This window comes from Marinobacter similis (assembly GCF_000830985.1).
GTDB classification, from domain to species: domain Bacteria; phylum Pseudomonadota; class Gammaproteobacteria; order Pseudomonadales; family Oleiphilaceae; genus Marinobacter; species Marinobacter similis.
In genome coordinates, this window is record NZ_CP007151.1 from 977344 (window position 1) to 1033973 (window position 56630).

A 56630-nucleotide genomic window follows, 5' to 3' on the forward strand; every position below is an offset into this window, starting at 1 on the left:
GCCTTTGGCCTCCGGCTTTTTATCCAGTTGTTTGCGCACGTGTTTAACCGCAGTCGGCGTCATGGTGACGGCGACGGTCGGGGTGAAGACTTCGGCTGTCATAATTCCACCTCCATCAGGCAAACAGGCGTTGGATCTTCTGCAGGGCGGCGAACAATTGTTCTACCTCATCCAACGTATTGTAGAACGCAAAGGAGGCCCGGGCAGTGCCGGGTACTCCATAAAAATCCATCAGCGGCATGGCGCAATGGTGTCCGGTACGGATCGCGATGCCCTGCTGATCCAATAGCGTACCCACATCACTGGGGTGCAAACCGGCAATTTTAAAGGACATCACCGGTACTTTTTGCTTGGCGGTACCAATGATTTCCATGCCCGGAACGGTCTCGACCAGCTGGTTGGCCCGTTCGAGCAGTGCATTCTCTGCCACTTCCATACCGTGCCGGTCAAGCCGGCCCAGGTAATCGATGGCCGCGCCCAAGCCAATGGCCTCGGCTATGGCCGGCGTTCCAGCCTCAAACTTGTAGGGCAGGGTGTTCCAGGTGGTGCGCTCGAACGACACCCGCTCGATCATCTCGCCACCGCCCTGGTACGGAGGCATTTCCTCCAGCAGCGGGGCCTTGCCGTACAGCACGCCGATCCCTGTCGGCCCGAACAGTTTGTGGGCCGAGAACACGTAAAAATCGCAGCCCAGGGCTTGCACATCCGGCTGGTAGTGCGGCACCGCCTGGGCGCCATCCACCAGGGTGAGTACACCCTTGGCCTTGGCCTGTTCAATCAGCGAGGCAATCGGGTTTACCGTACCCAGCACGTTGGAAACGTGGGTGATCGCGAAAATGCGGGTGCGCTCGTTCAACAGGCTGTTGAAGGAGTCGAGGTCGAGCTCGCCTTCCAGAGTCACCTGAATTGGAACCACCTTGGCCCCGGTGCGCTCGGCAATCATCTGCCAGGGCACGATATTGGCGTGGTGCTCCATGTGGCTCACCAGGATTTCGTCGCCCGGTTGCAGGCGACCGGCCAGGCCGTTAGCGACCAGGTTGATCGCCTCGGTGGTGCCACGGGTCCAGATAATTTCCCGGGTGCTCTCGGCATTCAGGAAGCCGCGAACGGTTTCCCGGGCATTCTCGAACGCAGTGGTGGCACGGTCCGCCAGGGTATGGGCACCCCGGTGTACATTGGAGTGAAGTTCCCGGTAATACCGATCCATGGCGTCAAGAACGGCAATCGCCTTCTGTGCCGACGCGCCGTTATCCAGATACACCAGGGGCTTACCGTTGACCTGCTGTGACAGGATCGGAAAGTCCCGGCGCACGGCTTCGACATCGAAAGCCGGTTGTTTTGCTGCATTCGCCACGGACAAATCGGTCATAACCGGTTACGCCTCCTCGAAGGTCTGGTCGAAGAACTGGTTCAGCCGCGTTTGCGCGGTTTCGCGAACCGCTGCTACCGGAATCTGTTCGACCAGCTCGTTGATGAAGGCCATGGTCAGCAGGACATTGGCTTCACGCCGGGCGATACCGCGGGATACCAGGTAGAACAGGGACGCTTCGTCCAACTGACCGATGGTGGCGCCGTGGGCGCATTTAACGTCATCGGCATAGATTTCCAGTTCCGGCTTGGTATCTATCTCTGCACCGTTGGACAGCAGCAGGTTCTTGTTGTTCATATTCGCGTTGGACTTCTGGGCGTCTTGGTGAATATGAATCCGGCCGTTAAAGATCGCGTGGGACTGGTCCGCCGCAATGTTGCGATAGGTTTCCTCGCTGTTGCAGTGGGCCGCGATATGTTCAATCGTGGTGTGATTGTCGTAATGCTGCTTGCCCTGGGTGACCACCACGCCGTTCAGTTTGCACTCGGCGCCTTCGCCTTCCAGCCGCACCTGCAGGTCGTGCCGACGCAGCGGGCCACCAAAGCCAACACTGTGGCTCTCAAAGCGGGAGCTGCGCTGCTGTCGGACACCGGTAGCGCCGATGTGCTGGACGTTCTCGCCTTCCATGTTCAGGCGAATGCTGGTGACGTTGGCACCGTCGGCCAGGGTGAACTCGGACACGGTGTTAACCATCACCGGCTCAGAACCGCTGGAGATGTACTCTTCCACCAGGGTGATCTGACTATGCCGGCCGGCATCCACATAAATGCGTGGGAACGCCGAACCGCTGGCGTCTGCAGTCACTTCATGCACGATGAACAGCGGCTGGTCGAGCACGGCGTCCGGAGATAGCCGGATCAGCAGGCCGTCTTCGAAACGTGCCGAGTTCAGGCGCGCCATCTGCACGGCGTTGTTGTCCAGGGTGCTGTCCAGGCGATCGGCCAGCTCGGCGGCTTCGTCGTCACTTAGATCGTCAAAACTCTGGATCGTAATGCCATCCAGGTCCGGGTACTCGCTGGCTTCCGGGATCATTACCCCGTTCAGGAACGCCACCTTGTAGCCGGGCACCGCCAGGCTGCTGCCAGTCTTGCCCTCGGCGGGCAGGGCGATAGCCATTTCGTCGGTCAGCTTCAGGTACTTGCTGGAGTATTTCCAGTTTTCCGTTTTGCGCGTGGGCAGTGGCATGTCAACCAGGGCAGTGCCCCGTTGCTTACGCAGTGCCACCAGCGGCTCCGGCAGGGAATGCCCGACCGGATGCAAAAACGCGCTGGAAAGAGTTGGTGCTGGTTTCATTCCGCGAGCTCCTCAGTTGCCAGAACCGTTAGCTGAACTGTCGGCAGTTTCTTCATCCTTGATGCCGAGCCAGCCGTAGCCGCGTTCTTCCAGTTCCAGGGCCAGTTCACGGCCACCGGATTTAACGATCTTGCCACCGGCCAATACGTGCACGTAATCCGGCACAATGTGGTTCAGCAGACGCTGGTAGTGAGTCACCATCAGGATGGCCCGGTCTTCGGCACGCAGAGCGTTAACGCCTTTGGAAACGACTTGCAGGGCGTCGATGTCGAGGCCGGAATCGGTTTCGTCCAGAATCGCCAGCTTCGGCTGCAGCAGCAGCGCCTGCATGATCTCGTTGCGCTTCTTTTCGCCGCCGGAGAAGCCTTCGTTCACACCGCGCTTCAGGAAGGCCGGGTCAAGGTCGACCTGCTTGGAGACTTCCTTGGCCAGCTTCATGAATTCCGCCGCGTTCATTTCCGGCTCGCCGCGGTGGGTGCGCATGGCGTTCACCGCGGTGCGCAGGAACTGCAGGTTGCTGACGCCGGGGATTTCTACCGGGTACTGGAAGGCCAGGAAGATGCCTTCGCGGGCGCGCTCTTCTGTTTCCAGGTCCAGCAGGTTCTCGCCATTCAGGGTAATTTCGCCGCTGGTGACTTCAAATGCTTCGTTGCCTGCCAGCACCTGAGACAGAGTGCTCTTGCCCGAGCCGTTCGGCCCCATGATGGCGTGAACTTCCCCGGCTTTGATCTCCAGGTTGATGCCTTTGAGGATTTCCTTGTCCTCAACGGATGCGTGCAGGTTCTTGATGCTCAGCATTTGTGGAGTTCTCTCTTCGTTAATCTGTATGAATTCGTTTAAACGTGTCCGGGTCTGGCGCTGCCGTTAACCGACCGAGCTTCGAGGCTGACTTCCAGCAGCTTGCCGGCTTCCACCGCGAACTCCATCGGGAGTTCCTTGAAAACCTCTTTGCAGAAGCCGTTGACGATCATGGAGACGGCCTGCTCGGGTTCGATGCCGCGCTGACGGCAGAGGAACATCTGCTCGTCGCTCACCTTGGAGGTGGTGGCCTCGTGTTCCACGATGGCGGACTTGTTCTTGCTTTCTATGTACGGGAAGGTGTGGGCGCCGCAGCGGTCGCCGATCAGCAGCGAATCGCACTGGGTGAAGTTGCGCGCACCTTCTGCACCCGGACCGAATTTAACCAGGCCACGGTAGGCGTTCGAGCTCTTGCCGGCGGAAATACCCTTGGAGATGATGGTGCTGGACGTGTTCTTGCCCATGTGGATCATCTTGGTGCCGGTGTCAGCCTGCTGGTAGTTGTTGGTCAGCGCGACGGAGTAGAACTCACCCACGCTGTTGTCACCACGCAGTACGCAGCTCGGGTACTTCCAGGTCACGGCGGAACCGGTCTCGACCTGGGTCCAGGAGATCTTGGAGTTTTTGCCGATGCAGGCGCCACGCTTGGTGACAAAGTTGAAGATGCCGCCTTTGCCTTCTTCGTCGCCCGGATACCAGTTCTGCACCGTGGAGTACTTGATCTGGCATCGTCCAGCGCGACCAGCTCAACCACTGCGGCGTGCAGCTGGTTCTCGTCCCGCATAGGCGCGGTGCAGCCTTCAAGGTAGCTGACGTAGCTGCTGTCTTCGGCAATGATCAGAGTGCGCTCAAACTGGCCGGTATTGGCCGCGTTAATGCGGAAGTAGGTCGACAGCTCCATCGGGCAGCGAACGCCTTTGGGCACGTACACAAAGGTGCCGTCGGAAAATACTGCGGAATTCAGGCCGGCGAAGAAGTTGTCGCCCGCCGGGACCACTGAGCCAAGATACTTTTTGACCAGCTCCGGGTAGTCCTGAATCGCTTCCGAAATGGAGCAGAAGATAACGCCCGCTTTCGCCAAAGGCTCTTTAAACGTGGTAGCCACGGACACGGAATCAAACACCGCATCTACCGCCACGCCTGCCAGCTTTTCACGCTCGTGCAGGGGAATGCCAAGCTTTTCATAGGTCTTCAGCAGCTCCGGATCAACTTCATCCAGGCTCTGGGGCATGTCTTCTTTGCGCTTGGGAGCGGAATAATAGGAAATCGAGTTGTAATCGACTTTCGGGTAGCCCACGTGTGCCCAATCCGGCTCTTCCATCTCGAGCCAGCGACGATACGCCTTCAGACGCCACTCCAGCATCCACTCCGGCTCTTTCTTGATTGCGGATAGGCGGGCGATAACGTCTTCATTCAGTCCAGGCTCAAAGGTGTCAGCTTCAATATCGGTTACGAACCCGTGTTCGTATTCCCGTTTGATTAGCTCGTTCACCTCTTTGTCGGTGGTCGCCATGGTGGTCGCTCCGTATTCTCTCATCGCGGGCGTTTGCGCCTTGGTGTGCCGGCGATCCGAGGTGTCCCGGCGCCGGTCGTATGTCATCAGTTTGGGTGTTGCAGTGGTCGTTCGTTCCTTGAATACGCCCTGCAATCGATTTTTGGATGACGGGTAGTGAAGGCCGGACGTTGAAAAACAGTAGAAAAACCGGCAAAACCCGTTGCTTCTGGCGAGCGATTATACAATACCAGAGTAAAATAGTCAGGTATTAAAATGATCGAGTCGGGATTATACCGTAATCGGGGCGCCGGGCACCAAGCAGTGCCAATCGGGGTGATAGGGATGGCGCTAAAGCGTATTCAGGAGGAGCATCGTTAGACCAATGGCTATTCGCTGGTTCGGTACAGATTATCGAGATTGGTGGAGTAACGAATGTTCGTCAGTTGCCAGCCGTTGCCGCCAGCCTGGTAGTAGGTAAATTGCCAGGCGATGGCAGCGCTCTCAAATTTTTGCAGCCAGGTCTCCCGGGTAAAATCATCGGCAATAATTTCGGTTTGCACCCGTGAGCTTCCAACCGGTTCTCCGATGCTCTGCCGGAGTTGTTGCAGGTAGGTGGCAGCTTCTTTGGCAGCGTTCTCATGGCTGTCGCTCGGGCCCGCCAGCACCGGGCGCACGCTGTTATAGGCGGCGATGATGCGACCACTGGCGATCATGTCCATGAACGCGCCCGTTTGCTGTCGGATGTCCTCGCGGTTGGCAATGCTGTCGGCGCTGGTGCTAATACTGGCGGTTACCAGCCAGGGCAGGGCGAAAAGAGGTAGGGTCGGGCGCACGTGACAGGTCTCCCAAGGTTAACTGTGATCAGGGGCCTGGTGCGCCGGGCAGTCATTCCGTCGACCAATGCAGGCTGCTTCACTGCTTCTGTGAGTGTAGTCGAGTTCTGGTGGGGTAAGGAGATCGTTGGTAGTTCATGAAATGTATCTGAAACAGACGGCGTCTAACCTCAGGGGCATGGTTAAAAGGTCTAATTGATTCCTTTCAGCGAACGCGTGTACGCTGACCGAGATGGTCTATTGACCCCGTTGGATACTAGGAGGATATGTCCATGGCGTCAGAATCTCTGAGCCAGGAAGGAGTGCGGGTAACTCTGAGTGCCCGTGTCAGTCTGCTGATCAGCACTCAGCTTGCTCGTGGCAAGGTAGGTGTCGAGGCGGTGGCATCCCAGCTGCATATGAGCCGTTATACCTTGCATAAGAAGCTCAAGCGCGAGGGATTGACCTTCGCTCACCTGCTGGAAGATGTCCGGCGTACCCAGGCATTGAACTACATGCAGGATAAAACCAAGCCGCTCGTTGAAATTGCCGAGCAGCTCGGCTTCTCTGAGTTGAGTGCATTCAGCCGAGCCTTCAAGCGCTGGATGGGCACTTCGCCGGCTGAATACCGCTCCGTCAGATTTTCCTGAGGGTTAAACCTTCTTGAAAATCAGTGTGGCGTTGGTGCCGCCAAAGCCGAAGCTGTTACTCATCACCAGATCCAGGTTCTGGTTGTCCATCCGCTCCCGCACAATCGGATAACCTTCTGCGCCTTCATCCAGATTCTGAATGTTGGCAGACGGTGCAATGAAGCCTTCGCGCTGCATGATCAGGCTGTAGATCGCCTCATGCACGCCAGCCGCACCCAGCGCGTGACCGCACAGAGGCTTGGTTGAACTCAGCGGCGGAATCTTGTCACCGAAGGTTTCTTTCAGGGCCTTCAGCTCGGTGACATCACCGGCCGGGGTGCTGGTGCCGTGAGTGTTGATGTAGCTGATCTCGCCGTCAACATTCTTCATGGCCTGCTGCATGCAACGGATAGCGCCTTCGCCGCTGGGGGCGACCATGTCGGCGCCGTCTGAAGTTGCACCAAAGCCAACCAGTTCACCCAGTATGGTGGCGCCACGGGCTTCCGCATGCTCCAGGCTTCCAGAACCAGGGTTCCGCCGCCGCCGGAAATGACAAAGCCATCGCGATCCGCGTCATAGGTGCGGGACGCGTGTTCCGGGGTGTCGTTGTACTTGGTGGACAGCGCGCCCATGGCATCAAACAACAGGCTCAGGCTCCAGTGAATGTCTTCACCACCGCCGGCCAGCATGATGTCCTGGCGGCCCAAGGCGATCAGGTCTGCGGCATGGCCGATAGCGTGCGCACTGGTGGCACAAGCTGAAGTGATGCCGTAGTTAACGCCGGTGATGCCAAAGGCAGTAGAGATCGAGGCGTTGATAGAGCTGCCCATGGTGCGCGGAACCCGATAAGGACCGACCCGGCGGATGCCTTTTTCACGATGGGTATCGATGGCGTCCAGCAGTTCCACGGTCGAGGCGCCGCCAGTGCCGAAAATAGCACCGGTGGTGTTGGCCTTGATCTGCTCTTCACTCAGGCCCGCCTGTTCGATGGCTTCGCGGGTGGCCAGGTAGGTATAACCGGAGGCCGGGCACATGAATCGAAAGAGTTTTCGATCGATCAGCTCAGCCAGGTTAAGGTTGATCTGGCCACACACGTGGCTACGCAGACCATTGTCTCTGGCTTCTTCACTGAATCCGATGCCTGGGCGGGAATCCCGCAGAGACTCGGTGACTTCTTTCTGATTGGTGCCAAGGCTGGAGACAATCCCCATGCCGGTGATAACAACACGACGCATCTTGTTAACTCCTAAAAATCATCGGTGGAAGAGAACATGCCAACCCGAAGGTCTTTGGCGGTGTAGATCTCTCTTCCGTCCACTTCCATGCTGCCATCCGCGATGGCCATGGTGAGCTTGCGATTGATCAGTCTTTTGATATCAAGGCGGTAAGTGACTTTCTTGGCCGTCGGCAGTACCTGGCCAGTAAACTTCACTTCGCCCGCACCCAGCGCCCGGCCTTTGCCTTCGCCGCCATTCCACGCCAGCAGGAAGCCAACCAGCTGCCACATGGCATCCAGGCCCAGGCAACCGGGCATGACCGGATCATCGACAAAGTGAACTTTGAAGAACCACAGGTCCGGGTTGATGTCGAGCTCAGCGACCAGGCTGCCCTTGCCGTAAGCACCGTCGTCGAGAGCAATGTGGGTAATGCGGTCGACCATCAGCATTTCGTCGATGGGCAGGCGCATGGAGCCCGGGAAGAGCTTGCCATGCCCGCATTTGATCAGGTCTTCTTTATCAAAATGATCCGGGTTCATAGTGCCAGTATCTCTGTTACAGAATGATTTATTAATACTGTAGCGCGTATCTGGCAATGAGCTATTGACCTTTAGTGGATGATTGCCGGAGAACACGAGATTTTACATCTGGTTTCAGGTCAGTTTTCCGAGCCTGCGAGGACGGAGCAACGAGTTCGACCGTTGCAGAGAGGCCGCTGTCCTTGTTTCGTTCAATGATCAGGTTTCCGCCGTAACCGCTGACGATATCGTTCACGATTGCCAACCCAAGGCCATGCCCTGATATCTGTTCGTCCAGCCTTAATCCGCGTTTCCCGAGCTGACTTATTGCCTCCTCGGCGACCGCAGGCCCATCGTCGCTAACGGTGATGGTCATTTTCTCTTGATCTGCCTGAAGCATTAGCTCAACACAGTGGGCGGACCATTTTCCGGCGTTATCCAGGAGATTGCCGAGTATTTCATTGAGGTCGTGCTGTTCTATGGGCCAGTAGGTCTCTTCCGTCAATTCAGTGGAAAGCTCAAATGACTTCTCCGGGTATAAACGTCCGAGCATCCAAAGGAGGTCCCTGGCTTGCTCGACCGGCCTTGAGTTTTTACCGGCCTGTGGCCCGGCAAACCGGCTGCGGCGCATCTCTGCTTCAAGTTGTTTGTCGAGGCTGCCGAGTCGATTCCCCATTTCCTGTCTGAGGTCGTCATCAAGCGTTCGGGAGGTGTCTTCAAGAACCTGCCTGACGGCGGCAATCGGGGTTTTTACACTATGGGATAAATTAGCGAGCGCATCACGGGAACGTTCGAGCCTTTGATCAAGCGAATCGAGAACCTGGTTAAGCTGCTGTACGAGGGGCCTGAACTCTTCAGGGGCCCGAACGTGAATTCGTGTTATTTCCCCAGCTTGCAGCTTTTTCAGCGCCGCCTGCAGTGAACCGATTGGTCGCATTGAGAGTGCGATGGCAACCCAGATTACCCCCCACAAGTAACAAAATAAGCATGATGGATACGATTGCGGTCCAGGCATGCAGTTCCGCCTGGCTGTTGTACAGCGCAGCCATGTCCTCGGCAACAATGACCACAATGGGTTGGTTGTTGACCCGGAAAGATTTCCGGAATGCCAGGATGTCGCCCGGCGCACTTGGGGTCTCGCTGTTCCGGACCCTGACCGTTCCTTGCTGGCCCGGCTCAAGCAAGGGGCCAAGCAGTGCCCCCCAATGTTGCGGTGAGACGAGTGTCTGAGTCGGAGACTGAATGGCGAAGGCATGGTGAAAAACTTCCTGGAAGTAGTCGCCCGTCTGAAGAGCGCCTATCTTGCCGTCGGATTGGCGAATCTGGTGCTCCAGAAAGGCGACTTCGTCTTTTAACCGGCTTTCGACGAAGTCCTGGGACATTCGTTCAAGCAGAAAGCCGTGTATGAGCCAGGCGATGGCCATCAAAGCGATGCCCGACGGAAGCAAGAGCGCCAGGAGTGTCCTCTTGATTGATGTGGGCTTTTTAAAGGGTGTCATCAAACAGATATCCCTGGCCGCGTCGCGTTGCTATGGTCTCAGCGCCGACAAGTTTTCTGAGGCGGCGGATATAGGCCTCGATTACATTGTCACTGGGGTTTTCGTTCAGGTTGTAAAGCTGCTCCATCAGCTGTTCCTTTGAAAACACCTGCCCCGGGCGGCTCATCAGGCAACGAAGCAGGCGAAACTCGGTGCCGGTTAGACTGCGTTCCGTGCCATCCTGCATTTTCAGGGTTTGGCGATTTTCGTCCAGTTCGTAGGCGCCCGCTCTTACCGAGGACTGCACTCGTCCTTCGCTGCGCCGGACAATGGCATTCAACCTGGCGATTAGCTCTTCTGTCTGAAACGGCTTGGCGAGGTAATCGTCGGCACCCGCTTTCAGGCCGTCTACTTTATCCTGCCAGTCACCGCGAGCAGTGAGGATCAGCACGGGGAAATTGGCGCTATTGGATCGCCACTGTCGAAGCACATCCAGGCCGTTTCCGTCGGGCAGGCCCAGGTCCAGAATGGCAATTCGGTAGTCTTCTTGCTGGCCCAGAGCAATCGCATCTCTGGCTGTGCGCGTGGTATCCACGCTGAAGCCCGCCTTCTCCAGTTGGCCGGAGAGGCCCTCCGCCAGCAAACGATCGTCCTCGACCAGCAATAATCTCATCGCCTACTTCCTGTCCAGTGGAGTCCAAACCCGCTCGAATATCGCCGATGAACCTGAATCGAATCTGAATCGTTAATTGTTTGTCATTTTCAGAAAGGATTCAGCTTAGTGGGCGACTGTATTCATCGTACCCGCTAAGTGCTCATCGTACCGAGCAAGCAGCCATCTTTTTATAGGTCAAAGATCAGGAGACGTTTTGATGAGCACACCAAGACTCGTAATTGCCACATTGGCTATGTCGTTTGCAATGACGGCCATGGGAGCCGGTTCTCACCAGAGCGGACACGGCCAGGGGCATGGAATGTCAGGCGGTAAGCCGGGAGAGGCTTCCGAGGCCAGCCGCACCATTAAAATTGATATGCATGACAATTATTACGAGCCCGAGTCTATTGACGTTAAAGCCGGTGAAACCGTGCGTTTCGTGGTCTCGAATAAAGGCAGCCTGGTGCATGAGTTCAATATTGGTACGCCCGACATGCATGAGGCCCGGCGGTCGGAAATGATGATGTTGGTTGAGCACGGGGTCATCCAGGGCGGCACACTGAATCACGACATGATGGGGATGGATATGGGGAGTGGCCACTCCATGAAACAGGACGACCCGAACAGTATCTTGCTGGAGCCCGGAGAGAGTAAGGAAGTGGTCTGGAAGTTCACCGGGTCCGGCGATATTGAGTTTGCCTGCAACGTACCGGGGCACTACCAGGCCGGCATGTACGGCGACGTAAACGTCAACTGATCGGGCCTGGAGGGTGTGGGCAGCCAGTCGTTGGCTGGCGTCCTGTGCGATCACAACGATAACTGAGTGGTTGGGAGTAAAGATTTATGAAAACGGCCTTTCTGGCGGGTGCCTTTAGCCTGCTGCTGCCCGTCATCGGGTTGGCGGGAGAGTACAACCTGACGGTCGACCGAGTCGAAATTGATACAGGGGACTTTGTTAAAACAGGTATTGGCTATAACGGCAAATCTCCCGGCCCGGTACTTCGCTTCAAGGAGGGCGAGGAGGTTTCAATCAATGTGACCAACAATCTGGATGAGATGACCTCCATTCATTGGCACGGATTGATCCTTCCGTTTGAGCAGGACGGTGTGCCGGGTATCAGCTTCCCGGGAATCAAGCCGGGGCAAACCTTTACCTACAATTTCCCGATCACTCAGTCAGGCACCTACTGGTTTCACAGTCACTCGGGTTTCCAGGAGCCCGATGGCGCCTACGGAGCCATTGTCATAGAGCCGGAAGGGCGTGAACCCTTCCGGTATGACCGTGAGTACGTGGTTCAGCTAACCGACAAACACCCGCACTCGGGTGATCGCATCATGCGCAACCTTAAAATGATGCCGGACTACTACAACCGTGAGCAGCAGACGGTTGGTGAGTTCTTCTCAGACGTTTCTGAGCAGGGCTTCATGAGTACGGTTAAGGATCGCCTTGCTTGGGGTGGCATGCGGATGATGAAAGCCGATGTCGAGGACCTGCAGGGGTTTACCGGCCTGATTAATGGCAAGGGCCTGATCAGAACTGGACGGGGCTCTTCCAGCCGGGCGAACGGATTCGCCTGCGCTTTATCAACTCTTCGGCCATGACCTATTTTGATGTTCGGATACCCGGTCTGGATATGACCGTCGTGCAGGCAGACGGCAACAATGTCCAGCCCGTTACTGTGGACGAGTTCCGTATTGGTGTGGCGGAAACTTACGACGTCATTGTGCGGCCGAAAGACGAGAACGCCTATACCATCTTTGCCGAGTCCATGGGGCGCTCCGGCTACGCGAGGGCAACGTTGGCGCCGAAAGAGGGCATGGAGGCCCCCGTGCCCGGTCTGCGTAAGCCAGCACGGTTAACCATGGCAGACATGGGCGGAATGCATGGCATGGACCATGGCGACATGGCGGGGATGGAAGGCATGGACCACTCCACAATGGGCGACATGGACCATTCCGAGATGAAGAGCATGGACCATGCTGGGATGAGCGACATGGATCACTCTGGAATGAAGGCCATGGATCACTCCGCGATGGGGCATGGCTCAGAGATGCCTGCCGGTGGTGCCAGCGATCCCTTCTATGCCGAGGGTAGTGGCCTGGTTCCAACGGCAGCCAATGGCGGCAAGTTCCTGTCTTACGCCGATCTGAAAGCGCAAAAGCCTCTGTATGAGGAACGCGAAGCCACTCGGGAGATTGAGCTGCGTCTGACCGGTAACATGGAGCGCTACACCTGGAGTATTAACGGCGTTAAATACGAGGATGCTGATCCTATCCGGTTGCAGTATGGCGAGCGGGTTCGGTTCAAATTCGTCAATGAGACGATGATGACGCATCCCATGCACCTGCACGGCATGTGGTCGATGCTGGACGTTGGCGCGGGTCAGTTGAACCCCGTCAAGCACACCATCAGTGTTCAGCCAGGCACTACGGTGTATATGGAAACCGAGGTGGATGAGCCAGGTCAGTGGGCCTTCCATTGCCATCTGTCTTACCACGCAGCGGCGGGTATGTTCCGAAAGGTTATTGTGGAAGGGGGACCGGAGAACGCCCAGGCGGTCGAAGCGGACACCGGAAGCGCAGGAGGTGAGGCATGAGTCGGGGGATCTCACTGATTGCGCTGGTTGTGTTGGGCTGGGGACTCATGCCAGCCGTCACCTCCGCCCAAGAGCGGATGGAGGACACTACTGCACGGAAAATGCCGTTGAAGGTCTGGGGCGCTCAGTTTGAAGAATTTGAGTACCGATACAGCGACGATGACGAAGAGCTGGGGGTCTGGAACGGAGATATCTTCTATGGCACCGATGAGCTGAAGGTTCGCTGGCTGACAAAAGGCGAGTACGCCATTGACGAGCAGGCGTATGAGCAGCTGGAGAATCAACTGGTGGGTCAAATGCCTGTGTCTGATTTTTTTGATGCCAAGGCCGGAGTACGTTTCGATACGCCTGAAGGTCCCGACCGCACCTACGCGGTCGTCGGTATTACAGGTCTTGCCCCGCAATGGTTGGAAATTGACGCGAATCTCTATGTCAGCGAGAAAGGCGATTCCTCAGCAGAGCTGGACGCTGAGTACGAGCTCTTGCTGACCAATCGGTTGATTCTTGCTGCTGCGCTTGATGCGACGGTGGCCTTTAGTGAAGATCGCGAAATTGGGGTCGGCAGGGGCTTGGTGTCCACTGAAACCGGGCTAAGGTTAAGTTATGACGTGATCGACCGTTCCTTCTCTCCTTATATCGGAGTGGTGCATGAGCGCAAATATGGCGACTCGGAAGACTTTGCAAGAGCAGAGGGCGGCGATGCTGAAAGTTGGTTTGCAGTTCTGGGTGCCAGGCTTTCTTTCTAATGGTCCCCTTGGGACCTGGGTGCTTAAAACCAAACGGGGGTGAACTATGCGCATTTTGTACAGCGTTCTGATCGCGGGTGTCGTGCTAGCGCTGAGCGGCTTTGCTTTCATTCACAGTGGCATCTACAACGTGACTGCAATGGAAGAGCACAGCGCTTTGGGCAATTGGGCGCTTCACACGACGATGAAAAACTCGGTGCAAGCGAGGGTCTCAGAGCTCGACGTGCCCAGCGATCTAGCCAGCGAAGAGATGATTCGTCAGGGAGCCCGGGTTATGACCAGCTCTGCGTTGCCTGCCACCTGAAACCGGGCCTGGAGGATACGTTGCTCAGGCAGGGTCTGAATCCTATGCCACCATCACTGACGGAAGCAGGACACTTCGAACCGGCCGAGCAGTTCTGGATCATCAAAAATGGCATAAAGATGACGGGTATGCCTGCGTGGGGTGTCACTCATGACGATGAGGACCTCTGGGAAATCACGGCGTTTATCCAGCGCCTGCCCAGCCTTTCAGAGTCGGAATACACTCGTCTGATACAGCCTGAACAAGGTACGCAGGCGAAGGCCGACGACGGTCATGACCATGACCATGACAATATGGATGGCATGATGGGCGGAGGGGCATCATCGCAGGGCGAATCCTCACACGGTGCGCCAGGCCACCACGCCAAGTCTGAGCTAGCTGGTGCCAGCCATGCGGAGGCCTCAGGTCACCATGGTGAGGAAGAGCCAAAAGCAGCCAGTGAGCCCAAGGCCGACGATCATTACGCGGACGGCCACAGTCATTGAACCGAGCTGAAGCCTGATCTCGCCGGCCGGCAAGAGCCCGACTATTTCTCCAGCTTCGCTGTCAGTTCGTCCAGCTTCTGCTGGACGTTGTGAAGCTGCTTAACGATTTCGTCCCGCTCGTCGTGAGCCTTCTGGGCCTCCTCGGCGTTCTGCTCTTCGCTCATCACTTCCAGAATCGCACCGATCATCATGTTCAGAAACACGAATGCGGTCAGGAAGATGAAGGTCAGGTAGTACAGCCAGCTGAGCGGGTACTGCTCCATGGTGGCGTACATGACGTCGGTCCAGTCTTCGAAAGTGGCCACCCGGAACAGTGTCAGCATGGCGATGGCCACATCGCCCCACAGCTCGGGGTCAACTTTGGCGAAAAAGATCGAGCCCATGGCGGCGTAGATGTAGAAGATGATGAACATCAGCAGGGCAATGTAGCCCATGCGCGGAATCGCTTGAGTAGCGAATTGATCAGGAAGCGCAACTCCGGCACCACCGACACCAGGCGCAGTACCCGGAATACCCGCAGCAAACGTCCCAGCAACACCGCGTCGGAATTATCGAGCGGGATCAGGCTGCCGATCACCACGATGGTGTCGAACAGGTTCCAGCCGTCCAGCAGGAACCGGCGTTTGGCGGGGCAGGCGGCAAAGCGGAACAGAATCTCGATCAGGAAGAACGCGGTGATGGCATTGTCCATTCCGGTCAGGCCCTGTTCTACCCAGGGTGGCAGATCGTAGGTCTTGGCCCCGATGGTCAGCGCCGACAGGATGATGATGGCAATGACAACGCCCTGAAACAGCTTGCTGGACTCAATCCGGCGCAGGTGCTCGGACGCCGACGAGGGGCTTAATTCGGATGACATGGCTGACATCAACTCCAGATGATTCACGAAAGAGCGGAATTCTAAAGGGCGGCGGCAGGATTGGATAGCCTGAATGCGGGACCGGCCCGGCAACCGCTAAGTTCTCAAAGGTAATAAGCCTCGCTTATTCAGTGAGATCAGGAATATTGATTCGCGGAATCTGGAAACTCTTTCCATACTCAAATCGCAAATAACAAAATCAAGAGCGAGTGCATTCCCATGTCAGAAAGACCTGAGCTACCCGGCTGGCGCTGGGGGCCGTTCACCTTTCGCCTGCCGTTCTACCACACGCGACTGTGCTGGCCTGAATTCCTTCAGGGGCTTTTTGTTTCTGCCGCCACCGGTATGGCGCTGATACCGGTCATGACCGCGTTCTTTGGCCTGAGTTTTGAGGAAGCCGTCGCGCTATCGATGATTCATGCCTCTTTGATCGCCTCGGCGGTGATTGTCTTTGGCGAACCCTACGCCGGCGGCTGGATCACGCCTGCGTTACCGCTGATTCTGGCATTTGTCATCGGAGGCTATGAAGACCCGGTTAGCCGGTTCCAGGCGATGACGGCTCTCAGTCTTGTGTTTGCGGGGCTGGTTCTGTTCCTTGGGATCACCGGCTGGGCCGACGATTTGTGGTCTGGCTACCCGATACCCTCAAGGCTGGCATCATCCTCGGTGCCGCCATCGCGGCGCTGAAGCGTGTGTTTGTGGACGATGCCGAGCGCTTTCTGCTGGAGCAGCCGATTGCCACCGGGCTCGCCTGCGCCATTTGCCTGATCTTCACCTTCTCGGTGCCGATGCAGAAACTGAAAGAACGCAATCGCTTCTTCTTCATGCTCGGAGCGCTGGGCTTGCTGCCGGGTTTCCTGGTGGCAGCGGTGGTTGGGCCGTTGGCGGGCGAAGTCAGCTTTGATATCCAGTGGGGCATTCTGGTGCCGCCCCTTGGGGACGCCCTGGCCAAGGTCTCACCGCTGATGATTGGCTGGCCGTCCCAGGAGATGCTCATCCAGAGTATTCCGCTGGCGCTGATTGCCTACATCATCCTGTTCGGTGATTTGGTTACCGGCAATGAAGTACTGCGGGACGGCCTGCATGCGCGCAAGGACGAGCACGTCGACATCAACCTGAACCGTTCGCATTTCTCGCTGGCGATTCGCAATGCTGTGATGGCTATTGTGGCACCGTTCTTCCCGACCCAGGGTGCAGTCTGGACCGGTGTGCACGTGATTGTGGTGCAACGCTGGAAACAGGGGCCGAAGGCCATGGGCAGCCTGCACAGTGGGCTGGCCTCATACTACCTGATGGGTTTGCCGTTTATTTTCTTCCTGTTGCCGCTGCTAACCGGCCTCAAGCCCCTGCTGGGCGTGGCCTTATCGCTGACTCTGGTGCTAACCGGTTTTGCCTGTGCGTACATTGCGATGGGGATTCCACGAGACAATGCCTCACGAGGCACGGTGGTTCTAATCGGGGCGGCGTTGGCGTTCTTCGAGCCTGGATAGGCTTGTTGATCGGCGTGGTGGCAACTATTGCGCTGGTAGGCTGGGACAAGAGTCCGGATCCGATTCCGCACGATGAGCGGGACGAGGAACCGGTCGCGGTGAACCAGAACTAGCCGGCATGGCCCTGGATAATGTGCCACTCTTTCTCGCCAACCGGCATCACCGAGAGGCGGCTGCCCTTGCGTAGCAGGGCCAGCTCCTCCAGCCCGGGCAGGGACTTGAGTTCCTTTAAGGGAATCAGGCGAGGCAGTTTGCGTACCAGGGCCAGATCCACCGCTTGCCAGCGCGGTTTCTCGGGTGTGCTCTTGGGATCGAAATAGGGCGAATCCGGCTGAAACTGAGTGGGGTCGGGGTAGGCACCGTTCACCACGGTGACAATGCCGGCAATGCCAATCTGGGCGCAGCTGGAGTGATACAGGAAAACGTCGTCGCCTTCACTCATCTGGGCCAGGAAGTTCCTGGCCTGGTAGTTGCGCACTCCGTCCCACGGGATCGACTGACCGGCAGACTGCACGAAATCCTCGATGCCGCACTCAGAAGGTTCTGACTTTACCAACCACTTCGCCATTTTGCTTCCATCACCCATCAGGTCATGTGAGGTAGAACGCCAAAGTATATCGCGCTGAAGTGGCACGCGCTGCCACCAATCACGAACAGGTGCCAGATCGCGTGCATGTAGGGAATCCGGTCAGCCAGATAGAACACAACACCGACCGTGTAGGCCAGGCCGCCGGCAATGGTGAGGTTCAGCGCAGTTTCGCTCAGATTGGCGACCAGGTCTGACGAGGCGAAAGTGATCAGCCAGCCCATGGCGATATAGATTCCCACGCGAGCCAGTTTGAACCGATTCTTGAAAATCACCTTGAGTACTACGCCGGTCAGCGCCAGCGACCAGATCACCGCGAACAGCGTCCAGCCGACGGTGCCCCGCATGTTCACCAGCAAGAACGGTGTGTAGGTGCCGGCAATCAGCAGGAAGATGGCGCAATGATCCAGGGTTTTGAAGGCGCTTTTCAGTTTCGGGTGGCGGGCGCCATGGTACAGCGCCGAGGCCACATAAAGGAGTATGAGGGAGGCGCCAAATATAGCGAAACTGACCAGTTTCCAGACGTCGCCCAGCTGGCTGGCGCCGACAATCAGGGCAACAGTACCGATCACGCTCAGGATCGCGCCCAGGCCGTGGGTGGCGCTGTTCAGCCATTCCTCAACGCGCTGGTGCACGGTGGCTTCCGGGGTATCGGTGGTGGTGCTTTGTTTCGAGTTTTCCTCGGTGCTCATTGCAGAATATCCGTTGGTCGACATGGCGCTAAAATACTTGAGCGTACAAGTGTACGCAAACTTTTCAAGTGAACGTTTTGTGATCATTTTAAGGGAATTTGAATGACACAAATAAAAAAATCTAGTTCCAGGTTGATCCGTTTGTCCCTAAGCTTTCGTAAGCTAATTGAGTTCGAGGACGCCGACGTTTTATCTGTTCGGCTTCGAAGTCATTGAAAGCGTTGAGCGATAAGCATTATTGGGCAGCAGGGGCCACCTTGCTGCCCTTTTTTATTGCTGAACGTTTTCTGGGTACACTTGCCGGCTTGGCCCTACCATTTGGTCCTTCAACTTGGTTTTATAACCTGGTCTTATAAATAGTTCCTGCCTGGAGCGTTCATGGCTGCCGCACTGGCGTTGTTTTTCAAACTTATCCCCCTGTATGTGACCGTCGCACTCGGCTGGGTGGCGGGTCGCTACCTGGAAGCCAGTGGCAAGCACATCGCTGGCATCATGCTGTACATCGTCACACCTTCGGTGGTGTTTTCCGGGGTAATGGCGGCGCCGCTGTCCCCGGAAGTCATTTTCCTGCCGTTCCTGACGTTCGGGTTGTCCTGTGTCCTTGGCATTGTCCAGCTGAAACTGGCGCAACGCGTGATCACCGATGGCAGCGCCAGCCTGATTCCGTTGTGCGTGGGCTCGGGAAATACCGGCTATTTCGGGGTGCCGGTGGCGTTACTGCTGTTTGGCGAGGAGGGCCTCGGGCTCTACATCGTGTGCATGCTCGGCACCACCCTGTTTGAAAATTCGGTGGGCTTTTACCTGGCGGCCCGCGGCCGGCATGACCTGAAATCGGCCCTGTGGCGGGTGGTGAAGCTGCCATCGGTTTACGCCTTCCTGGCGGCGGTGTTGCTGAACCTGTCCGGAATCCGCATCCCGGACCTGTTCCAGCCGTTGTTCGATAACCTGCGCGGTGCCTACAGCATTCTGGGAATGATGATCATCGGCATGAGCATCACCAGTTTCCGGGGGCTGGCGGGCAATATCCGCTTCACCGGGCTGGCGTTCTTCGGCAAGTTTGTGGTCTGGCCGGCGGTGGCCATCCTGTTCTGGTGGCTGGATGCCAACGTTCTGGGCATCTACGAGCCGGCCGTGCACAAGGCCATCTTCCTGATTTCCATTACCCCGATCGCGGCCAACACGGTGGTCATCGCCACCATGCTGGATATATCGCCCAGGCAGGCGGCGGGCACCGTATTGCTTACCACCCTGTTCGCACTCGCCTTCATTCCGGTGATGATTTCGCTCGCGTTCTAACGGCTGCCGGTGCCCGCCGAAACGGGCTGGGGACTGGCACTGCGAGCGGCGGCAATATCGCTGCGGGCGTGACGCACCACACTGATGCCGGATGTCATCGCCAGGGTGCCCATGATGCCGGCCACTGCCAGATCCGGCCATGCGGTGCCCGTGCCGAACACGCCCAGGGCGGCTACCATCACCGCGACGTTACCAATGGCGTCGTTGCGACTGCACAGCCAGACCGAGCGCATGTCCGAATCGCCACTCCGAAACCGGAACAGCATCAAGGCAACAGCGACGTTGGCGACCAGGGCCAGGAAACCGACCGCGCCCATGGTCAGGGGGTCCGGCGTCAGCCGCTCTGGGCAACCCAAATGGCGCGCAGCCAGACCACCAAGCCGAACACCGCCATGGTCAGCCCCTTGATCATGGCCGCCCGCCCACGCCAGGCCAGCCCCATGGACAGTACGCTCAGGGACAGCACGTAGTTGGCGCTGTCGCCAAAGAAGTCGATGGCGTCGGCCATCAGCGATACCGAGCCGGACTGGAAACTGGCCCAGCCTTCAACGAGGAACATCGCCAGGTTGATCCAGAGGGCAATCCAAAGGGCGCGGCGGAAGCCGGGCGCAGGGGAATTGGATTCGGGGGGAGAACAACTGCACGCCATGATGAAAACCTCCTGCTGAAATTTTCATCCAGTTAAAACCCTGTAGTTACTACAGAGTCAACGGATATTCGTGGTAAGTCATCATTCAGCCGTGGCCCTGACCATGGGTGCCAGGCACATGATTACGTGCTTCGGAGGTTTCGAGGTCTTCGAGCTCGGCCGAAAGGCCTTCAAGGATGCCGCATTCCTGGACCGTCCGGCCTTCCGTGCAGGCTTTCTGAAGCTTCTCCAGCGTTTGCTCCAGGCTGGCAAGTTCCCGCCTTCGTTCGCGAACGTGGTGGAGGTGTTTGGCTAACAGGCATCCACGCCAGCGCAATCCGCCTCCGGATTCTCGGCTAAACGGATCAGTTCGCGAATTTCGTTTTGCGCCATATCCAGGTTCCGGCAGCGCTTGATGAACAGCAGACGATCCAGGTGGGCTTGCCGATAAGAACGGTAGCCGCTGGCAGTGCGATCAGGTTCCGGAAGCAGACCGATCTTTTCGTAGTATCGAACGGTTTCAACAGAGATGTTGGCACGTTTCGAAATGTCACCGATTTTCATAGCTAATCCGGTCTGGGGTCGCGGTATAAGAGCGTGACACTCCTGTATAAGGAGCTCGGACCTACAACAATAGCTTTCCCGGGTAGGCTGAACAATAACTGCCTCGGGAAGCTGTCGGCTGGGTAGCCCCAGAGCCCAGCGGCAGCCGCAATTGATGCAGATCAAACCTGCTTCAGTCTGGGGGGGAATTCAGCTCCAGTTCAGTGCCTTGGCGTCTAATCTTTGAAGACAACTACAGCGATACTGGAGGCGTTTCCGATGATGCTCATTAATAAGGCTTTTGTTGTTGGTCTTCTGGCGGTGGCTCCCATTTGGGCCTTTGCCCATGGCAGTGATGGGCCGTCATCTGGCACGGGCCGGGTATGATGATGAGTCCGCAGCAAATGGAACAGATGCATCAGAACTGGTTAAGAATGGACAATATGATGCGACAAGTCCCTGAGGCCGGCTCACAGAAAGAACGAGCGCGATTGATGGAGGAACATCGAGAGGCCATGAGAGAACAAATGGACTTGATGCATAAAGGCATGATGGGGCCCGGGATGATGGGTGGCGGCCACGGCATGATGGATGGTAACCACGGACAGGGGATGATGAATAGCCAGTCCGGTGGTGGCAATCGCTCCAGTAAGTCAGAGAGCTCGAATGTTGATCAGCGGTTGCGGAGGATGGAAGATCGCATGAACCAGATGCAACTCATGATGGAACAGATGCTACGGCATGAGCAGCAGCAACATCAGGACTGAGCTTGGCCTTTTTTTGGGCGCGTTAATCAAACAGGGACAGCTGGTCCGAGTCACCTTCTGCTTTTCGCGGAACCGATGGGCGCTTCTGAACCGGTCCTTTGCGACTGCCATGGCGCTGTAAGACCCGCTCGGTCTCGGTGTGGGAAACGTGCTGTTTACGGAAGTCGCCGATCGCTTTGCGCGCCGCCCGGGCGGCCTGCTCGTGGTCGCACACCGGCAGGGTGTAGGTGTTGCCGCCGTAGCGATTTTTCTGGGCCGGTGTCATCAGCCAGGGAGTATGGATCAGGTCCACCGGCACGCCCTGCAGCTCTGGCAACCAGCGCCGGATAAATTCACCGTCCGGGTCCAGTTTCTGGCTCTGCAAGACAGGGTTGTAGATGCGCAGGGCGTTGATACCGGTAAGCCCGGACTGCATCTGCACCTGCGGATAGTGGATGCCCGGCTCGAAATCGGTGAACTGGCGGGCCAGGTGCAAAGCCGGGTCCCGCCAGTGCAGCCAAAGCTGGTAGCTGGCTACCGCCATCAGCATGGCGCGCATGCGAAAGTTGATCCAGCCGGTGTGCTGCAGGGCACGCATGCAGGCGTCCACCAGGGGCCAGCCGGTCTGGCCTTCCTGCCAGCGCTGGAGCCGTTCGGACTCGCCAGGGCCCGCCTTAAGGCCCTCCAGTTCCCGGTGCATGGCGCGGAATTCCAGCTCCGGTTCGTCCTCCAGTTTCTGGATGAAATGGCAGTGCCAGTGCAATCGGGAGCGAAAGCTGGTCAGGCTGCGCTGTTTTCGGGGCAGGCTGCTGGGGTGCTGGCCGGTGTGTTTCGCGCCTGGTAGATTTCCCTCAGGCTGACTGTGCCATAGGCAATGTGTGGGCTTAACCTGGAGCAGGCGCGCACGGCACTGACCGGGCTGGAGATGTTGTACTGATAGCCGACGCAGCGGCGCTCTAAAAAGGAGGCCAGCAGTTTTTCGCCGCGCTGGCTGCCACCGGCCTGCCGGTCCGGGCAGGGGGTGGAATTCGCCAGGGACATCTCGCTGGGCGGATTGGCAAAGCCGGTCAGACCGTCCGGCGTTGCCAGGCTAGCCGGCGAGGGCGTCGGCTCTTGTCGCATCAGCTGTGACCACGCCTTGTCCCACAGATCCCGGTCCTGCAGGCGACGAACCACCCCGAATTGCTGCCATTCCCGAAATTCGATGCCCTGCTCCTGGCACCAGCCGACAACATCCCGGTCGCGATCAAACGTCCACTGGCCACCGGTTTCCTGATGACAGAATACCCGCTGGATTCCGTAGGCCGAGTTCAGGCGCTCCAGGGCCTGTTTGACCGGCCCGGTCATCACCAGCAGGTCGGCACCGAGGTGTCGGAGCTGGCGGCGCAAATCGGTCAGCGACTCCTCAATGAATTCCCACTGGCGGGCGGAGGTGTCGGGCAGTTGCCAGTACTCGGGCTCGACCACGTACAGCGGAATGACCGGTTCACCGAGCGTGGCCGCGGCTGCCAACGGATCATGATCGCGGGTGCGAAGGTCCCGCTTGAACCACACTACGGTGGTCATTGGCCATGACTCCGGCTGCGCCGGCAGCGCTCACTGCAGTAACGCACATTCTCCCAGTCCCGGGCCCACTTCTTGCGCCAGGCAAACGGGCGCTGGCACACCGGGCAGGTTTTGGTCGGCAGGTTTGGTTTTTTGTGCACGAGGGTGGTCCAGATCTCCTGACAGTAGACAACACATACGCGCCTGCCACCGCCGGAGATCTGTTCGGCTATTGTCAGGACGGCGCCGATGCGGCCGCAAGTGCCGTCAGGTCTTCACTGATCTGTTCGGTCGTGAGGCCCGGCCGGAGTAGCAGGCGGGCATCGCCATCGCCATCGAACACATAGACCGCCGCGCTGTGGGAGACCTGGTAGTTGCCCTCGGCGTCCGGTTGGTCATAACCGAAGGTGGTGCGGTAACGCTTGGTGAATTCGCGCAGGGTGGCTTCCTCGCCGGTCAGTCCGACCACGCCCTGGCCGAAGAAGTTGACGTAGCTGGCGATGCGTTCGGGGGTGTCCCGGTTTGGGTCGACACTGACAAACAGGGTGGTGACGTCATCCTGCAGATCGTCAGGCATTTGTTTTATCGCGGCGCGCAAACCACTCAGGGTGGCTGGGCACACGTCCGGGCAGGAGGTGAAACCAAAATAAACCAGGCGAATCTGGCCTGCCGAATCGGTTTCGGTCACTGGGTTGCCGGAGGTGCCGGTCAGGCTGAACTCCAGCTCCGGCATCAGCGCTGATGTCCTTGCCGTGCCAGCTCTCCTCGTCGCCCAGGCAGCCGGTCAATGCCAACGACAGTGACAACACCAGAGGCCAGAGTGCGGCAGGGCGAAACCGGGCCAGGAGCAGGCTCAATGGCATCATGGGGCTGATCCTTCTGTTATCGGTTGGCGAGATTGGCGCCGCGCGCGGCCGTCGTCTTCATGCATGGCCCGGCGCAGAATGATCAGGATGCCAACGATGCTCATCATCGCCGGCGGAATCCAGGTCAGCAGTCCGCCCAGCAGTTGGTCGGTTTCCGGCGGCATGGGCCAGGCGCGGCCGCAGACCTCGTACACGTCGTACACCATGCCCCGGGAGAACACGATCCAGGCCCCGAGAATCATCTGAGGAATCGCCACCAGCGCCAGCAACAGGATGCGTTTGCCATAGCCAAGGGCATTACCAACCGCCGGTGAACGCGAATCCAGAATCAGCCACCAGAACAGCAGGCCATCGAGCAGCATGCTCCAGTTCATCAGCCAGTACAGTTGCCGGCTGAGCATGGCGTCGAAATGGATCGGCGGCCAGAGCCAGAAAAAGATCAGGCCGACAAACAGCAACGCAGCAATGGCCGGTTGTTGCAGCAGCCGGTACAGCCAGCCCAGTGGGGCGAGCAGACGGCGGCTGCCGGGGCCGGCAAAGCCATACCAGTAGCGCGCAATGGGCAGGGGATTGGACAGGGCAATCAGGATGGGCCCCAGGTGATGAAGAATGAGGTGCTGGCCCCGGTGCACGAAAAACATGTACTGGGAATAGTAATCGAACCGTGTCTGCATCACCGTGTAACAGAGCATCACTCCGAGCACGAAGGTGACAATACGAATTGGCCCTGGGCGATCGGCGGCCGGCATCTGGAGCAGGGCTATACCGTACAGGCCCAGCACAGCCGCGAAGCTGAACACGGTCAGAGGTGAAAAGTCGTAGGGCAGTAAATAGCCGGCAGCAGACATAGAGCGCACTCTGTAGTGAACAAGTAGTGTGCAAGTTTCCCTGGCACGGGTTATCTTTTTTGTCAGAGCCCTCCGAGTCTTACCGTCATGGAGACGGATTTCAAGGCCGGTTCAGACAGTTCCTGACGGAGAAGAGTGTATGGTCCGATTCAGCGATTCCATCGCGGCGCCTTCGGTATTGATCTTTGACTGGCACGGCACGTTGGTAGACACCCACGATGCCATGTTCAGCGCCATGGAGGACATGCTGCCGCAACTGGAAGACCTGAACCTGGTGGAGCGGCTGCTGCCCGAGGCAAAATGCCGGACCCCCGACGATGCCCGGTTGGTGCGCTATATCCGCATCTTCCGCCGCCTTCACCCAAGGATTCTGGCCGAACGCCGGGTCTCCCGAACCGATATTTTCAACGCCATTTTCGGCGACGACCGCGACGCCAAACTGATCGCCCACAAGGCCTACAACGAGGCCTATCGCCGCTACTTCGGCAAGGTGAAACCATTCCAGCCGGGGGCCTACGAATACCTGTCGGCGCTCAAGGCCATGGGCATCAAACTGGCGGTTTCCACCAACCGGAACCGGGAGTTTCTCGACAAGGAACTGGTGACTGTCGACGAAGGACGCTGGCAGCACTTGTTCGATGCCACTGTGTGCGCCGATGACGTCACCGAGTACAAGCCCGACCCGGAAGTGATTCTCAAAACCCTGGAAAAGCTGGGGCTGCCGGCAGACGGCCGCGCCTGGTACGTCGGTGACAGCTACGTCGACATGCTGACTGCCAACCGTGCCGGGGTCGCCGGGGTGTTCTACAACGGCGCCTGTTGGGAGCCGCAGCGCATCGACAGTTGGTTCTCCTTCCGGGATGCGCCCTCGGCCATTCTCGACAGTTTCGAGGATCTGCTGGACCTGCTGGCGCTGCTGGAACGGAGTCAGCCCAAGGCCTTTCGCCAGGCCCCGGCCGAAGTTCGCCCGAAACCCTTTCCGCCACCGGAGCGGCCGGAACCCCGGGTGGAGGCCGACTGGCATCCGGCGGTGGTCAAGCTCATCCGGCCGTCAGTGGTGCTGTTCGACTGGCACGCCACCCTGGTGGATACCCTGGATGCCATGTACCACGCCGTTGATGACATGCTGCCGGATTTTCACAAGCTGGACCTGATGGGGCGAATGGTGTCCCCCGAGGACAGCAAGACCCCGGAAGACGCCCGGCTGGTGGCCTATGTCCGTGAGTTCGCGCGCCTGCACCCGAAGGTGAAGGCGGACCGAAAGATCTCCCGAACCGATATTTTCGAGGTGCTGTTTGGTGACGATCAGGAAGCCAAGCAGGTTGCCCACCGGGCGTTCAATTACCACTACCGTACCCATTTCGGCACGGTGAAGGCGTTCGAGCCCAAGGTGCGGGAGGTGCTCGAAGGATTGCGCCGGCTGCATCGGCAGGTCGGCGTGATTACCAATCGCGACCGGGAGTTCTTTGAGCATGAACTGGCGGCCGTTGAGGACACCGGCTGGACCCATCTGTTTGATGTTGATGTCTGCGGTGACGACACCCCACTGCGCAAACCCCATCCTGACCAGTTGCTGCTGGCGGTGCAAAAGCTGGATTATCCGCCGGATCCCAGTGTCTGGTACGTGGGTGACAGCACCACCGATGTGATCGCGGCGAAACGGGCGGGCATGACGTCGGTGTTTTTCAACGGGGCCCAGTGGGATCAGCCCTGGCTCAACCGCATTTTTCCCGGCACGCACAAGCACCCCGACAAACCCGATGTGGTGGTGAACGATTTTTCGGAATTCTGGGCCCTGGTGCTGGCCTGCGAAATCGGACCTCCGTAAATCTGGCTCCTGAAAACGTCAGAGCCCGTATCCGGCGGCACTTTCGGGCCGAAAGACAGACCAACCGAAGTGCAGATCTGCTAAGGTAGCGCACACCTCAACGACAACAACAAACGACCAGACCATGACCGACACCAAAGCATCGATTCTCGTGGTCGATGATGATGCCTCCATCCGGGAGCTCCTGCACGAGCACCTGTCCCGGGTCGGCTACGACATCCACACCGCGGAAGACGGCGACCAGATGCGGGCGCACCTTAAAACCTTTCCGATCGACCTGATCGTGCTGGACGTGATGATGCCCGGAGACGATGGCTTCACCCTGTGCCGGGAGGTTCGTGAACATTCCCAGGTGCCCATCATCATGCTCACCGCCAGTTCCGATGAGACCGATCGGGTGGTCGGGCTCGAGATCGGCGCCGACGACTACCTGGCCAAACCGTTCAGCGCCCGGGAACTGCAGGCCCGGATTAAGGCGTTGCTGCGCCGGGCCCAGTTTGCCCGGGTCGAGAACCCGAGATACGTGGTGTTCGACCGCTGGCGCCTGGACACCCTGACCCACGACCTGATCGACGAGCAGGGCAACAAGGTGTCCATTTCCGGTGCCGATTTCGCGCTGTTGCAGCTGTTTCTGAGCCATCCGAATGAGGTGCTGGACCGTGACACCATCTCTGGTGTTACCCGCGGCCGCGAGTCCACGCCGTTGGACCGGGTGGTCGACGTTGCCGTCAGCCGGTTACGGCAGAAGCTGGGTGACCAGGGTAAAGATCCGAAATTGATCAAGACGGTGCGCGGTGCAGGTTACCTGCTGGCGGCCACGGTGAATCATGCCTTTGAGTGAATTCTCACTCTGGCGCAAACCCCGGCGCTGGATTCCGTCGTCGTTGCTTGGTCGGGTGTTGTTGTTAACCCTACTGGCCATGGCCACGGCTCAGGTCATTTCCAGCATGGCCTGGGTTGGCGCATTTAAAACCCAACGCGAAGAAGGCCTGGTGGTGACCACCCGTAATCTGGCGCAATCAGCGGCGGCCACGGCTCAGTTCTTTAATTCGCTGCCGTTGGAATACCGGCACATAGTGCTGGACCAGCTGCGCAACATGGGTGGCAGCCGTTTCTTCGTGTCGCTGAATAACAAACGCATCGATATGAAGTCGTTGCCGGAGACCGAGCTGAAACAGCTGGCCACCGCGGAAGTCCGTTCCGTGCTGCGGCGTCGTCTGGGCGGGGATAGCAACCTGCACGTCGAGTTCGTGAGCCCGGATGACCTGCGCATTCTCAATACCGAATTGCCGCTCGACGCCCTGCCGCCATCCTGGGCCCATTATTCGCTCACCCTCGAACCCCTGAATCCACCGGTACTGGTGATGCAGATTGAGGTGGCCGAGGATGACTGGCTGTATCTGGCGTCGCCGTTACCCGCGCCCTATGTCTCATTGGAAGATGAAGGGGTGCCGGGGCAGCAGGTGTTGTTCCTGGCCGTCATGATCGGGGTGTTGTTCCCGGTACTGGCGTGGCTGATTCGTCAGCAAACACGGCCGCTGCGCAAGCTGGCGAAGGCCACCCGGGATCTGCCCCTGGACGATGAACAGGCTGCACTGAAGGAGCAGGGCAGTGCCGAGATTGTCGCCGTCACACGAAGTTTCAATACCATGCGCCGGCGCCTGCAAAATTACCTGAGTGACCGGGAGCAGCTGTTTCGCGCCATCTCCCACGATCTGAAAACACCGATTACCCGCCTGCGCCTGCGCATCGACCTGATAGATGACGAGCCCATGCGGGAGCGACTGGAAGCCGACCTGTTGGAGCTGGAACTGTTGGTGAAAGGCGCCTTGCAATCTCTCAAGGACACCGACATCCATGAAAACGTGGAGCCGGTGGATGTCCGGCGGATGCTGGACCGGATGGCAGAAGCCTACCGCACCAATGGCACCGAATTATTGAAAATCAGTGGCGAATGCCAGCCTTACCGGGGCAAGCCCCTGGCCTTGAGCCGCTGTCTGGGCAACCTGGTGGACAACGCCATCAAATACGGTGAACGGGCGCAGGTGCAGCTCGATGACTCAGCGGAGCAACTGGTGATTCGGGTGGATGACCACGGCCCCGGTATTCCGGAGGCTGAACTCCAGCGCATTTTCGAACCCTATTACCGTCTGGATCAGGCCCATCGCCAGGGCCACGGTCTGGGGTTGGGCATCGCCCGCAACATTGCCCAGAATCATGGTGGTGACCTGAACATCAGCAACCGGCCCACGGGTGGCCTGCAAGTGGTGCTGTCGCTGCCGCGGCATTAAACGGCCTCTCATCAGCCCACGCCTCACGAACCCATGTAACAACCTTGTTACATGGGTTTTTCAGTTTGATACGTTCCCCCTGATCTCCTTGCCCTAGACTTGCCCTCACACCTTCGGCTATCCAGCCGCTGGTAAACGATTTGATGTCCTCGACAACAACAACAAGGAGTCATTATGACCGCCTTCAAGCGTACCCTTTCCGCCCTTGCCGTATCTGCCTGCCTGATGCCTGCCGCTGCTACCCATGCCGGCGAGGTTGAGGTTCTGCACTGGTGGACCGCTGGTGGCGAAGCCCGTGCTGCCGCTGCCCTGAAAGAGATGATGGAAGAGCAGGGTCATACTTGGAAAGACTTCGCGGTCGCCGGTGGCGGCGGTGAAGCAGCCATGACCGTGCTGAAAACCCGTGCCGTATCCGGTAATCCTCCGGCTGCCGCCCAGATCAAGGGCCTGGACATCCGTGAGTGGGCCAAGCTGGGTTTCCTGACCAGTCTGGACGACGTGGCCGCTTCTGAAGCTGGGACCAGCTGGTGCCGCCGATGATCTCGGACGTGATGCAGTACGAGGGCGAGTACGTGGCAGTGCCGGTGAACGTACACCGGGTCAACTGGCTCTGGGTGAACCCGGAAGTGATGGAAAAAGTGGGCGTTGAAGTTCCCAACACCCTGGACGAATTCTTTACCGTAGCCGACAAGCTCAAGGCCGCCGGTTACATTCCGCTGGCCCACGGTGGTCAGCCCTGGCAGGACGCCACGGTGTTCGAAGCCGTCGCCCTGGCGGTGATGGACAGCGACACCTACCGCAAAGCCTTTGTTGAGCACGATATGGATGTGATCAACAGCGCGGTGATGGAAGAGGTGTTTACCAAGTTTGCCAAGGTTATGAGCTACGTTGACGACAACGCCGCCGGCCGCGACTGGAACACCGCAACCGGCATGGTTATCCGTGGCGAAGCTGCCATGCAGATCATGGGTGACTGGGCCAAGGGCGAATTCACTGCCGCCGGCCTGACTCCGGGTGAAGACTACCTCTGTGCCGCCGCACCGGGCACCGCTGGTGAATTTACCTTCAACGTCGATTCCTTTGCCATGTTCGGCTGAGTGAAGAGGAAAACGTAGCAGCCCAGAAGGACCTCGCCCGTACCATTCTCGAGCCGAAATTCCAGACCGTGTTCAACCAGAACAAGGGCTCTATCCCGGTTCGTACCGACATGGACATGTCCGAGTTTGATGCCTGTGCCCAGGCCTCAATGGAGACCTTCAAGAGCAGCGCCGACACCGGCGAGCTGGTGCCAAGCCTGGCTCATGGCCTGGCAACAACCAGTTACGTCCAAGGGCAGGTCTTTGATGTGGTCACCAACTTCGTGAACTCCAACGACAAGGATCCGGTGAAAGCCACGGATCAGTTGGCCGCCGCCATCCAGGCCGCGAAGTAAAGAAGCCAAGAGCACCCGCCCGGGTGGCTCTCCGATTCATTCGGGAGAATTCTCATGGAACAAACTCAACGGCGCTCCGCCGGAGTAGTCAGTGCACCGTCACGACTGCTGGACGGCCTGCAGCGCTGGTTGCCGAAACTGGTGATTGCCCCAACCTTTGTGTTGATCGGCATCGGTATCTACGGCTTCATGCTGTGGACCGGGATCTTGTCGTTCACCAGCTCCAGCTTCTTGCCCACCTACGACTTTGTCGGCTTCGATCAGTACGCCAAATTGATGGCTAACGACCGCTGGCTGACATCGTCCAAGAACCTCGCCATCTTCGGTGGTCTGTTCATCTTCGCTTGCTTGTTCATCGGCGTGGTGCTGGCCATATTCCTGGACCAGCGTATCCGCCAGGAAGGTGCGATCCGAACCATTTATCTGTACCCGATGGCGCTGTCGATGATCGTCACCGGTACCGTCTGGAAGTGGATTCTTAACCCGAGTCTGGGCATTGAAAAACTGATGCACGACTGGGGCTGGACCTCGTTCAGCTTTGACTGGCTGGTAAATTCCGACCTAGCCATTTACACCATCGTGATGGCGGCAGTCTGGCAGGCTTCTGGCTTCGTCATGGCGCTGTTCCTGGCCGGTCTGCGCGGTGTCGACTCCTCCATCATTCGGGCGGCCCGGGTCGACGGTGCCAGCCTGCCACTGATCTACTGGAAGATTATCCTGCCGTCACTGCGGCCGGTGTTCTTCAGCGCGGTGATGGTGCTGGCTCACATTGCCATCAAGAGTTTTGACCTGGTCATGGCCATGACGGCCGGTGGCCCCGGTTACTCCACCGACCTGCCAGCAGTGTTCATGTACGCCCACACCTTTACCCGCGGCCAGATGGGCCTGGGCTCTGCCAGTGCCATGCTGATGCTGGGGGCCATCCTGGCTTTGATCGTGCCTTACCTGTACTCGGAACTGAGGGAGAAGCGCCATGACTGATTTGACCCGTTCCGGGCTCTTCACCACCCTGCGCCCCAGCCGGATTGCTATCTACGGCCTGCTGATTCTGGCGTGCCTGGTGTACCTGGTGCCGCTGTTCATCATGCTGGTGACCAGCTTCAAGACGCCCATGGACATCCGTACCGGCAACCTGGTGGCGCTGCCCACCGAATGGACCACCATCGGTTGGACCAAAGCCTGGTCGGAAGCCTGCACCGGTGTGCAGTGTGACGGCATCAGCGGTTATTTTTGGAACTCATTCAAGATGACCGTGCCGGCGGTGATGATTTCCACCTTGTTAGGCGCCTTCAACGGTTACGTGCTGGCGAAGTGGAAATTCCGTGGTTCGGACCTGCTGTTCGGCCTGTTGCTGTTTGGCTGCTTCGTACCGTTTCAGGTCGTGCTGCTGCCGATGGCCGCGACCCTGGGCCAGCTCGGGCTGGCCAACACCACACCCGGGCTGGTGCTGGTGCACGTGATCTACGGGGTGGCATTCACCACGCTGTTCTTCCGGAACTACTACGTCGCCATCCCTGATGCACTGATCAAGGCGGCTCGCCTGGACGGCGCCGGCTTCTTCACCATCTTTTTCCGCATTCTGTTGCCCATGTCGACGCCCATTTTCATGGTCTCGCTGATCTGGCAGTTCACCCAGATCTGGAATGACTTCCTGTTCGGGGTGGTGTTCGCCAGTGGCGACAGCCAGCCCATCACCGTTGCGCTGAACAATCTGGTGAACACCAGCACCGGCGTGAAGGAATACAACGTGGATATGGCAGCGGCCATGATTGCGGCACTACCAACGCTGGTGGTGTACATCGTGGCGGGTAAATACTTCATCCGGGGCCTGACCGCCGGCTCTGTTAAAGGCTGACCTGAGAGGAAAACAACAATGTCTCAACTGGAACTGCGTAAAATTCGCAAAACCTATCCCGGAGCGGCTGAGGAGACCCTCAAAGGTATCGATATCGATATTGCCTCGGGCGAATTCCTGATTCTGGTCGGTCCTTCCGGCTGCGGTAAATCCACCCTGATGAACACCATCGCCGGGCTGGAAGCTATCTCCGAGGGCGAAATCGTGCTCGACGGCAAGGACGTCTCCGGCGTGGAGCCCAAAGACCGGGACATCGCCATGGTGTTTCAGTCCTACGCCCTGTATCCGACCATGTCGGTGCGCGAGAACATCGCCTTCGGCCTGAAGATCCGTGGCATGCCGAAAGACCAGATCGAGCAGGAAGTGGAGCGGGTCGCCGATCTGCTGCAGATCTCCCACCTGCTGGACAAGAAGCCGTCACGGCTGTCCGGTGGCCAGCAGCAGCGGGTCGCCATGGGCCGCGCCCTGGCTCGCCGTCCGCGCATCTATCTGTTCGATGAGCCGCTGTCCAACCTGGACGCCAAGCTGCGTGTGGAAATGCGCACCGAGATCAAGAAGCTGCACCAGCGCCTGCAGACCACCATCGTCTATGTCACCCACGATCAGATCGAGGCCATGACCCTGGCTGACCGCATCGCGGTGCTGAAGGACGGTGAGCTGCAGCAGCTGGGCACGCCTAAGCAGGTCTATGATTCGCCGCAGAACATGTTCGTGGCAGGCTTCATGGGGTCACCGGCGATGAGCTTCGTGCACGTGAATGTCGAGCAGGGCGAGCAAGGCCTGCAGGCCGAAGTGCAGGGTGGCGACGGCCGCTCGCTGAAGCTGCCGCTGCCAGAGTACCTGGCCGATCGCGTTGGCAAGAGGGTGGTGCTGGGCATTCGTCCGGAGCACATCACCCAGCCCCAGGATCAGAAAAGCGATCAGGCCCTGGTCACCACCGGCGAGTTCACCATCGAGGTGACCGAGCCGACCGGCCCGGACGTGATCGCCCTGATTCGCCTGAACGACACTAATGTTCACTGCCGGATCGATCCGGAGCACCCGGTGACATGGGGCGAAACGGCCGAGCTGATGTTCGATATGAAGAAAGTGGTGTTTTTCGATCCGGAAACCGAAAAACGCATCACTGGCTAAAGGCCTTACAGCTGCTCGATCTGGTCCAGCAACTTGTTGGCCCGGTTGAGCAGCGCCTCCTTCCTTTCCGGTTTCTGCTTGTCCCAGTTGCGATACATCATGCCCATGCGCGGGTTCTTGGCGAAGTCGTCCCGATGACGGTCGATGAAGTGCCAGTAAAGCGCGTTGAACGGGCAGGCATCCTCTTCCGTGCTCTTGTTGACGTTGTAGTGACAATTGGCGCAGTGGTCGGACTGACGCTGTATGTACTTGCCACTGGCCGCGTAGGGTTTGGAGCCCAGGTAGCCACCATCGGCGTGCATCACCATGCCCAGCACATTGGGTAGCTCTACCCAGTCGTAGGCGTCGGCATAGACCGCTAGATACCAGTCACAGATTTCTTCCGGTTTGACCCCGGCCAGCAGCGCAAAGTTGCCGGTGACCATCAGGCGCTGGATGTGGTGGGCGTAGGCGTTGCGGCGGGTGCTGTCGATGGCCTTGTGCATACAGCGCATCTTGGTGTCACCGGTCCAGTAAAACCAGGGCAGGGAGCGGGTATTACCCAGCCGGTTTTCTTCGGCGTAGCCCGGCATATTCATCCAGTAGATACCGCGCACAAACTCCCGCCAGCCCAGAATCTGCCGCACGAAGCCTTCCACCGCATTGATTGGTGCCTGCCGGCGTACCAGGCCTGGGTGGCAGCCTCGCACACGCTAAGCGGGTCCAGCAGGCCGCTGTTGATGTACGGCGACAGGATGGCGTGGAACAGCCAGTCCTCGTGATCCGACATGGCGTCCTGGAAATCGCCGAAGCAGGGTAGGGCGTAATCGATGAAGTGCGCCAATGCCTGCTCTGCGTCCTCGGCGGTGACGGCAAAATGGAAGTCGTCGGTGGTGCCGAAATGATCCGAGAAATGCTCGTTGACCAGATCGATCACTGCTCGGGTGGTGTCATCCGGCTCCACCCGGAAGGTGGCCGGGGCGGCAGGTTTGCCGGTCCATTTGCGCCGGTTGTCGGCATCGTAATTCCACTCCCCACCCTCGGGCTTGCCGTCCGGGTCCATCAGCAAGCCGGTCTTGCGGCGCATCTCCCGGTAGAAAAACTCCATGCGCAACTGTTTGCGGCCTTCGGCCCAGTCCTGGAATTCCTGTTTGGTGGCGATAAACCGGGTGTCCGGCCGGATTTCCACCGGCAGGTCGAACTGCTTGTGCCACTCGCTGATCTGCGCATGCAGGCGCCATTCACCGCATTCAGTGGTGATGATCCGTTCCGGTTTCAGGTCTTTGGCCTGGGCGGCGATCACGGCTTCCAGGCTTTGATGCTCGTTATCTGGATGGTAGTGCTGGTAATGCACCTGCCAGCCATCTTTCTCAAGCTGTTGGGCGAAGTGGCGCATGGCGCTGAACAGCAGGACCAGTTTTTTCTTGTGGTGATTGGTGTAGCTGGCTTCGTCGTGGACTTCTGCCATCACGATCCGGTCGTGCTGCTTGTCGGCGTCGTCCAGTGCACTGATGTCCGGTGTGAGCTGGTCGCCGAGTATAAGGATCAGGTTTGCCATGGCCGGGGCGTGCTCCGTGTCAGGAATTCGCGAGTGGATGCTAGCGATACGCCTGTGGCAGGGAGACGGTTCATGGCCGATCCGGAAGATCGACGATTGGCAGGGGGCTTAGCCCCCGGTCATATTCATGAAGCGCAGGATCTGGACATCGCCTTCGCTGGAAAAGTGGTGGCGCTCGGGTTTCAGATCCATCGCGTTGATGATGGTTTCCCGCAGTTTCTCATTGCTCTCCGGATGACTGCGAAGCACGTGGCGCAGGTCTACCGAATGCTCGTTGCCCAGGCACAGCAGCAGACGCCCTTCCACGGTAACCCGTACCCGGTTGCAGGTGGAGCAGAAGTTGTGGGAGTGAGGTGAGATGAAGCCCACCTTGGTGTTGCTGTCCGGCATCCGGAAGTAGCGCGCCGGGCCACCGGAATCCTCCGGAGTTGGCATCAGTTCGTGGTGCTGGCGGATGATGTCGCGCACTTCATCGCTGGTGCACAGCGCTTCACCGCGATCGTGCTCGGAGATTTCCCCCAGCGGCATTTCCTCAATAAAGGTGATGTCGATGTTCTTCCGGCGAGCAAAGTCTACCAGTGCCGGCACTTCCTCATCGTTACCGCCTTTCATTACCACGGTGTTCAGTTTAATCCCTTCAAACCCGGCTTCCCGGGCCGCGTCGACACCGTCGAGCACCTGGTTCAGTCGGCCGGTGCGGGTGATGCGATGAAACTTGTCCGGATCGAGGGAGTCGAGACTGATGTTCAGGCGCTTCAAGCCGGCTTTGCGAAGAGGCTCGGCCATGGTGGTGAGCTTGCTGCCGTTGGTGGTCATGGCGAAATCCCGCAGGCCAAGGCTGCCGATGTCCTTGACCAGTTCGAGAATGTCCTTGCGGACCAGGGGTTCGCCACCGGTCAGTCGGATCTTCTCGGTGCCCAGATCCACAAAGGTTCTTGCCACTTGCGCCAGCTCTTCCAGTGACAGTATCTGCTGGCGGGGCAAAAAGGTCATTTCCTCCGCCATGCAGTATACACAGCGGAAGTCGCACCGGTCGGTCACGGACAGACGTACGTAGTCCACGGTGCGACCAAAGCGATCTGTCAGCTTGCTGCGGGCCATTGGTTTTGCTTCCTGCCGGCTGAATGAGAATTGAGATACGTTAATTCGAGTATCGCAGATTAAATCCCGGAATCCGATCCCCCTGCGTGAGTTCGGTGGTTCGGGTAAAGCAGTTGGGCAAACCCTTAAACAGGATATTGGTCTGGGCGGCGATGCAAGGTGCGGTCTGTCTGTGTCGGAGGACAAAACCGGTTATTGGCTTTCTCCGTATATATCGATCCTATTCAATACAAAGCAGACCTGGAGTACCGAATGCACATCACCCGATACACTGACTACTCATTGCGAGTGCTGATTTATCTTGCGGTGCAGGGTGATCGCCTGGCTACCATCCAGGAAATTGCCGACAGTTACGAAATTTCCAAGAACCATCTGATGAAGGTGGTGCACCAGCTCAACAAAAAGGGCTATATCGAGACCATCCGCGGAAAAAAAGGCGGTATGCGCCTGCTGATGGCGCCGACCGAAATCAGGGTAGGGGTTCTGGTGCGGGAGACCGAACAGGACCTCAGCATTGTTGAGTGCTTTACCTCGAAAAACGCCTGTAAGATCGCGCCGGTGTGTGGAATGAAAGGTATGTTTGGTGAAGCGCTGGAGGCATTTCTGGGGGTGTTGGATAAGTACACGTTGGCCGATGTGATTCAGGATCAACATCGGCCGCAGTTGCTGCGACTGCTTCAGGTCGCCTAGGCCACGTCCAGCACGGGCAACCGTGCCCGCAGCCGGTCCGGTAGTGAAAAGGCAGCGATGCGTTTGAGCACGGTGCCATACTGCCGGGCGAAGCTGCCGGTGTTGTAGTGAATGCCGTGCTTGGCGCACACTTCCTTTACACGCTCGGATATTTCCGGATATCGATGGGCGGGCAGGTCCGGGAACACGTGGTGTTCCATTTGGAAACTCAAGTGTCCGCTCAGCAAATGCACCCATCGGCCGCCGGTGAAGTTGGATGAGCCAGAGAGCTGGCGCAGGTACCAGTGGCCTTTGCTTTCACTCTTGCCATCGCCCCAGCACTCTTCTTCGGTAAAAGTCTCGGCATCCTGGGTGAAGTGGCCGCAAAAAATCACGGTGGACGACCACAGGTTACGAATCAGATTAGCGCCAATGTTGCCTGCCAGCACGATGGGCGCGACCGGAAAAGTCAGCAGCGGGAAAAACACATAATCCTTGAACGCCTGACGCCCGCCCTTCCTGAGAAAATCCTTCAAGAACGGAAGTTTCGATTTCAGGGTGATCTCTCGACGGTGCAGGCGTTCCGTTTCCAGTTCGTGCAGGCCCACCCCCCATTGAAAGAAGGTGCTCAGCAGAATGTAGTTAATAAACTGCAAACTGTGCCTGGGCCGCCACGCTTCGTCATCGCTCAGGCGCAGCACGGCATAGCCGTAGTCCCGATCTTTTCCGATGATGTTGGTGTAGGTGTGGTGCTCATAGTTGTGGGTACGGCGCCAGGAATCGCTAGAGCAAGCGGTGTCCCACTCGTAGGTCTGTGAGTGCAGGCTGGGATCGTTCATCCAGTCGTACTGACCATGCATCACGTTGTGCCCGATCTCCATGTTCTCGATGATCTTGGACAGCCCCAGGGCCACGGTGGCCGCCACGAACACCGGTGGAATGAAGCCAAAGGGCATCAAGACCCGGCCACCTACCTCCAGGGTGCGATGAAGGCGCACAACCCGGCGGATGTAACGGGCATCTCGTTCGCCCAGGTCGGCCAGCACGTCGTTACGGATTGCGTCGAGATCCTTTTCCAGCTCTGTGAGCTGGGCTTCAGTCATCTGTTTCATGGTGTGCTCCTTGCCATGCCCTGAGACACGGCCGTTCTGTTCGAATAAAGCGGTTAAATATCAAGGGCCACTGGGCCCTGAGGGATGGAGATGCACAGTTGGATGGTGTCCTCTCCCGGGCCGGATGATTGGCCGGTAAGGCGGTTTACAACTGTGCCGCTGGTTTTCCGGCAACTGCATTGGTGGCAAATGCCCATGCGGCAGCCATGCTGAGGCGTCAGGCCAGCCGCTTCGGCGATCTCCAGTAGCGGTGCGTCACCGCTTGAATCGACATCCAGATTGCTCCGGGCAAACCGCACCTTGCCGCCCAGCTCCTCGCAGCCGAGGTCTGTTTGTGGCGCAGAGAAATAAGTGCTGTGGATCCTGTCCCGGCTCACGCCTTGGGCATCGAGCAGCTCGCCCGCCAATGACATCAAGCCCTGCGGGCCGCACAGGAAAACATCGCGGCTGCTGAGATCGCTGATCGCGCCGAGATCCGCATCGGTCAGATAGCGTGGTTCGCTGGAGCCTTGAGTCGTAATGACCTTCACCGAGAGCAGATCATGCTGGCTGCCAGATCTTCCAAGTGTTCGCCGGCGATCGCATGGTTGTGGTCCCGAACGAAATACAGCAGCGTCACCGGGGCGCGGAAGCCCTGGATCGCCATGGTCTTGAGCTGGCTCAGGATCGGGGTGATGCCACTGCCACCGGCAATAAACAGGATGGGGCGGACAGGTTCGGGTATCAGGAAGTCGCCAAACGCCTCGCTGAGGCCCACCACGCGCCGGCTTTCAGCTGGTCGTGCAGCCAGTTGGTCACCCGGCCGCCAGGTAGTCGTTTGATGGTCAGAGTGACCAGTCCCTCGTCGTGCCAGAGTGTGGTCGAGCTGGACAGGCTGAAGGTGCGGTGGTGACGAACGCCGTCGATCTCGACACAAATGTTCACATGCTGTCCGGCGGCGAAGCCTTGCCAGCGTCGGGCTGGTTTTAGCACGAAGGTTTGAGTGTCGGAGGTGTCCCGAATAATCCTCTGGACTCGTGCCGGTGTGTACTCTTGTACCCACATCGGGTTGATGCTCTCGAGTAACGGATCAAAGAACGCGACCCCATCGTTTCGGTTAAAGAGCTGTCTGCCAAGCCATTGAAGTGGTGTGCTGTGGTTCTGTCGTGCCAACATGATCTGTTCTCCGCGATGCAGTCTGCACTTATGTGTACAGTTGTTCACTAATGTGTACGACTGTACACCCGAGTTGGCGAGCTCACAACGGGGAGTTTACATCTGGCGCAAAATGACTTGCTTTGGGTACCTTAATTTTTTCGTGTGTGTACACTTGTCACCAACGCTTTAACCGCAATGGCTACGGGTAAATGATGGCGGAAAGACAACGCAGAAAGCCGGGTGAGACCCGTGAAAAACTGATGAGTGCGGCGCTGACTCTGGTGGGCAAGGGCCGGCATTTTGCCAGTCTCGGCATTCGGGAAGTTACCCGGCAGGCGGGTGTGGTACCCACCTCGTTCTATCGCCACTTCCGCAATATGGACGATCTGGGGCTGCAGTTGGTGGACGAGTTGGGTCTGGTGCTGCGCCGCATGATGCGGGAGGCCCGAGAGCATGTGTCGCAGGCGGATAAGTTGATTGAGGAGTCAGTGGACATCTTTATTAGCCACGCTCAGGCCAACCGCAGTTTCTTTCTGTTTATGGCGCAAGGATTGGCGGGCGAGAGCAGGGCAGTTCAGGATGGGATTCGCAGCGAAATGCGTTTCTTTGCCAGCGAACTGGCCAACGACTTGCGCCGGTTACGTCTGGTGGATCATCTCAGCGACAGCGATCTGGACATGACCTGTGACCTGGTGGTGCGCAGTGTTGCCTTCAGTCTGACCGACCTGCTGGGGGTGTCTGCCGGCGATGACTACCAGATCGACCAGATCCGGAAGCGGACCATCCGCTTCCTTCAACTGATCTTTGTAGGTGCCGCCAACTGGAACAGCGTTAGCCAGTAACCTTCTTTTTGGTCGCGCGCCGGGTGGTTTTCGGTTTCGGCGGAATCACCAGACTCTCCAGTTCATCCAGGGCTTCACCGGTATAAACGGCCAGCTTCTGCATGCTTGGCAGGGTGTCCCTGCAGCCGGTATATCCGAAGTTAAGCGAGCCATCGTAGCTCAGGCAGGTAATGTTGAGTGCGCCACCGTGGGCGATCAGCGACACCGGGTACATGGCCTCAAGTTTCGCACCTTCGTAGTACAGCGTGCGCTGGGGGCCTGGAACATTGGATATGGTGACATTGAACACCGGCCGCATGCGACCACCCAGCCCGGACATCAGTTGAAGGATATAGGGCGACATCAGCAGCATCGTGTACTGGGTCAGCGCACTCTTCGGCAGCTTCTGCAAATGTTCCTTGGCGCGACGAGTGGAAGATTTGATCTCCTGCAGACGGTTGAGCGGGTCGGCTTCGTTGGTCGCCAGGGAGGCAATCATGAAGCTGATCTGAGTGCCGGTGCCTTCGTCGTCTGCCGGGCGAATGTTAACCGGAATACCGGCCGTCATGGCGGTATCTGGCAGGTCATCCTGCTCCAGCAAGAACCGGCGCAGGGCAGTGCCGCACAGGTACAGCACGATGTCATTCAGTGAACCGCCGCTTTCGTGGGCTACGGCTTTGATGCGATCCAACTGGTAGTGCTGGGTGGCGAGTCGCCGTTGGCCAGTAACCCGGTGGTTGATCTTGGAGACCGGCCCCATGAAGGGCGCCGCGAGCCCATCCTCAGGATGGCGCACGGAGTGCAGCAGGCGATTGCCCGCTTGCCAAAGCCGTGGTGCCATATCGGCCTGCAGCTTGAGGGCATCTTTGGCCTGGGCAATGGCTGCGGGGATGCTGGCTTCCGCGTCCGTTTTGCTGCCGCGCCGACGCTCGGGCTGCACCGACCAGGGTGGTGCCATGTCGCGCTTGTCGGGATCCGTGGTCAGCACCCGCTGCAACAGGCGCACGCCGCTGATGCCATCAATCAGGGAATGATGCATCTTAGTGTAAAGAGCAAAGCGGTTGTTTTCCAGGCCCTCAATGACGTGGCATTCCCACAGCGGCCGGGCAAAATCCAGCGGGTTGGAATGCAGGCGGGACACCAGAATGCCCAACTCACGCTCACCGCCGGGGCGGGGCAGCGCGGAATGGCGAACGTGGTAATCCAGATCGATGTCTTTGTCGATCTTCCAGCCGGGAGCGACCAGTCTTCCCAACAATCCGGACCCGGCCAGCTTGTAGCTCCAGGGCGGAGCAACCTCACCGGTTTCTTTCATGCGGGTGACCAGATCACGCAAAAAGGTTTCGGGAGCGCCTTCTGGCAGCGAAAAAATTTGCAGGTTCCCCACATGCATCGGGGTGTCCTCAGACTCCACGGCCAGCCAGGAGGCATCCAATGTTCCCAGGCGTTTCATTCCTTGTTGTACTCCACGAGTTAAAAATTCTACTTGTTAGCTGCAAGTATACTGATAACGAATTAAGTTCACGATCCTCGCGCTACTAAAGTTCCGTTTTTTACAACATTTCTCGTTCGACTTCCGTTGAGTGTTCAGTACAGTCTTAAGTGGCTATGCTCTGAAAAGAACCGTATTCGCCGGCCGGAGCCCTTGCCATGCAGTTTCTCAACGGAATAACGCTTTTGCTGGTTTACCAGTTGGCTGGTGAAATCACCGTGCGCTTGGCGGGCGTGCCCATTCCAGGGCCGGTCCTGGGTATGGTAATGCTGTTCATCACTCTGTGGATCCGGGGCCGGACGCCGGATTCTGTTGAACAGGCATCGTCCGCATTGCTGGCCCATCTGTCACTGCTTTTTGTGCCGGCCGGTGTTGGCATGATGGCACACTTCGATCGCATCGCTGATGAGTGGCTGCCTATCACTCTGGCGTTGTTGTGCAGCACCGTGATAACCATGATCGCAACGGCACTGATCATGCAGGTAACCACGCGCTGGCTGGTCAAGCCCGACAGCTCTGCACAGGGAGGGTCGGAGCAATGAATGATCCCGGTCTGAAAGACATCTGGGTTTACCTGTCGGCATCGCCCCTGCTGGGACTGACCATCACCCTGGTGGCCTATGGCCTGGCCTACCGGTTTTACCTGCGGACCAGCTCCAACCCGCTGGCCAACCCGGTGGTGACGTCGGTGGCCATGCTGATTGGGCTGCTGCTGCTCACCGACACCTCCTACAACGACTATTTCGAAGGCGGCCAGTTTGTTCACTTCCTGTTGGGCCCAGCCACCGTGGCCCTGGCGGTGCCGCTGTACCAGCAGTTCTCCCGGTTGCGCCAGCTCTGGCTGCCGGTGACCATTTCCCTGATCTGCGGCGTGTTGATCGCCGCCGGCAGTTCCATCGGTCTGGCCTGGCTGTTGGGCGGTTCGCTGGAAATCCAGATGTCGCTGGCGCCGAAATCGGCCACGGCACCGGTGGCCATGGGCATTTCTGAAAAGATCGGCGGGCTGCCATCGCTGACGGCAGTACTGACGGTTGCAACCGGTATCACCGGCGCGGTGTTGGGCACCAAACTGTTTGATTGGTTCCGGGTGAAAGACGATGCCGCCCGAGGTATTGCCATGGGCGTGGCCGCCCACGGCATTGGCACCGCGCGGGCGTTTCAGGTCAGCCGCCAGATGGGTGCGTTCTCTGGCTTGGCGATGGCGTTGTCGGCCTTCGCCACGGCTCTTATAGTGCCCTGGTTGGTGGATTGGATGCAGATGCTGCTCTAACGAATAAGCTTGTCGCGCCAAGGACCTCAATCGTCATCTTCATCTAGAGAATGCCGGGGGCAGTGGTACTCCTCAACCACAGTACCCTCATCAACACTCTCCAGGTGCACATCAAAGCCCCACAGCCGGTGCACGTGGCGCAGCACTTCTTCGGTTTCATCCCCCAGAGGCACTCGGTCGACCGGGACATGTCGCAGGGTTAGTGAGCGATCGCCGCGCACATCCACGTTCCAGACCTGGATGTTGGGTTCGCGGTAACTGAGATTGTATTGGCGTGCCAGTTTTTCCCGGAGAATGCGGTATCCGGGCTCGTCGTGAATGGCGGTCACGCGGTACACGTCTTCCTGATCGTCGTTCTGGATAGAGAACAGCTTGAGGTCGCGCATCACCTTGGGCGACAGGAACTGCTGGATGAAGCTTTCATCCTTGAAGTTGGCCATGGCGAAATGCAGGGTTTCGACCCAGTCGGTACCGGCGATGTCCGGGAACCACTGCCGGTCTTCATCGGTTGGGTGCTCGCAGATGCGCCGCAGATCGGTGTAGATCGAAAAGCCCAGGGTGTAGGGATTCAGGCCTGAATACCAGGGGCTGTTGAAGGGCGGTTGGTACACCACGGCGGTGTGGCTTTGCAGGAACTCCAACATGAAGCCGTCGTTCACCAGGCCTTTCTCATACATGGAGTGCAGCAGCGTGTAATGCCAGAAAGACGCCCAGCCCTCGTTCATCACCTGGGTCTGGCGTTGAGGGTAGAAGTATTGGCCCAGCTTGCGCACGATGCGAACGATCTCCCGTTGCCAAGTTTCCAGCAGGGGCGCGTTCTTTTCGATGAAGTAGAGAATGTTTTCCTGGGGCTCCTCGGGGAAGCGAAGCTTATTGTTCACCGCATCGTCGTCATCGTTAGACCGCGGAATGGTGCGCCACAAGTCATTGATGCGCCGCTGCTGGTATTCCTCTCGTTCCTGTTGCCGGCGCTGCTCCTCGGAGGCGGAAATTGGGGCCGGGCGTTTGTAACGGTCGACGCCGTAATTCATCAGGGCGTGGCATGAGTCGAGAATCTGCTCCACCGCATCCACGCCATGACGTTCCTCGCATTCGGCTACATAATTGCGGGCAAATACCAGGTAATCGATGATGGCACTGGCGTCGGTCCAGGTGCGGAACAGGTAGTTGCCCTTGAAGAACGAGTTGTGGCCGTAGCAGGCGTGGGCAATAACCAGCGCCTGCATGGGCAGAGTGTTCTCTTCCATCAGATAGGCAATGCAGGGGTTCGAGTTGATGACGATTTCATAGGCCAGCCCCATCTGGCCCCTCTGATAGCCCTTGGATGTGCTCAGGAATTGCTTGCCGAACGACCAGTGGTGGTAGCCCACCGGCATGCCCACCGAACTGTAGGCATCCATCATCTGCTCGGCGCTGATCACTTCAATCTGGTTCGGGTAGGTGTCCAGCCCGAACTCCGCCGCGCATTTGGCAATTTCCTCGTCGTACTTGCGGATCAGATCGAAGGTCCATTCCGAACTGGTGGAAATGGGCTGACGGTCCCCGGACTGCCCGTTTTCCGGCAGGTTGGGACGATCCATGGTGTCGGTCATGCGGCTTTCCTCTCAAACAGCTGTCGGAATACCGGATAGATCTCGCCCGGATCGGCGATTTGTTGCATGGCGAAGCTATTGGGGAAGCGCTCCATGATTTTTTCGTACTCGTACCACAGCATCTGGTGATCCTGGGGCGTGATCTCGGTGTAGGCGTAATACTGCACCAGCGGCAGGATGCCCTCAGCCAGGATCTTGCTGCACACCGGTGAGTCGTCGTTCCAGTTGTCGCCGTCCGAGGCCTGGGCGGCGTAGATGTTCCACTCCGATGGCGGATACCGGGATTCAACAATCTTCTTCATCAGCTTCAGGGCGCTGGAGACTATGGTGCCGCCGGTTTCCCGGGAGTAGAAGAACTCCTCTTCGTCCACCTCTTTGGCACTGGTGTGGTGCCGGATGAACACCACCTCAATCTTCTTGTAGTTCTTCTTCAGAAACAGGTACAGCAGGATGAAGAAGCGCTTGGCAATGTCCTTGTGCATCTGGGTCATCGAGCCCGATACATCCATCAGGCAGAACATGACGGCACTGGTGGCCGGCTGCGGGTGTTTCTGATGCTGGCGGTAGCGCAGGTCGATTTCGTCGATGAACGGGATGCGCCGGATGTTGGCTTTCAGGCGGGCGATTTCCTCCTCCAGGACCTGGATCTGGTCTTCATGGCTGAAGGCCGGGTCCAGATCCTCGGGCGCCATTTTCAGCGCCTCGAGCTGCTCTTCCAGGTCGCGGATCTTTTTCTTACGGGCGCCGCCCAGGCCCAGCCGGCGGGCATGAGCGCCCCGGAGCGAGCGCACCACATCGAGTTTGGCCGGGACACCTTCGGTGGTGAAGCCGGAGCGGACGTACTTGAAGGATTCGGTGTCTTTCAGTTTCTTGCGGGCCAGGTTAGGCAGTTCGAGGTCGTCGAACAGAAAGTCGAGAAACTCCTCCTGGGTGATCTGGAAGGCGAATTCATCCATGCCCTCGCCATCGGGGCTGGCTTTGCCTTGGCCCTGCCCACCACCACCGCCCCCGGGCGGCTTGGGGATAGTATCGCCAGCGACAAACTCCTGATTGCCCGGGTGGACCATTTCGCGTTTGCCACCCTGGCCATGATGGAAAATCGGCTCTTCGATATCCTGGCTTGGAATGCTGACGCTCTCGCCCCGCTCAATGTCGGTGATCGAGCGCCGTTGCACCGCATCGGCCACGGCTTTCTTGATGTGGTGGCGGTACCGGCGCAGGAACCGTTCCCGGTTCACCGCGCTTTTGTTCTTGCCGTTCAGTCGCCGGTCGACGACGTGGGTCATACCCATAGCGCTACTCCAGTTCAGCGGTTGGCCGCTGACTTAGTGAGACTTACGAACCCGCAGGTACCACTCTGCAAGCAGGCGAACCTGTTTCTCCGTGTAGCCTCTATCGACCATACGCTCGACGAACTGCTTGTGTTTCTTCTGATCTTCCTGACTTGCTTTCGGGTTGAAAGAAATAACCGGCAGCAGATCCTCGGTGTTCGAGAACATCTTCTTCTCGATCACGCTGCGCAGCTTCTCGTAACTGAGCCAGGACGGGTTGCGGCCCTGGTTGTTGGCCCGCGCCCGCAGGACAAAGTTGACCACCTCGTTGCGGAAGTCTTTCGGGTTGCTGATGCCCGCCGGTTTCTCGATCTTCTCCAGCTCATCGTTGATGGACGAGCGGTCGAGAATCTCGCCGGTTTCGGGGTCCCGGTATTCCTGGTCCTGAATCCAGAAGTCGGCATAGGTGACATAGCGATCGAACAGGTTCTGGCCGTATTCGCTGTAGCTCTCCAGGTATGCGGTCTGGATTTCCTTGCCGATGAACTGGACGTAGTGAGGTGCCAGGAATTCCTTGATGAAGCGCAGGTAGCGCTCCTGAACCTCGGGCGTGTATTGCTCCTGTTCAATCTGTTTTTCGATCACGTACAGCAGGTGCACGGGGTTGGCCGCCACTTCCGCGGTATCAAAGTTGAACACTTTTGACAGGATCTTGAACGCGAAGCGGGTGGACAGGCCGTCCATGCCCTCGTTCACGCCGGCGGCATCCCGATACTCCTGAATTGACTTGGCCTTGGGATCGGTATCCTTGATGTTCTGGCCGTCGTATACGCGCATCTTGGAGAAGATGCTGGAGTTTTCCGGTTCCTTGATCCGCGACAGCACCGAGAACTGGGCCAGCATGTCGAGGGTGTCGGGGGCGCAGGGGGCACCGGACAGGGAGCTGTTCTTCAATAGCTTCTTGTAGATCTCGATCTCTTCGGTGACCCGAACACAGTAGGGCACTTTCACGATGTAGACCCGGTCCAGAAACGCCTCATTGTGCTTGTTGTTGCGGAAAGTCTGCCATTCCGATTCGTTGGAGTGGGCCAGGATCACGCCGTCAAAGGGCACCGAACCCATACCTTCGGTGGTGTTGTAGTTGCCTTCCTGAGTTGCGGTCAGCAGCGGGTGCAGCACTTTGATCGGTGCCTTGAACATCTCGACGAATTCCAGCAGGCCCTGGTTGGCTTTGCACAGGCCACCGCTGAAGCTGTAGGCGTCGGCGTCGTCCTGGGAGAAGTCCTCCAGCATGCGGATGTTAACCTTACCCACCAGGGCAGAGATGTCCTGGTTGTTGTCGTCGCCGGGCTCGGTCTTGGAGACCCCAACCTGGTCCAGTACCGAGGGATATCTTTTTACAACCTTGAACTGGCTGATGTCGCCGCCGAATTCGTGCAGCCGCTTGACCGCCCAAGGCGAAATAATGTTTTGCAGGTAGCGGGAGGGGATGCCGTATTCTTCCTCCAGGATCTGGGCGTCCTCCGCGGGGTCAAACAACCCAAGCGGCGATTCGTTCACCGGTGAACCCTTGATGGCGTAGAAGGGCACCTTTTGCATCAGGGCCTTGAGCTTTTCCGCCAGGGACGATTTACCACCGCCAACCGGGCCGAGCAGGTACAGGATCTGTTTCTTCTCTTCCAGGCCCTGGGCAGCATGGCGGAAGAAGGAGACGATGTTTTCCACGGCTTCTTCCATGCCGTAGAACTCGGAGAATTCAGGGTATCGCTTGATTACCTTGTTGGAGAAGATGCGTGACAGGCGAAGGTCACGGGAGGTGTCGACAAGTTCTGGCTCGCCAATGGCAATTAACATTCGTTCAGCGGCCGTGGCATAGGCCGTTGGGTCCTTTTTGCAGATCTCCAGGTATTCCTCCAGGGTGAATTCTTCTTCCTGGGTACTCTCATACCTGTCTTTAAAGTGCTGCATGATGGTCATAGATGGCGCCTCGCTTGCTCTCTTATAATCGACTCTCAGTTCACGCAATATCCCCGTTGCATCGGTTCCGCCTGTGAGGGCGGTCTGTGTAGTTATGGGTGGAAGAAATGGATACATACAAGCAGCCCGGCAAATACGGAGCTGCGGCTGCCTGCTTAATTTGAGCTTAGTTCACGCTCGAAAAATAGGACAGTGGGGATGTGGTTAAGGTTCATTAAATTGTGTTACGGGGTGGAGGGCTGGAGCGCAAGGAGTGTCTTTGTGTGACCGCTTGTTGAAACTCGCTGGGCTCAGACAAACAAGCGGTCACACAAAGACACCCCTTACACTCCGATCACGCGTTGGGCGTGGGTCAGGGTGTAAGAGGCGGAATAGAGAGTTATTTCTTGGTTAGGCGGAACACGCTTTCGGTGGCACCGGCCAGGCCTTTGCGTTTGGTGAACGGGTGGTCCTTGGCCAGGGTGTTGGTGAGGATGTGTTCGACGGTGTAGTCCGCCGAGTAGAGCTCCATGACTTCTTCATCGCTGACGTTAAACGGCGGACCTTTGATTTCGGTATCGTAGTCGAGGGTGATTAGCAGTATCTTGGTGTCATCCGGGATGATCGCGGTCAGGTGTTCCACGTAGCTCTTTCGCATGTGGGGTGGCAGGGCGATCAGGGCGGCCCGGTCGTAAACCAGGCGGATGTGTTTCAGGTCGGCAGGGACGAGCTGGAAAAAGTCGCCGCACCAGAGTTCCAGGTTATCGTGCTTGAAGGTTATGAACGGCTCGCCCGGGTGCACCTTGCTTTTTCGCCGCCTTCCTCGAAGAAGTCCTTGCAGGCGACTTCGCTTAGCTCGACGCCGATCACCGGGTGCCCGCGGTCGTGCAGCCACCACATGTCGTGGGCTTTACCGCACAAAGGGACAAAAACGGCGCTGGCGGGCTTGCCGGCGAGCTCCGGCCAGTGGTCGTAGAGGTACTGGTTAACGGTGCCCTCGTGAAAGCCAATTTCCTTTTTGGCCCAGCGTTCATGCCAGAACTCGTGATCCATGGTTTTCCGCTCCATCTGGTTTGGACGTTTGCTTCAGTCTACCCTAATCTTTGCCTGTCTTGATTCAGGAGAAAAGCATGAAAGCAGTATTCCTCGATGCCAATACACTGGGCAACGATGTCGATCTCGCTCCCATTGAGCGTATCACCGGAGATCTCGTTAAACACGGTAAAACGGCGCCGGATGAGGTAGTTGGCCGCATTCAGGGCTTCGATACGGTGATCGTCAACAAGGTGGTGCTTACGCGAGAGCATTTCGAAGCCTGCCCTGAGCTGAAAACCATTGCGGTAGTGGCCACCGGGATTAACAACATCGATAAAGATGCAGCTCGCGATCATGGTATCCGGGTGCTGAATGTAACTAATTACGGCCGCTCAACGGTTGCCCAGCACACCATGGCGCTGATTCTGGCGCTGGCTACCCGGTTGCTGGATTACGATCGCGATGTGCGTGCCGGTCGCTGGGGCAAGAGCGACATGTTTTGCCTGATGGACCATCCGATCATGGAGCTGGAGGGTCGTACACTGGGCGTTCTGGGTTATGGTGATCTGGGCCAGGGGGTCATTAAGAGGGCCGAAGCCTTTGGAATGAAAGTCCTGTTGGGCGCACGGCCGGGCCAGTCGGCCTCGGAGGTGGATGGCTATCCGCGCCTGCCCCTGGACGAACTGCTGCCAAAGGTGGATGTGCTGTCACTGCACTGCCTGCTCACCGACGACACCCGTAACCTGATCGGTGCCCGTGAGTTGAAGATGATGAAAAACGATGCCTTGCTGATCAACACCAGCCGCGGCGGACTGGTGGACGAGCAGGCGCTGGCGGATGCCCTGAGGTCGGGCGAGATCGGTGGCGCCGGTTTTGATGTCTTGACGGAAGAGCCGCCCCGTAACGGTAACCCGTTGCTGGCAGACGATATCCCCAATCTGATCGTGACCCCTCATTCGGCTTGGGCAAGTCGCGAAGCGCGACAGAGAATCGTCGATATTACGGCGCGTAATTTGTCATCCCCGGCATAACCGGGGCTTTTTTGCATTCCAGGCGGCGTGGTTTAGTACTTCCAGCCGATGCTGGCTGATGCGCCAACCTGGTACATCTCCAGGGTGATTGTCTGGTCGGCCGCCAGTGGGTTGGGGCCAGTGACTTCTTTCGTCGGCGAGAAGAAAGCCATTCCGGAAAGCTCCAGGTTCTCGCTGAAGTTGTGGGTGAAGCCACCGGTGAAGTGCCATTCCTGCAGTCCCGGAGCGAGGATATTGAACAGTACGTCCTCGTCAGAGATCGGGCTTTCGCCGTAGCTTACGCCTGCTCGCCAGGCGTTCTTCTGGCTCTGTTGCCACTGCCAGCCCAGCTTGACGATGGTCATGTCATCCCAGCCAAAACCAGCGCCCTGGTCGGCACCCAGCGGTGCTGTCATCAGGTTCGGCAACAGCGCATTGCCGACACTGTTCACTTCGCTGTATTTAATATGCTGAACGTCCAGAAGGATCCAGTGATCCTGAATGCCGGACCAGGCGATGCCGGCGTTTAACATCTGCGGGATGTCGAAGTCACCCTGTTCGGCAAACAGGCCCTGGTATTGGTCGAATTCTTCCATTTCCAGGATGTTGCGCCAGCTTACGCCACCTCTTAGGGTGTCGGTGATCTCGCCCTGCCAGCCAATCTGAAAGCCGTAGCCCCAGGCTTCATCGTCGCCGTTGTTCGATAGTGCACTTGGATCAGACGAGAAGTCGCGGAAACCCTGCAGGCCTCTCGCCTCGAAGCGCTGGTAAGCAATGACCGGAGAAATGCCGAAGGCCTGATTGTCGGAGAATTCCCAGGACCATGTAGGCGCGATGAACAGCTGCTCCAGGTTGACGCCGGTGCGGCCGCCGTAGAATGGGCCACCTTCTTCGCCGGGGTATTCAGTGTTCATGCCGCCGTTGGCGAACACCGAAACGCCAAACGCGGTGGTGTCGGACAGCTTGCGGTTAAAGCCGAGGTGCGGGATGACAAAACCATCGCGGCTGCTCTGGTAGTTGCCCGGGGCCAGGGGGAACATGTCGTCCTGCTGCGGGTTACCTTCTACGGAGTATTCCCGGCGGGGCGAAAACGCCTCCAGGCCACCGTCCACGCGGTTGCCGATGAAGGCCATGCCAGCCGGGTTGGTGGCTGCTGCAATGCTGTCCTGAGACAGGGCGCTTCCGGCGCCGGCCATACCTTTATTGATGGTGCCGTATCCATGGCTGAAATACCCATTGGTCGCTAGTGCGGATGCCGGAATAAAAGCTGTGATAGCGGCTACTGCAAGGCTTAAGCGCATAGATGAATACCCGATGGTCAATGTCAGTCAATTTCGTGGCGCTGTTGTACACAAGAATTTATATAAGAGAAAGTGATTAAAATTCATATGCTTATAATTCTGGCCTCAACCCTCGCAAATGCCCGTTAATCGGCCATACTCTGTTACGGCAGGTATCTGCCTGATAATCTGTACAAAACTTTCCATTGCAGGACATTGAGTGGCTTCTTTCCAATTTAGAGAACGGCTTCAGGCGGCAGAAGACTGGATTCTTGCTAACCCCAACCCTCCGCGCACCTGGCCCTGGACCTGGCTGTACAAGGCAGGCCGCTCGGTTTATGCGCTGGCCAGGGATGTCATCAGTGGCCAGCTGACCCTGCACGCCATGAGCCTGGTCTACACCACGCTGCTCAGTATCGTGCCGCTGCTGGCGCTCAGTTTCTCGGTGCTGAAGGCGCTGGGGGTGCACCAGCGCATGGAGCCCTTCCTGTTCCAGTTCTTCCAGCCTATGGGGCCTCAGGGTATCGAGCTGGCAGAGAAAATCCTGGGGTTTGTCGACAACATGAAGGTAGGTGTGTTGGGTTCCGTGGGGTTGGCGCTGCTGGTCTACACGGTGGTCTCTTTGCTGCAGAAGATCGAGCGCTCGTTCAACATGATCTGGCGCGTGCCCGACATGCGCTCGATGGCGCAGCGGTTCAGTAACTACCTCAGTGTCATCATGGTGGGTCCTCTGCTGATGGTGTCCGCTATCGGTGTCAGCGCCACCATTTTCTCCTCTACCTTTGTCCAGACCCTGATCGAGATCGAACCTTTCGGCTCCCTGATCCTGGTCGCCAGCCGGTTTACCCCGTTCTTCCTGGTGGTCGGTGCCTTCACCTTTGTCTATATCTTCATGCCGAACACCCGCGTGAAGCTTCGTTATGCCTTTATCGGTGGTCTGGTTGCCGGGGTGTCCTGGCAGGCCGCGGGCATGTTGTTTGCGTCATTCGTGGCGGGTTCCGCCAAGTACGCCGCCATCTACTCCAGTTTCGCCATTGGTATCATCCTGCTGATCTGGACCTATCTGAACTGGATGATCCTGTTGCTGGGGGCCAGCCTGGCGTTCTATTTGCAGAATCCAAGCTCGGTTGCCAAGCGCCGGCAGGTCCAGCTGGCGCCGGAGTTGCAGGAAAAGGTGGCCTTGGCCTTGATGTGGATGGTGGCGAAACCCTTTGCAGAGGGTGAGCCCGCGCCCCAGCAGGAAGTGCTCGAGCATCGGTTGAGTGTACCCGGTGAGGTGACTCGGGGCGTGAGTGACAAGCTGATTCGAGCCGGGTTGTTGTCTCTGGCGGGGCGCCAGGGTGATCAGCTGGTTCCTGGCCGGTCGCTGGATGGCATTTCGATTGCTGACGTGCTCAGGGTGGTTCGTCGCGACGAGGATCGGGTGGTGGACAGGTTGCCCCTTGATTTGCCCTTTGACCTGCTGCATGGCGAGGAAGAGCGATTGACCACGTCCTTCTCCGAGCTGCTGAAAACCGGTAAGACGATTCAGCAGACCGTTAAAGAAGCAGAACAGGATCCGGTGTCACAGTCGGGAGGGTGAGCGCCCCTCATCACGCAGCATGCCCAGCAGTGATTCCCGAACCAGTTTGATTTGCTGCGGGCTCAGTTGCACCACGTTGGCAGGTCGTCCTCCGCCAGATTGCGCTGGTTGGCGTGGTGAAGCACCTCACGGGTGCCAATGATGATGCCATCGTTTAACGGTGTCTGGTCTTGTCTCGGGGCCGGGCGTTCCGCTGCCAGCAACAGCGCGCTGAACCGTGGCGGAAGATTCCAGGCCTTGGCCAGCAGCTGGCTGGTGGTCCACTGGTAACGGGTCATGGCCTGCCGGATCAACGCCGGGGGCGGGGCAGTGTTGTGTTGCGCACGGCAGATCCGCTGCAACTCCCTGAACAGAGTGATGTAGGCCAGCGCCGGCAGAAGTCCTGCCATGAAGTGGGCACTGGTGTCGGCGTTATGTAGCTTGGCAATCTGCTCGGAGGCCCTTGCGCAGGAGATGCCCCAGCGCCAGACCCGCTTGGCAAACAGTGCTTCGCCACTGTTACGCGCGGCCATCATTGGGCGCATTACAGCCGCAGACACCACATTCCGGATACCATCGATACCAAGCAGGAAAACTGCCTGATCTACCGATTCGATGGCTTTGTCGCCGTGGCGGAAGAAGGGGCTGTTGGCTATTTGCAGCAACTGATCGGTCAGGGCCGGATCCCTGAGAATGATGTCGGTCACACTCTGGCGTCGGTGGATTCATCGGACAAGGCTCGCAGCAGCATCGGAAGGCTTAGCGGTTGCCGGGGCAGTTCATCCAGCTGGTCATCATTCAGGCGATGTTCCAGTTCGGCCAGAATCTCCGGTGCAGGCGAAGACTCTCCGTTCAGTGCAGAGGGTTTGGCATCCAGCAGCCAGCAAAACAGATGTTCCTCCAGCTGGCGGGTCAGTTCTAACCCGTTCTCGAGGTCGTCGTCGTTAGTTTGCTCTTTGGCTGGGTTGATTAGCCGCGCTTCCGGTAGCACTGGTGTTGGCGGTTGTGGCGATGAGAATAAACTCGAAATCCAGGAGAGAAAGCCTGGCATCCGTTGCCTCCGAGCCAATCAGTCGTAAAGAGTTACGTATTCTTACACGCGCAGTATAGCCGGCGACCAGAGTCTTGCACAGTAGTTAACCAGTCCGAATCCAGCGCTACCCTAAAAAACGGTCTGACCGAACACAAACACCAGCTGGCAGAAACCTGCGGCCATGCCCAGAAAGGCGCCGACGAGAATCAGCTTGATTTCGTCTTCCTGGAAACAGGGTCTGAGCAGATCCTGAAATTCCTCTGAGGACAGGGCAATCATCCGTTCCACCATGATCGATTCGACTGCCCGGGCCCGGTCCTGTTCGAACACCGGGTTGTCGAATGAGGTCTGGGAGATCTCGATGGCTTTTTCGCCCACCTGCTTTTTCAGGGTGGCGAAGCCAGTGGGCCCAAAGGCCACCTGGGTTAGTGCTTTGCCCATGCCGGCGGTTTCATCAACCAGTGGCTTGATGTGTTTCTTCACCATGTTGCGGGCGCGGTCGCCCTTGGGGCCGGTCAGTATGGCGTTAATGATGTTGCCGACGGTCAGTATTTCGTGGGTGACAATGTGGCAGAAGGATTCGGCCACTGCCGGTTGGCGCTTGAGGAACAGTCCCTGTATCCGAAACGGGCCCACTTTCTTTGGCTGCAGCGGGCGGAAGATGACGTTCAGGGCAATCCAGTTGGTGGCCCAGCCTACCAATAGGCCGAAGAACGGCAGTACCCACCAGCTCTGGTAGAAGTACCAGACGGTCATCTGGATCAGGCCGAACAGGAAGCCGAAGTAGAGGCCGGAGTTGACGATAAAGCGGAACTCGACTTCGCCGCACTCCAGGAAGATCTTGTTCAGCAGTTTTTTGTCGCTGGCCAGCCGTTCGATGACCATGCCTTTGATGTCGAGCAGGTCTTCGATGTTCGCCGAGATATCCTCCACGAGGTTGTCGACCAGTTGGGGTGTCGATTTTCGAACCCGGTCATAGACCATGTTGCGGGCCGAGGCTGGCAGGTTCTCCCAGAAGGTGGGGTATTCTCGCAGCATCATTTCGTCCACATATTCTTCTATTCGGCTGTCTACCGTGTAAACGATGTGGGTGGCGAGGACTTTCGGGTCAATCTGCTGGAAGATTTCGTTTACGGTGCCGATCTTGGAAATGGTGGCATCGACACTGATGGCGGCCATTTTTCGGGCTTTTGAGGGGATTATGCCTTGCCAGCCCAATAGCGGCGGTTTGCCGATGAATTCCAGCGGGAAGAACGTCATCTTGATGGCGAGCCAGTTGGTGGTCCAGCCGATCAGCGCCGCGATGATGGGAATGCTGAGGTATTGCCAGAATTCAGGGGTGGTGAACAAGCTTGTCATCCGCTACTCGCCATTTCCAATGTTGCATACTTTGGAGCGAGCCACCCTACGGATTAGTCTTTTCAGAACCCGCTCAGGCACATCCATGTGGCGCTTGAGCTCCGCCATCCATGGCTCCGCACAGTTCTGAAAAGACCAATCCGTAGAATGGCCCATACCTCGGGGCACTTCTTCAGTCAGGCAAGGATAATGTTGTTCGCAGTGAGTACTGTCAATGACTTGGCTGCCGAAAGGAGGCGGGCAGTGGGGTTGTGAAGAGCCGTCAGGCTTCGTTTCCGACATCGCCCCACAACCACTGGCATAGGGCAATGGCGGCAACGGGGGCGGTTTCGGTGCGCAAAACCCGGGGGCCGAGAGCCACGGGCAGGAAACCGTCTTGCTCGGCGAGGGTGATTTCATCGGCTGACAGGCCGCCTTCCGGGCCGATCATCAGGGCAACGCGGCAGGGCTTGGCCATGGCGGTCAGGGATTGTTCGGTGCGGTGATGCAAAACCAGCCGGGCGTCGCAGTCGCGGCTGTGTTCCAGCCACTGTTGAACCGTCATTACCGGCAGGATCTCAGGCACCCGGGCCCGGCCGCATTGTTCAGCGGCGCTTACGGCCACCGATTGCCAGTGGCGCAGGCGTTTGTCTTCCCGGTCGCCTTTGAGTTTTACCTCACAGCGTTCGGTGGTCAGGGGCACAATGCGGGTAACGCCCATTTCCACGGCTTTCTGAACCGCATAATCCATGCGGTCGCCCTTGGAGAGGGTCTGGCCCAGTACGATTTCCAGGGGCGATTCGGTGGCGTTGGCCTCGGGCGCCCCAACCAGCACTTCCACCTGCTTCTTGCCGGCGGTGGTGATGGTGGCCGGGTAGTCCTGCCCGTCGCCGTTGAACAGGCGTAATTCCTGGCCAGGCTGCATGCGTAGCACCCGTCCGACGTGCTGGGCGGCGTTGTCGTCCAGGTCGGTTGTCACTCCTTCACTGAGTGGCGAGTCGGTATAGATTCTGGGGATGCGCATGCCTGTCTTTCCTGGTCAGTCCCTAACGGCGATATCAATGCCCTCGGTCGCGACCTGGGCCAGATGGCGAATCTGGTCTTCGGTGATGACGTAAGGCGGCATGAAGTAAACCACATTACCCAGGGGGCGAAGCAAGGCTTCACGGGTCAGTGAATGCTGATATACCCGCACGCCGCGTCGTTCCTGCCAGGCGAAAGGGGTTTTAGAAGGTTTGTCCTTCACCATTTCCACCGCCAGGGTCATGCCGTGCTGACGGATGTCGCCCACGTTCGGGTGGTCGGCCAGGTGCGCGACCGATTCGGCCATGCAGGCGGAGAGTCGGCGATTGTGCTCAATTACATTGTCGTCCCGGAAGATGTCCAGGGTGGCCAGTGCCACGGCACAGCCGATCGGATTGCCGGTGTAGCTGTGGGAGTGCAGGAAGGCTTTCAGGGTTTCGTAGTCGTCGTAAAAGGCGTTGTAGACGTTGTCGGTGGTCAGCACTACTGACAGTGGCAGGTAACCTGCCGTCAGGCCTTTCGACAGGCACATGAAATCCGGGGTGATGCCTGACTGCTCACAGGCGAACAGGGTGCCGGTGCGGCCGAAGCCGACGGCGATTTCGTCGGCGATCAGGTGCACGCCGTAGCGGTCACAGGCTTCGCGCAGTTTGGTGTGGTAGATCGGGTGGTGCATGCGCATGCCGCCGGCGCACTGGATCAGCGGTTCTACTACAACGGCGCAGATTTCGTCGTGTTTCTCGGCCAACAGCTTTTCCATGGCCTCGAACTGGCGCAGGGCATAGGCTTCGTCGGTTTCACCGGCTTCCTTATTAAACGCATCCGGGGAGGGCGCGGTTAGCACTTCCATCAGCAACGGCTGGTAGGTGTCCTTGTACAGCGCCACGTCGCCCAGTGCCAGCGCCCCGAGGGTTTCACCGTGGTAGCTGTTGCTCAGGTTGACGAAGTTCTTCTTGCTCGGTTTGCCGTGGTTTTTCCAGTAGTGGAAGCTCATCTTCAGTGCCGCTTCGACAGCGGAGGAGCCGTTATCGGCGTAGAAGCACTTGTTCAGGCCTTCAGGAGTCACTTCGATGAGTCGCTCTGAAAGATTTACCACCGGCTCGTGGGTGAAGCCCGCGAGGATCACGTGCTCCAGCTGGCCAATCTGTTCTTGAATGGCGGCGTTGATGCGTGGGTTGGCGTGGCCGAACAGGTTGACCCACCAGGAGCTGACCGCGTCGATGTAGCGGTTGTTCTCAAAATCTTCCAGCCAGACGCCTTCGCCCCGTTTGATGGGGACCAACGGCAGGGTTTCATGGTCTTTCATCTGGGTGCAGGGGTGCCACACGGACTTGAGGCCGCGGGCGACGAGATCGGCGTT

The 56630-nt window shown here is 58.2% G+C and carries 50 protein-coding genes and 10 pseudogenes (2 of these 60 only partly in view); 23 read left to right on the plus strand and 37 right to left on the minus strand.

Translation table 11 applies throughout. The features are described from left to right. The 6 genes and pseudogenes from AU14_RS04425 to AU14_RS04450 all read right to left on the minus strand — a co-directional run. Positions 1-102 carry the beginning of a HesB/IscA family protein gene (locus AU14_RS04425; protein WP_041339254.1) on the minus strand. The gene continues 261 nt to the left of window position 1, outside the view, so 102 of the gene's 363 nt are visible here — the first part of the coding sequence; it begins with the start codon at positions 100-102; its stop codon lies off the left edge, out of view. Positions 103-115: 13 nt separating this feature from the next. Continuing rightward, on the minus strand, positions 116-1369 hold the full coding sequence (locus tag AU14_RS04430) for an aminotransferase class V-fold PLP-dependent enzyme (RefSeq protein WP_041339256.1): 1254 nt from the start codon (positions 1367-1369) through the stop codon (positions 116-118). 6 nt (positions 1370-1375) lie between these two features. After that, on the minus strand, positions 1376-2662 hold the full coding sequence (gene sufD / locus AU14_RS04435) for a Fe-S cluster assembly protein SufD (RefSeq protein ID WP_041339259.1): 1287 nt from the start codon (positions 2660-2662) through the stop codon (positions 1376-1378). 12 nt (positions 2663-2674) lie between these two features. Next, a complete protein-coding gene (sufC, locus tag AU14_RS04440) occupies positions 2675-3460 on the minus strand; it encodes a Fe-S cluster assembly ATPase SufC (RefSeq protein WP_041339262.1) in 786 nt (261 codons plus the stop codon). Between the two features lie 38 nt (positions 3461-3498). Continuing rightward, positions 3499-4973 (minus strand): annotated as a pseudogene (gene sufB / locus AU14_RS04445) (Fe-S cluster assembly protein SufB). Between the two features lie 368 nt (positions 4974-5341). Then, a complete protein-coding gene (locus AU14_RS04450; protein WP_041339266.1) occupies positions 5342-5788 on the minus strand; it encodes a hypothetical protein in 447 nt (148 codons plus the stop codon). Positions 5789-6060: 272 nt separating this feature from the next. Between AU14_RS04450 and AU14_RS04455 the strand changes: the two genes are divergently transcribed. Next, on the plus strand, positions 6061-6417 hold the full coding sequence (locus tag AU14_RS04455; protein WP_041339269.1) for a helix-turn-helix transcriptional regulator: 357 nt from the start codon (positions 6061-6063) through the stop codon (positions 6415-6417). 3 nt (positions 6418-6420) lie between these two features. Here AU14_RS04455 and fabB read toward each other — a convergent pair. The 4 genes and pseudogenes from fabB to AU14_RS04475 form a co-directional block, all read right to left on the minus strand. Further along, positions 6421-7631: pseudogene (fabB, locus tag AU14_RS04460) on the minus strand (beta-ketoacyl-ACP synthase I). An 11-nt stretch (positions 7632-7642) separates the two neighbouring features. Beyond that, positions 7643-8152, minus strand: a complete 510-nt coding sequence (gene fabA / locus AU14_RS04465; protein WP_041339271.1) for a bifunctional 3-hydroxydecanoyl-ACP dehydratase/trans-2-decenoyl-ACP isomerase — start codon at positions 8150-8152, stop codon at positions 7643-7645. A gap of 61 nt (positions 8153-8213) precedes the next feature. Next, positions 8214-9630, minus strand: a pseudogene (locus AU14_RS04470) (ATP-binding protein). Continuing rightward, positions 9617-10282 carry a response regulator transcription factor gene (locus AU14_RS04475; RefSeq protein ID WP_041339274.1) on the minus strand — a complete coding sequence of 222 codons (666 nt, stop codon included), beginning with the start codon at positions 10280-10282 and terminating at the stop codon, positions 9617-9619. The pseudogene AU14_RS04470 and the gene AU14_RS04475 overlap by 14 nt, the downstream one beginning before the upstream one ends. Before the next feature lie 199 nt (positions 10283-10481). On the opposite strand from AU14_RS04475, the gene AU14_RS04480 reads away from it, so the two are divergent. The 5 genes and pseudogenes from AU14_RS04480 to AU14_RS04495 all read left to right on the plus strand — a co-directional run bounded on the left by AU14_RS04480 (position 10482) and on the right by AU14_RS04495 (position 14396). Beyond that, complete coding sequence (locus tag AU14_RS04480) at positions 10482-11021, plus strand: cupredoxin domain-containing protein (RefSeq protein ID WP_041339277.1); 540 nt, start codon at positions 10482-10484, stop codon at positions 11019-11021. An 86-nt stretch (positions 11022-11107) separates the two neighbouring features. After that, positions 11108-12861 (plus strand): annotated as a pseudogene (locus AU14_RS04485) (copper resistance system multicopper oxidase). Beyond that, complete coding sequence (locus AU14_RS04490; protein WP_041339280.1) at positions 12858-13607, plus strand: copper resistance protein B; 750 nt, start codon at positions 12858-12860, stop codon at positions 13605-13607. Before AU14_RS04485 ends, AU14_RS04490 begins: the two are co-directional and overlap by 4 nt. Positions 13608-13653: 46 nt before the next feature. Beyond that, positions 13654-13911: a hypothetical protein gene (locus AU14_RS20580; protein WP_236744670.1), complete on the plus strand. Its 258-nt coding sequence runs from the start codon at positions 13654-13656 to the stop codon at positions 13909-13911. Positions 13912-13919: 8 nt separating this feature from the next. Beyond that, the gene (locus AU14_RS04495; protein ID WP_236744579.1) at positions 13920-14396 is read left to right on the plus strand and encodes a c-type cytochrome; all 477 of its coding nucleotides are present in this window, start codon (positions 13920-13922) and stop codon (positions 14394-14396) included. A 41-nt stretch (positions 14397-14437) separates the two neighbouring features. Here AU14_RS04495 and AU14_RS23690 read toward each other — a convergent pair. Next, positions 14438-15261, minus strand: a pseudogene (locus tag AU14_RS23690) (ion transporter). Positions 15262-15471: 210 nt separating this feature from the next. Between AU14_RS23690 and AU14_RS19755 the strand changes: the two are divergent. Continuing rightward, positions 15472-15939, plus strand: coding sequence for a hypothetical protein (locus AU14_RS19755; RefSeq protein WP_201773506.1), 468 nt, complete (start codon positions 15472-15474; stop codon positions 15937-15939). Further along, positions 15876-16742: a hypothetical protein gene (locus tag AU14_RS19760; RefSeq protein WP_201773507.1), complete on the plus strand. Its 867-nt coding sequence runs from the start codon at positions 15876-15878 to the stop codon at positions 16740-16742. The genes AU14_RS19755 and AU14_RS19760 overlap by 64 nt, the downstream gene beginning before the upstream one ends. A 109-nt stretch (positions 16743-16851) precedes the next feature. Here AU14_RS19760 and AU14_RS04510 read toward each other — a convergent pair whose 3' ends face one another. Together AU14_RS04510 and trhA are read right to left on the minus strand one after the other, a co-directional pair. After that, a complete protein-coding gene (locus AU14_RS04510) occupies positions 16852-17310 on the minus strand; it encodes an EVE domain-containing protein (protein ID WP_041339283.1) in 459 nt (152 codons plus the stop codon). A 17-nt stretch (positions 17311-17327) separates the two neighbouring features. After that, positions 17328-18020: a PAQR family membrane homeostasis protein TrhA gene (gene trhA, locus AU14_RS04515; protein WP_041339285.1), complete on the minus strand. Its 693-nt coding sequence runs from the start codon at positions 18018-18020 to the stop codon at positions 17328-17330. Positions 18021-18398: 378 nt separating this feature from the next. Between trhA and AU14_RS04520 the strand changes: the two genes are divergently transcribed. After that, positions 18399-19316, plus strand: coding sequence for an AEC family transporter (locus tag AU14_RS04520; RefSeq protein WP_041339287.1), 918 nt, complete (start codon positions 18399-18401; stop codon positions 19314-19316). On the opposite strand, the pseudogene AU14_RS04525 reads toward AU14_RS04520, so the two are convergent. Together AU14_RS04525 and cadR are read right to left on the minus strand one after the other, a co-directional pair. Beyond that, positions 19313-19965: pseudogene (locus AU14_RS04525) on the minus strand (cation transporter). The gene AU14_RS04520 and the pseudogene AU14_RS04525 sit on opposite strands and share 4 nt — an antisense overlap. 85 nt (positions 19966-20050) lie before the next feature. Beyond that, a pseudogene (cadR, locus tag AU14_RS04530) lies at positions 20051-20508 on the minus strand (Cd(II)/Pb(II)-responsive transcriptional regulator). Positions 20509-21014: 506 nt separating this feature from the next. Between cadR and AU14_RS20595 the strand changes: the two are divergent. Next, complete coding sequence (locus tag AU14_RS20595) at positions 21015-21254, plus strand: hypothetical protein (RefSeq protein ID WP_236744377.1); 240 nt, start codon at positions 21015-21017, stop codon at positions 21252-21254. A gap of 22 nt (positions 21255-21276) precedes the next feature. Here the strand turns inward: AU14_RS20595 and AU14_RS20600 are convergent, their stop codons facing one another. The 5 genes from AU14_RS20600 to AU14_RS04550 all read right to left on the minus strand — a co-directional run bounded on the left by AU14_RS20600 (position 21277) and on the right by AU14_RS04550 (position 24492). Beyond that, entirely contained in the window at positions 21277-21996 is a 720-nt protein-coding gene (locus AU14_RS20600) for an FAD-binding domain-containing protein (protein ID WP_236744378.1), read from the minus strand. 17 nt (positions 21997-22013) lie between these two features. Then, positions 22014-22799 carry a deoxyribodipyrimidine photo-lyase gene (locus AU14_RS20605; protein WP_236744379.1) on the minus strand — a complete coding sequence of 262 codons (786 nt, stop codon included), beginning with the start codon at positions 22797-22799 and terminating at the stop codon, positions 22014-22016. After that, positions 22796-22939 (minus strand): DUF2256 domain-containing protein, encoded by a 144-nt coding sequence (locus tag AU14_RS18945; protein WP_094191153.1) that lies wholly within the window; start codon positions 22937-22939, stop codon positions 22796-22798. Before AU14_RS18945 ends, AU14_RS20605 begins: the two co-directional genes overlap by 4 nt. 74 nt (positions 22940-23013) lie before the next feature. Further along, complete coding sequence (locus AU14_RS04545; RefSeq protein ID WP_407942816.1) at positions 23014-23511, minus strand: SCO family protein; 498 nt, start codon at positions 23509-23511, stop codon at positions 23014-23016. Positions 23512-23640: 129 nt separating this feature from the next. Further along, positions 23641-24492 (minus strand): cytochrome c oxidase assembly protein, encoded by an 852-nt coding sequence (locus tag AU14_RS04550; RefSeq protein ID WP_041339292.1) that lies wholly within the window; start codon positions 24490-24492, stop codon positions 23641-23643. 139 nt (positions 24493-24631) lie between these two features. Here AU14_RS04550 and AU14_RS04555 point away from each other — a divergent pair, with 139 nt between their 5' ends. The 7 genes and pseudogenes from AU14_RS04555 to AU14_RS04585 all read left to right on the plus strand — a co-directional run bounded on the left by AU14_RS04555 (position 24632) and on the right by AU14_RS04585 (position 33032). Continuing rightward, positions 24632-26320 (plus strand): HAD family hydrolase, encoded by a 1689-nt coding sequence (locus AU14_RS04555; protein ID WP_041339294.1) that lies wholly within the window; start codon positions 24632-24634, stop codon positions 26318-26320. Between the two features lie 124 nt (positions 26321-26444). Further along, the gene (locus tag AU14_RS04560) at positions 26445-27161 is read left to right on the plus strand and encodes a response regulator (RefSeq protein WP_041339297.1); all 717 of its coding nucleotides are present in this window, start codon (positions 26445-26447) and stop codon (positions 27159-27161) included. After that, positions 27148-28611, plus strand: coding sequence for an ATP-binding protein (locus AU14_RS04565; RefSeq protein WP_041339300.1), 1464 nt, complete (start codon positions 27148-27150; stop codon positions 28609-28611). Before AU14_RS04560 ends, AU14_RS04565 begins: the two co-directional genes overlap by 14 nt. A gap of 174 nt (positions 28612-28785) precedes the next feature. Beyond that, positions 28786-30043: pseudogene (locus AU14_RS04570) on the plus strand (ABC transporter substrate-binding protein). A gap of 54 nt (positions 30044-30097) precedes the next feature. Next, positions 30098-31024, plus strand: coding sequence for a carbohydrate ABC transporter permease (locus tag AU14_RS04575; protein ID WP_041339303.1), 927 nt, complete (start codon positions 30098-30100; stop codon positions 31022-31024). Continuing rightward, entirely contained in the window at positions 31017-31898 is an 882-nt protein-coding gene (locus AU14_RS04580) for a carbohydrate ABC transporter permease (protein WP_041339306.1), read from the plus strand. The genes AU14_RS04575 and AU14_RS04580 overlap by 8 nt, the downstream gene beginning before the upstream one ends. Positions 31899-31916: 18 nt before the next feature. Beyond that, the gene (locus AU14_RS04585) at positions 31917-33032 is read left to right on the plus strand and encodes an ABC transporter ATP-binding protein (protein WP_041339310.1); all 1116 of its coding nucleotides are present in this window, start codon (positions 31917-31919) and stop codon (positions 33030-33032) included. 5 nt (positions 33033-33037) lie between these two features. Here the strand turns inward: AU14_RS04585 and AU14_RS04590 are convergent. Continuing rightward, a pseudogene (locus tag AU14_RS04590) lies at positions 33038-34569 on the minus strand (cryptochrome/photolyase family protein). A gap of 108 nt (positions 34570-34677) precedes the next feature. Further along, positions 34678-35670, minus strand: a complete 993-nt coding sequence (gene moaA / locus AU14_RS04595) for a GTP 3',8-cyclase MoaA (RefSeq protein ID WP_041339313.1) — start codon at positions 35668-35670, stop codon at positions 34678-34680. A 252-nt stretch (positions 35671-35922) separates the two neighbouring features. Between moaA and AU14_RS04600 the strand changes: the two genes are divergently transcribed. Next, a complete protein-coding gene (locus tag AU14_RS04600; protein WP_041339316.1) occupies positions 35923-36360 on the plus strand; it encodes an RrF2 family transcriptional regulator in 438 nt (145 codons plus the stop codon). Here the strand turns inward: AU14_RS04600 and AU14_RS04605 are convergent. Genes AU14_RS04605 through AU14_RS23200 form a run of 4 tightly spaced genes read right to left on the minus strand, consistent with a single transcriptional unit; the run spans position 36357 to position 38606 of the window. Beyond that, the gene (locus tag AU14_RS04605) at positions 36357-37451 is read right to left on the minus strand and encodes a fatty acid desaturase family protein (RefSeq protein ID WP_041339319.1); all 1095 of its coding nucleotides are present in this window, start codon (positions 37449-37451) and stop codon (positions 36357-36359) included. The genes AU14_RS04600 and AU14_RS04605 overlap by 4 nt on opposite strands. 53 nt (positions 37452-37504) lie before the next feature. Further along, positions 37505-37981 carry a flavin reductase family protein gene (locus AU14_RS23190; protein ID WP_041339322.1) on the minus strand — a complete coding sequence of 159 codons (477 nt, stop codon included), beginning with the start codon at positions 37979-37981 and terminating at the stop codon, positions 37505-37507. After that, positions 37978-38211, minus strand: a complete 234-nt coding sequence (locus AU14_RS23195) for a ferredoxin reductase domain-containing protein (protein ID WP_330217957.1) — start codon at positions 38209-38211, stop codon at positions 37978-37980. The genes AU14_RS23190 and AU14_RS23195 overlap by 4 nt, the downstream gene beginning before the upstream one ends. Next, positions 38175-38606: an FAD-binding oxidoreductase gene (locus AU14_RS23200; RefSeq protein WP_330217958.1), complete on the minus strand. Its 432-nt coding sequence runs from the start codon at positions 38604-38606 to the stop codon at positions 38175-38177. Before AU14_RS23200 ends, AU14_RS23195 begins: the two co-directional genes overlap by 37 nt. A 194-nt stretch (positions 38607-38800) precedes the next feature. Here AU14_RS23200 and AU14_RS04620 point away from each other — a divergent pair, with 194 nt between their 5' ends. Further along, positions 38801-39430, plus strand: a complete 630-nt coding sequence (locus AU14_RS04620; protein ID WP_041343606.1) for a TetR family transcriptional regulator — start codon at positions 38801-38803, stop codon at positions 39428-39430. Here the strand turns inward: AU14_RS04620 and AU14_RS04625 are convergent. Then, a complete protein-coding gene (locus tag AU14_RS04625) occupies positions 39420-40862 on the minus strand; it encodes a WS/DGAT/MGAT family O-acyltransferase (RefSeq protein ID WP_041339326.1) in 1443 nt (480 codons plus the stop codon). The two genes, AU14_RS04620 and AU14_RS04625, sit on opposite strands and share 11 nt — an antisense overlap. A 197-nt stretch (positions 40863-41059) precedes the next feature. Here AU14_RS04625 and AU14_RS04630 point away from each other — a divergent pair, with 197 nt between their 5' ends. Beyond that, positions 41060-41443 carry a CidA/LrgA family protein gene (locus AU14_RS04630; protein WP_041339329.1) on the plus strand — a complete coding sequence of 128 codons (384 nt, stop codon included), beginning with the start codon at positions 41060-41062 and terminating at the stop codon, positions 41441-41443. Next, the gene (locus AU14_RS04635; protein ID WP_041339331.1) at positions 41440-42171 is read left to right on the plus strand and encodes an LrgB family protein; all 732 of its coding nucleotides are present in this window, start codon (positions 41440-41442) and stop codon (positions 42169-42171) included. Before AU14_RS04630 ends, AU14_RS04635 begins: the two co-directional genes overlap by 4 nt. A gap of 26 nt (positions 42172-42197) precedes the next feature. Here the strand turns inward: AU14_RS04635 and AU14_RS04640 are convergent, their stop codons facing one another. From AU14_RS04640 to tmpT, 4 genes and pseudogenes are all read right to left on the minus strand, one after another. Next, positions 42198-43763, minus strand: coding sequence for a SpoVR family protein (locus tag AU14_RS04640; protein WP_041339333.1), 1566 nt, complete (start codon positions 43761-43763; stop codon positions 42198-42200). Next, the gene (locus AU14_RS04645) at positions 43760-45055 is read right to left on the minus strand and encodes a YeaH/YhbH family protein (RefSeq protein WP_041339335.1); all 1296 of its coding nucleotides are present in this window, start codon (positions 45053-45055) and stop codon (positions 43760-43762) included. Before AU14_RS04645 ends, AU14_RS04640 begins: the two co-directional genes overlap by 4 nt. A gap of 33 nt (positions 45056-45088) precedes the next feature. Further along, entirely contained in the window at positions 45089-47011 is a 1923-nt protein-coding gene (locus AU14_RS04650) for a PrkA family serine protein kinase (RefSeq protein ID WP_041339337.1), read from the minus strand. A gap of 379 nt (positions 47012-47390) precedes the next feature. Next, positions 47391-48043, minus strand: a pseudogene (tmpT, locus tag AU14_RS04655) (thiopurine S-methyltransferase). Between the two features lie 77 nt (positions 48044-48120). On the opposite strand from tmpT, the gene AU14_RS04660 reads away from it, so the two are divergent. Then, positions 48121-49056 carry a D-2-hydroxyacid dehydrogenase gene (locus AU14_RS04660; protein WP_041339339.1) on the plus strand — a complete coding sequence of 312 codons (936 nt, stop codon included), beginning with the start codon at positions 48121-48123 and terminating at the stop codon, positions 49054-49056. A gap of 32 nt (positions 49057-49088) precedes the next feature. Here the strand turns inward: AU14_RS04660 and AU14_RS04665 are convergent, their stop codons facing one another. Beyond that, on the minus strand, positions 49089-50336 hold the full coding sequence (locus AU14_RS04665) for an OmpP1/FadL family transporter (protein WP_041339341.1): 1248 nt from the start codon (positions 50334-50336) through the stop codon (positions 49089-49091). 199 nt (positions 50337-50535) lie between these two features. On the opposite strand from AU14_RS04665, the gene AU14_RS04670 reads away from it, so the two are divergent. After that, complete coding sequence (locus AU14_RS04670; protein ID WP_041339343.1) at positions 50536-51897, plus strand: YihY/virulence factor BrkB family protein; 1362 nt, start codon at positions 50536-50538, stop codon at positions 51895-51897. 62 nt (positions 51898-51959) lie between these two features. Here AU14_RS04670 and AU14_RS20615 read toward each other — a convergent pair whose 3' ends face one another. The 5 genes from AU14_RS20615 to AU14_RS04690 form a co-directional block, all read right to left on the minus strand. Further along, on the minus strand, positions 51960-52583 hold the full coding sequence (locus AU14_RS20615) for an HDOD domain-containing protein (protein WP_236744381.1): 624 nt from the start codon (positions 52581-52583) through the stop codon (positions 51960-51962). Beyond that, positions 52580-52927 (minus strand): hypothetical protein, encoded by a 348-nt coding sequence (locus AU14_RS20620; protein WP_236744382.1) that lies wholly within the window; start codon positions 52925-52927, stop codon positions 52580-52582. The genes AU14_RS20615 and AU14_RS20620 overlap by 4 nt, the downstream gene beginning before the upstream one ends. A gap of 111 nt (positions 52928-53038) precedes the next feature. Continuing rightward, positions 53039-54268 carry a DUF445 domain-containing protein gene (locus AU14_RS04680; RefSeq protein WP_041339345.1) on the minus strand — a complete coding sequence of 410 codons (1230 nt, stop codon included), beginning with the start codon at positions 54266-54268 and terminating at the stop codon, positions 53039-53041. Positions 54269-54530: 262 nt separating this feature from the next. After that, the gene (locus AU14_RS04685; RefSeq protein WP_041339347.1) at positions 54531-55271 is read right to left on the minus strand and encodes a 16S rRNA (uracil(1498)-N(3))-methyltransferase; all 741 of its coding nucleotides are present in this window, start codon (positions 55269-55271) and stop codon (positions 54531-54533) included. 15 nt (positions 55272-55286) lie between these two features. Further along, positions 55287-56630, minus strand: partial view of an adenosylmethionine--8-amino-7-oxononanoate transaminase gene (locus tag AU14_RS04690; RefSeq protein ID WP_041339349.1) — the 3' portion only. The gene runs 6 nt beyond the window's last position; only the last 1344 of its 1350 coding nucleotides appear in the window; the start codon falls outside the window, past its right edge — the gene reads right to left on this strand; its stop codon occupies positions 55287-55289.

Coding starts and splice junctions, on each gene's coding strand:
- AU14_RS04430 (WP_041339256.1), bottom strand. CDS start 1,369: ATGACCGATTTGTCCGTGGCGAATGCAGCAAAACAACCGGCTTTCGAT.
- sufD (WP_041339259.1), bottom strand. CDS start 2,662: ATGAAACCAGCACCAACTCTTTCCAGCGCGTTTTTGCATCCGGTCGGG.
- sufC (WP_041339262.1), bottom strand. CDS start 3,460: ATGCTGAGCATCAAGAACCTGCACGCATCCGTTGAGGACAAGGAAATC.
- AU14_RS04455 (WP_041339269.1), top strand. CDS start 6,061: ATGGCGTCAGAATCTCTGAGCCAGGAAGGAGTGCGGGTAACTCTGAGT.
- fabA (WP_041339271.1), bottom strand. CDS start 8,152: ATGAACCCGGATCATTTTGATAAAGAAGACCTGATCAAATGCGGGCAT.
- AU14_RS04475 (WP_041339274.1), bottom strand. CDS start 10,282: ATGAGATTATTGCTGGTCGAGGACGATCGTTTGCTGGCGGAGGGCCTC.
- AU14_RS04480 (WP_041339277.1), top strand. CDS start 10,482: ATGAGCACACCAAGACTCGTAATTGCCACATTGGCTATGTCGTTTGCA.
- AU14_RS04490 (WP_041339280.1), top strand. CDS start 12,858: ATGAGTCGGGGGATCTCACTGATTGCGCTGGTTGTGTTGGGCTGGGGA.
- AU14_RS20580 (WP_236744670.1), top strand. CDS start 13,654: ATGCGCATTTTGTACAGCGTTCTGATCGCGGGTGTCGTGCTAGCGCTG.
- AU14_RS19755 (WP_201773506.1), top strand. CDS start 15,472: ATGTCAGAAAGACCTGAGCTACCCGGCTGGCGCTGGGGGCCGTTCACC.
- AU14_RS04510 (WP_041339283.1), bottom strand. CDS start 17,310: ATGGCGAAGTGGTTGGTAAAGTCAGAACCTTCTGAGTGCGGCATCGAG.
- trhA (WP_041339285.1), bottom strand. CDS start 18,020: ATGAGCACCGAGGAAAACTCGAAACAAAGCACCACCACCGATACCCCG.
- AU14_RS04520 (WP_041339287.1), top strand. CDS start 18,399: ATGGCTGCCGCACTGGCGTTGTTTTTCAAACTTATCCCCCTGTATGTG.
- AU14_RS20595 (WP_236744377.1), top strand. CDS start 21,015: ATGGACTTGATGCATAAAGGCATGATGGGGCCCGGGATGATGGGTGGC.
- AU14_RS20605 (WP_236744379.1), bottom strand. CDS start 22,799: ATGACCACCGTAGTGTGGTTCAAGCGGGACCTTCGCACCCGCGATCAT.
- AU14_RS04545 (WP_407942816.1), bottom strand. CDS start 23,511: ATGCCGGAGCTGGAGTTCAGCCTGACCGGCACCTCCGGCAACCCAGTG.
- AU14_RS04550 (WP_041339292.1), bottom strand. CDS start 24,492: ATGTCTGCTGCCGGCTATTTACTGCCCTACGACTTTTCACCTCTGACC.
- AU14_RS04555 (WP_041339294.1), top strand. CDS start 24,632: ATGGTCCGATTCAGCGATTCCATCGCGGCGCCTTCGGTATTGATCTTT.
- AU14_RS04560 (WP_041339297.1), top strand. CDS start 26,445: ATGACCGACACCAAAGCATCGATTCTCGTGGTCGATGATGATGCCTCC.
- AU14_RS04565 (WP_041339300.1), top strand. CDS start 27,148: ATGCCTTTGAGTGAATTCTCACTCTGGCGCAAACCCCGGCGCTGGATT.
- AU14_RS04575 (WP_041339303.1), top strand. CDS start 30,098: ATGGAACAAACTCAACGGCGCTCCGCCGGAGTAGTCAGTGCACCGTCA.
- AU14_RS04580 (WP_041339306.1), top strand. CDS start 31,017: ATGACTGATTTGACCCGTTCCGGGCTCTTCACCACCCTGCGCCCCAGC.
- AU14_RS04585 (WP_041339310.1), top strand. CDS start 31,917: ATGTCTCAACTGGAACTGCGTAAAATTCGCAAAACCTATCCCGGAGCG.
- moaA (WP_041339313.1), bottom strand. CDS start 35,670: ATGGCCCGCAGCAAGCTGACAGATCGCTTTGGTCGCACCGTGGACTAC.
- AU14_RS04600 (WP_041339316.1), top strand. CDS start 35,923: ATGCACATCACCCGATACACTGACTACTCATTGCGAGTGCTGATTTAT.
- AU14_RS04605 (WP_041339319.1), bottom strand. CDS start 37,451: ATGAAACAGATGACTGAAGCCCAGCTCACAGAGCTGGAAAAGGATCTC.
- AU14_RS23200 (WP_330217958.1), bottom strand. CDS start 38,606: ATGTTGGCACGACAGAACCACAGCACACCACTTCAATGGCTTGGCAGA.
- AU14_RS04620 (WP_041343606.1), top strand. CDS start 38,801: ATGGCGGAAAGACAACGCAGAAAGCCGGGTGAGACCCGTGAAAAACTG.
- AU14_RS04625 (WP_041339326.1), bottom strand. CDS start 40,862: ATGAAACGCCTGGGAACATTGGATGCCTCCTGGCTGGCCGTGGAGTCT.
- AU14_RS04630 (WP_041339329.1), top strand. CDS start 41,060: ATGCAGTTTCTCAACGGAATAACGCTTTTGCTGGTTTACCAGTTGGCT.
- AU14_RS04635 (WP_041339331.1), top strand. CDS start 41,440: ATGAATGATCCCGGTCTGAAAGACATCTGGGTTTACCTGTCGGCATCG.
- AU14_RS04640 (WP_041339333.1), bottom strand. CDS start 43,763: ATGACCGACACCATGGATCGTCCCAACCTGCCGGAAAACGGGCAGTCC.
- AU14_RS04645 (WP_041339335.1), bottom strand. CDS start 45,055: ATGGGTATGACCCACGTCGTCGACCGGCGACTGAACGGCAAGAACAAA.
- AU14_RS04650 (WP_041339337.1), bottom strand. CDS start 47,011: ATGACCATCATGCAGCACTTTAAAGACAGGTATGAGAGTACCCAGGAA.
- AU14_RS04660 (WP_041339339.1), top strand. CDS start 48,121: ATGAAAGCAGTATTCCTCGATGCCAATACACTGGGCAACGATGTCGAT.
- AU14_RS04665 (WP_041339341.1), bottom strand. CDS start 50,336: ATGCGCTTAAGCCTTGCAGTAGCCGCTATCACAGCTTTTATTCCGGCA.
- AU14_RS20620 (WP_236744382.1), bottom strand. CDS start 52,927: ATGCCAGGCTTTCTCTCCTGGATTTCGAGTTTATTCTCATCGCCACAA.
- AU14_RS04680 (WP_041339345.1), bottom strand. CDS start 54,268: ATGACAAGCTTGTTCACCACCCCTGAATTCTGGCAATACCTCAGCATT.
- AU14_RS04685 (WP_041339347.1), bottom strand. CDS start 55,271: ATGCGCATCCCCAGAATCTATACCGACTCGCCACTCAGTGAAGGAGTG.